Annotated in this window: 31 protein-coding genes and 2 pseudogenes; 16 read left to right on the top strand and 17 right to left on the bottom strand. The window is 57.6% G+C overall.

Annotation, left to right across the window (positions count from 1 at the left end):
• Window positions 1-205: 205 nt before the first annotated feature.
• The 4 genes from RBB80_RS03240 to RBB80_RS03225 all read right to left on the bottom strand — a co-directional run bounded on the left by RBB80_RS03240 (window position 206) and on the right by RBB80_RS03225 (window position 21,391).
• On the bottom strand, window positions 206-3,004 hold the full coding sequence (locus RBB80_RS03240) for a beta strand repeat-containing protein (RefSeq protein WP_433966888.1): 2,799 nt from the start codon (window positions 3,002-3,004) through the stop codon (window positions 206-208).
• Complete coding sequence (locus RBB80_RS03235; RefSeq protein ID WP_433966887.1) at window positions 3,001-8,565, bottom strand: beta strand repeat-containing protein; 5,565 nt, start codon at window positions 8,563-8,565, stop codon at window positions 3,001-3,003. Before RBB80_RS03235 ends, RBB80_RS03240 begins: the two co-directional genes overlap by 4 nt.
• Window positions 8,566-9,692: 1,127 nt before the next feature.
• Window positions 9,693-20,261: an FG-GAP-like repeat-containing protein gene (locus tag RBB80_RS03230; protein WP_433966886.1), complete on the bottom strand. Its 10,569-nt coding sequence runs from the start codon at window positions 20,259-20,261 to the stop codon at window positions 9,693-9,695.
• Between the two features lie 2 nt (window positions 20,262-20,263).
• Window positions 20,264-21,391 (bottom strand): FG-GAP repeat domain-containing protein, encoded by a 1,128-nt coding sequence (locus RBB80_RS03225; protein WP_433966885.1) that lies wholly within the window; start codon window positions 21,389-21,391, stop codon window positions 20,264-20,266.
• Window positions 21,392-22,172: 781 nt separating this feature from the next.
• Between RBB80_RS03225 and RBB80_RS03220 the strand changes: the two genes are divergently transcribed.
• The 4 genes from RBB80_RS03220 to RBB80_RS03205 all read left to right on the top strand — a co-directional run bounded on the left by RBB80_RS03220 (window position 22,173) and on the right by RBB80_RS03205 (window position 28,075).
• On the top strand, window positions 22,173-23,888 hold the full coding sequence (locus tag RBB80_RS03220) for an NAD-dependent malic enzyme (RefSeq protein WP_433966884.1): 1,716 nt from the start codon (window positions 22,173-22,175) through the stop codon (window positions 23,886-23,888).
• Window positions 23,889-23,968: 80 nt separating this feature from the next.
• Entirely contained in the window at window positions 23,969-25,414 is a 1,446-nt protein-coding gene (gene fumC / locus RBB80_RS03215) for a class II fumarate hydratase (protein WP_433966883.1), read from the top strand.
• A 169-nt stretch (window positions 25,415-25,583) separates the two neighbouring features.
• Entirely contained in the window at window positions 25,584-26,702 is a 1,119-nt protein-coding gene (locus RBB80_RS03210; protein WP_433966882.1) for an alkene reductase, read from the top strand.
• 380 nt (window positions 26,703-27,082) lie between these two features.
• On the top strand, window positions 27,083-28,075 hold the full coding sequence (locus tag RBB80_RS03205) for a glycosyltransferase (protein ID WP_433966881.1): 993 nt from the start codon (window positions 27,083-27,085) through the stop codon (window positions 28,073-28,075).
• A 33-nt stretch (window positions 28,076-28,108) separates the two neighbouring features.
• On the opposite strand, the gene RBB80_RS03200 is transcribed toward RBB80_RS03205, so the two are convergent.
• From RBB80_RS03200 to asnB, 3 genes are all read right to left on the bottom strand, one after another.
• Window positions 28,109-29,326, bottom strand: coding sequence for an NAD-dependent epimerase/dehydratase family protein (locus RBB80_RS03200; RefSeq protein WP_433966880.1), 1,218 nt, complete (start codon window positions 29,324-29,326; stop codon window positions 28,109-28,111).
• Window positions 29,327-29,471: 145 nt separating this feature from the next.
• Window positions 29,472-31,328, bottom strand: coding sequence for an ArnT family glycosyltransferase (locus RBB80_RS03195; protein WP_433966879.1), 1,857 nt, complete (start codon window positions 31,326-31,328; stop codon window positions 29,472-29,474).
• A complete protein-coding gene (gene asnB, locus RBB80_RS03190) occupies window positions 31,265-33,178 on the bottom strand; it encodes an asparagine synthase (glutamine-hydrolyzing) (protein ID WP_433966878.1) in 1,914 nt (637 codons plus the stop codon). The genes RBB80_RS03195 and asnB overlap by 64 nt, the downstream gene beginning before the upstream one ends.
• A 314-nt stretch (window positions 33,179-33,492) precedes the next feature.
• On the opposite strand from asnB, the gene RBB80_RS03185 reads away from it, so the two are divergent.
• Both RBB80_RS03185 and RBB80_RS03180 read left to right on the top strand, forming a co-directional pair.
• Window positions 33,493-33,909 carry an EamA family transporter gene (locus RBB80_RS03185; protein WP_433966877.1) on the top strand — a complete coding sequence of 139 codons (417 nt, stop codon included), beginning with the start codon at window positions 33,493-33,495 and terminating at the stop codon, window positions 33,907-33,909.
• A gap of 1 nt (window position 33,910) precedes the next feature.
• Window positions 33,911-34,285 carry an EamA family transporter gene (locus RBB80_RS03180; protein WP_433966876.1) on the top strand — a complete coding sequence of 125 codons (375 nt, stop codon included), beginning with the start codon at window positions 33,911-33,913 and terminating at the stop codon, window positions 34,283-34,285.
• Window positions 34,286-34,309: 24 nt separating this feature from the next.
• On the opposite strand, the gene RBB80_RS03175 is transcribed toward RBB80_RS03180, so the two are convergent.
• Both RBB80_RS03175 and RBB80_RS03170 read right to left on the bottom strand, forming a co-directional pair.
• Window positions 34,310-35,296 carry a SphA family protein gene (locus RBB80_RS03175; protein WP_433966875.1) on the bottom strand — a complete coding sequence of 329 codons (987 nt, stop codon included), beginning with the start codon at window positions 35,294-35,296 and terminating at the stop codon, window positions 34,310-34,312.
• A 225-nt stretch (window positions 35,297-35,521) separates the two neighbouring features.
• Window positions 35,522-36,115 carry a hypothetical protein gene (locus tag RBB80_RS03170; protein WP_433966874.1) on the bottom strand — a complete coding sequence of 198 codons (594 nt, stop codon included), beginning with the start codon at window positions 36,113-36,115 and terminating at the stop codon, window positions 35,522-35,524.
• 693 nt (window positions 36,116-36,808) lie between these two features.
• On the opposite strand from RBB80_RS03170, the gene RBB80_RS03165 reads away from it, so the two are divergent.
• Window positions 36,809-37,918, top strand: a complete 1,110-nt coding sequence (locus RBB80_RS03165; protein ID WP_433966873.1) for a serine/threonine-protein kinase — start codon at window positions 36,809-36,811, stop codon at window positions 37,916-37,918.
• On the opposite strand, the gene RBB80_RS03160 is transcribed toward RBB80_RS03165, so the two are convergent.
• From RBB80_RS03160 to RBB80_RS03135, 6 genes are all read right to left on the bottom strand, one after another.
• Window positions 37,919-38,791 carry a c-type heme family protein gene (locus RBB80_RS03160; RefSeq protein WP_433966872.1) on the bottom strand — a complete coding sequence of 291 codons (873 nt, stop codon included), beginning with the start codon at window positions 38,789-38,791 and terminating at the stop codon, window positions 37,919-37,921. It lies immediately after the preceding gene.
• A gap of 33 nt (window positions 38,792-38,824) precedes the next feature.
• Window positions 38,825-40,432: a SpoIIE family protein phosphatase gene (locus RBB80_RS03155; RefSeq protein ID WP_433966871.1), complete on the bottom strand. Its 1,608-nt coding sequence runs from the start codon at window positions 40,430-40,432 to the stop codon at window positions 38,825-38,827.
• Between the two features lie 540 nt (window positions 40,433-40,972).
• Window positions 40,973-41,539, bottom strand: coding sequence for a carboxymuconolactone decarboxylase family protein (locus tag RBB80_RS03150; RefSeq protein ID WP_433966870.1), 567 nt, complete (start codon window positions 41,537-41,539; stop codon window positions 40,973-40,975).
• A 2-nt stretch (window positions 41,540-41,541) separates the two neighbouring features.
• A complete protein-coding gene (locus RBB80_RS03145; RefSeq protein ID WP_433966869.1) occupies window positions 41,542-42,819 on the bottom strand; it encodes an MFS transporter in 1,278 nt (425 codons plus the stop codon).
• Window positions 42,782-43,495, bottom strand: a complete 714-nt coding sequence (locus tag RBB80_RS03140; protein ID WP_433966868.1) for a carboxymuconolactone decarboxylase family protein — start codon at window positions 43,493-43,495, stop codon at window positions 42,782-42,784. The genes RBB80_RS03145 and RBB80_RS03140 overlap by 38 nt, the downstream gene beginning before the upstream one ends.
• Before the next feature lie 9 nt (window positions 43,496-43,504).
• Window positions 43,505-46,699, bottom strand: coding sequence for a TonB-dependent receptor domain-containing protein (locus RBB80_RS03135; protein ID WP_433966867.1), 3,195 nt, complete (start codon window positions 46,697-46,699; stop codon window positions 43,505-43,507).
• Between the two features lie 207 nt (window positions 46,700-46,906).
• On the opposite strand from RBB80_RS03135, the gene RBB80_RS03130 reads away from it, so the two are divergent.
• The 6 genes and pseudogenes from RBB80_RS03130 (at window position 46,907) to RBB80_RS03105 (ending at window position 50,986) form a co-directional block, all read left to right on the top strand.
• Complete coding sequence (locus RBB80_RS03130; protein WP_433966866.1) at window positions 46,907-47,482, top strand: carboxymuconolactone decarboxylase family protein; 576 nt, start codon at window positions 46,907-46,909, stop codon at window positions 47,480-47,482.
• 37 nt (window positions 47,483-47,519) lie between these two features.
• Window positions 47,520-48,551, top strand: coding sequence for a 4Fe-4S dicluster domain-containing protein (locus RBB80_RS03125; RefSeq protein ID WP_433966865.1), 1,032 nt, complete (start codon window positions 47,520-47,522; stop codon window positions 48,549-48,551).
• 259 nt (window positions 48,552-48,810) lie between these two features.
• Window positions 48,811-49,602, top strand: a pseudogene (locus RBB80_RS03120) (aldo/keto reductase); the annotation flags it as partial.
• Between the two features lie 12 nt (window positions 49,603-49,614).
• Window positions 49,615-49,932 carry a hypothetical protein gene (locus tag RBB80_RS03115; RefSeq protein ID WP_433966864.1) on the top strand — a complete coding sequence of 106 codons (318 nt, stop codon included), beginning with the start codon at window positions 49,615-49,617 and terminating at the stop codon, window positions 49,930-49,932.
• Window positions 49,933-49,934: 2 nt separating this feature from the next.
• Entirely contained in the window at window positions 49,935-50,558 is a 624-nt protein-coding gene (locus RBB80_RS03110; protein WP_433966863.1) for an alpha/beta hydrolase, read from the top strand.
• Between the two features lie 86 nt (window positions 50,559-50,644).
• A complete protein-coding gene (locus RBB80_RS03105; RefSeq protein ID WP_433966862.1) occupies window positions 50,645-50,986 on the top strand; it encodes a hypothetical protein in 342 nt (113 codons plus the stop codon).
• A 144-nt stretch (window positions 50,987-51,130) separates the two neighbouring features.
• Here the strand turns inward: RBB80_RS03105 and RBB80_RS03100 are convergent, their stop codons facing one another.
• Window positions 51,131-54,595: a two-component regulator propeller domain-containing protein gene (locus RBB80_RS03100; RefSeq protein ID WP_433966861.1), complete on the bottom strand. Its 3,465-nt coding sequence runs from the start codon at window positions 54,593-54,595 to the stop codon at window positions 51,131-51,133.
• Window positions 54,596-54,916: 321 nt separating this feature from the next.
• Complete coding sequence (locus RBB80_RS03095; RefSeq protein WP_433966860.1) at window positions 54,917-55,702, bottom strand: hypothetical protein; 786 nt, start codon at window positions 55,700-55,702, stop codon at window positions 54,917-54,919.
• A gap of 556 nt (window positions 55,703-56,258) precedes the next feature.
• Here RBB80_RS03095 and RBB80_RS03090 point away from each other — a divergent pair.
• The 3 genes and pseudogenes from RBB80_RS03090 to RBB80_RS03080 form a co-directional block, all read left to right on the top strand.
• Window positions 56,259-56,531, top strand: a complete 273-nt coding sequence (locus tag RBB80_RS03090; RefSeq protein WP_433970128.1) for a hypothetical protein — start codon at window positions 56,259-56,261, stop codon at window positions 56,529-56,531.
• Window positions 56,491-56,742, top strand: a complete 252-nt coding sequence (locus tag RBB80_RS03085) for a tyrosine-type recombinase/integrase (RefSeq protein ID WP_433969458.1) — start codon at window positions 56,491-56,493, stop codon at window positions 56,740-56,742. Before RBB80_RS03090 ends, RBB80_RS03085 begins: the two co-directional genes overlap by 41 nt.
• Window positions 56,631-56,942 (top strand): annotated as a pseudogene (locus tag RBB80_RS03080) (hypothetical protein); the annotation flags it as partial. The gene RBB80_RS03085 and the pseudogene RBB80_RS03080, both read left to right, overlap by 112 nt.
• Window positions 56,943-57,671: the final 729 nt, after the last annotated feature.

Genomic DNA, 57,671 nt, shown 5'->3' with positions numbered 1-57,671 from the left:
GTGTAGGCGAAGGAGCCGGGGACCGAGGCTGTTGCGTCAAGCTGTGTGGCCGAGAGTGCTGTGCCGTAGGTGATGCTGGCCGGGGCGGTCCAGGTGACGGACGGCGTGGCCTGGTTGACGGTGAGTGAGATGGTTTTGGTGACTGTGGTGTAGTTGGCAGTGTCGGTTGGGGTGAAGGTGACTGAGAGGGTGTCGGTGCCGGCGGTCAGGACAGTGCCAGCGATTGGGCTGTAGACGAAGGTTCCCAGAACGGATGCGGTCGCATCGAGCTGGGTCCCGGAGAGTGCTGTGCCGTAGGTGATTGCTGCGGGAGCGGCCCAGGTGATGACGGGAGTGGCTTGGGTGACGACGATCTGTACGGTCTTGGTTGCGGTGGTGTAGTTGGAGGTGTCGGTTGGGGTGAAGACGACCGAGAGCGTGTCGGTGCCGGCGAGGGGGTGTTGCCGGCGGCAGGCGTGTAGGTGAAGTTACCGGCGACGGGAGTAGAGGCGTCGAGCTGGATGTTGGAGAGAGTTGTGCCGTAGGTGATGCTGGCTGGGTTGGCCCAGGTGATGACGGGTGTGGCTTGGGTGACGACGATTTGAACGGTCTTGGTTGCGGTGGTGTAGTTGGAGGAGTCGGTTGGGGTGAAGGTGACCGAGAGAGTGTCGGTGCCGGCGGCTGGTGTGCTGCCAGCGGCCGGAGTGTAGGCGAAGGAGCCGGGCACGGAGGCAGTCGCGTTGAGTTGGAAGGCAGAGAGTGCGGTGCCGTACGTGATGCTTGCGGGGTTATTCCAGGTGACGACGGGCGTGGCTTGGGTGACTACGATCTGTACGGTTTTGGTGACGGTGGAGTAATTGGCGGTGTCGGTTGGAGTGAAGGTGACCGAGAGAGTGTCAGTGCCGGCGCCTGGTATGTTGCCGATCGCCGGGGTGTAGACGAGATTGCCGGGGACGGATGCGGTTGCGTTGAGTTGGGTGGCGGAGAGTGCTGTTCCGTAGGTAATGCCGGCGGGATTGCCCCAGGTGATGACGGGTGTGGCCTGGGTGACGACGATCTGGACGGTCTTGGTCGCTGCGGAGTAGTTGGTGGTGTCGTTCGGAGTGAAGGTGACAGAGAGGGTATCGGTTCCTGCGGCGGGGACGTTGCCTGCTGCAGGGGTGTAGACGAAAGTTCCGGCGACGGTTGAGGTCGCGTTGAGTTGGGTGGCAGAGAGTGCGGTTCCGTAGGTGATGCTGGCTGGAGTGGACCAGCTTAGGTTCGAAGACGCCTGACTGACGACGATCTGAACGGTCTTGACGACGGTGGTGTAGCTGGCAGTGTCGGTTGGCGTAAATGTAACCGAGAGGGTATCAGTTCCGGAAGTGGGGATGTTGCCGATTGCCGGGGTGTACGCGAAGCTGCCGGGTACCGAGGCGGTCGCGTTGAGCTGGGTCGTGGAGAGTGCTGTGCCGTACGTGATGCCGGCTGGGTTGGCCCAGGTAATCACTGGAGTGGCCTGGGTTACTACGATCTGGACGGTCTTGGTTGCGGAGGAGTAGTTGGCCGTGTCGGTTGGGGTGAATGTAACCGAAAGCGTATCAGTTCCTGCTGCGGGGATGTTGCCGATCGCGGGGGTGTAGACGAGGTTGCCGGGAACGGATGCGGATGCGTTGAGCTGGGTGGCAGAGAGCGGAGTGCCGTAGGTAATGCTGGCGGGGTTGGCCCAGGTAATGGTTGGGGTGCCCTGGGTGACGGTCAGTGAGACGGTCTTGGTGACGGTGGTGTAGTTCGTGGTGTCGGTTGGGGTAAATGTAACCGAAAGAGTATCAGTTCCTGCTGCGGGGATGTTGCCGATGGCCGGGGTGTAGACGAGGTTGCCGGGTACGGAGGAGGTTGCGTTGAGTTGGGTGGCAGAGAGCGCCGTTCCGTAGGTGATGGAAGCGGGGTTATTCCAAGTGATGGTGGGTGTGGCCTGAGTGACCACGATCTGAACGGTCTTGGTGGCGGTGGAGTAGCTGGTGGTATCGGTGGGGGTGAAGGTGACCGAAAGGGTGTCGGTACCAGCGGCTGGGACGTTCCCTGCGGCAGGGGTGTAGACAAAGGTTCCGGGCACTGTAGAAGTTGCGTCGAGCTGTGTGGCGGAGAGGGCGGTGCCGTAGGTGATGCCGGCCGGAGTCGCCCAGCTCAGGTTTGAGGCGGCCTGGGTGACCGCAATTTGAACAGTCTTGGTGGCGGTGGTGTAGTTGGCGGCGTCGGTGGGGGTAAATGTAACCGAAAGAGTATCAGTCCCAGCTGCGGGAACGTTGCCGACGGCGGGAGTGTAAACGAAGGTGCCGGGGACTGATGCGGTTGCGTCGAGTTGCGTTGTAGAGAGTGCGGTGCCGAAGGTAATGCTTGCGGGAGTTCCCCAGGTGATGACGGGGGTGGACTGGGTGACTACGATCTGTACGGTTTTGGTGGCTGAGGAGTAGTCGGTGGTGTCGGTCGGAGTAAATGTAACCGAGAGGGTATCAGTTCCTGCTGCGGGGATGTTGCCCGAGGCTGGAGTGTAGACGAGGGTGCCGGGGACCGAGGCGGTTGCATTGAGCTGGGTTGCGGAGAGTGCGGTTCCGTAGGTGATGCTGGCGGGGTTGGCCCAGGTGATGGTGGAAGCGGCCTGTGTGACAGTCAGCGAAACGGTTTTGGTGACGGTGGAGTAGCTTGTGGTGTCGGTTGGGGTGAAGGTGACCGAGAGGGTGTCAGTGCCTGCGGCAGCGATGTTGCCGATGGCTGGAGTGTAGACCAGGTTGCCGGGGACCGAGGCGGTTGCGTTGAGCTGGGTTGCGGAGAGCGCAGTGCCGAATGTGATGCTGGCTGGGTTGGCCCAGGTAATGACTGGGGTGGCCTGGGTGACGACGATTTGAACGGTCTTGGTGGCGGTGGAGTAACTGGTGGTGTCAGTGGGGGTGAAGGTGACCGAGAGGGTGTCTGTACCTGCTGCGGGGACGTTGCCAACGGCTGGGGTGTAGACGAAGGAACCGGGAACGGTGGAGCTGGCGTTCAACTGAGTTGCGGAGAGCGCTGTGCCGTAGGTGATGCTGGCTGGAGTGGCCCAGCTGAGGTTGGAGGACGCCTGGGTGACGACGATCTGAACAGTCTTCGTGGCGCTGGTGTAGCTGGTGGTGTCGGTGGGGGTGAATGTAACCGAAAGGGTATCAGTTCCTGCGGCGGGGATGTTGCCGATCGCTGGGGTGTAGACGAGGTTGCCAGGGACAGAGGCGGTTGCGTTGAGCTGGGTGGTGGAGAGTGCTGTGCCGTAGCTGATGCTGGCGGGGTTGGCCCAAGTGATGACCGGGGTTGCCTGGGTGACGACGATCTGTACGGTCTTGGTGGCGCCGATATAGCTGGCGGTGTCGGTCGGGGTGAAGGTGACCGAGAGGGTGTCCGTGCCGACTGCGGGAACTGCGCCCGCAGCGGGGGTGTAGGTGAAGGAGCCGGGGACGGAGGCGGTTGCGTTGAGCTGGATGGCAGAGAGTGCTGTGCCATAGGTGATGCTGGCGGGGGTGGCCCAGGTGATGGTGGAGGCGGCCTGGGTGACGACGATCTGGACAGTTTTGGTTGCGGTGGTGTAGCTGGTGGTGTCCGTCGGGGTGAAGGTGACCGAGAGAGTGTCGGTGCCGACGGCGGGGATGTTGCCTGCGGCGGGGGTGTAGGTGAAGGAACCGGCGACGGGCGAGCTGGCGTCGAGCTGGGTGGCGGAGAGTGCTGTGCCATAGGTGATGCTGGCTGGGTTGGGCCAGGTGATGGTCGGCGTGGCCTGGGTGACGACGATCTGAACCGTGGTGGTTGCGGGGGAGTAGCTGGTGGTGTCGGTTGGGGTGAAGGTGACCGAGAGAGTGTCAGTGCCGACTGCGGGAACAGCGCCTGCGGCGGGGTGTAGGTGAAGGTGCCGGGGACGGTCGAGGTGGCGTTGAGCTGGGTGGCAGAGAGGGCGGTGCCGTAGACGATGCTGGCTGGAGTTGCCCAGCTTAGGGTGGAGGAAGCCTGGGTGACGACGATCTGGACGGTTTTGGTTGCGGTGGAGTAGCTGGTGGTGTCAGTCGGAGTGAAGGTGACGGAGAGAGTATCGGTCCCGACTGCAGGTGTGGTGCCCGCGGCAGGAGTGTAGGCGAAGGTGCCGGGGACCGAGGCGGTGGCATTGAGCTGCGTCGCGGAGAGCGTGGTGCCGTAGGTAATGGTGGCGGGGTTAGTCCAGGTGATGGTGGGCGTGGCTTGGGTGACTACGATTTGAACGGACTTGGTCGCGCTGGAGTAGTTGGCTGAATCGGTGGGAGTGAAGGTGACCGAAAGGGTGTCGGTGCCGACGGCGGGTGTGGTGCCCGAGGCCGGGGTGTAGGTGAAGGAGCCGGGGACCGAGGCGGTTGCGTTGAGTTGAGTTGTGGAGAGTGCGGTGCCGTAGGTGATGGTGGCGGGGTTGGCCCAGGTGATGGTGGGAGTCCCCTGGGTGACGACGATCTGAACGGTTTTGGTGACGGTGGAGTAGTTGGTGGTGTCGGTGGGGGTGAAGGTGACAGAGAGGGTGTCAGTACCGGCGGCTGGGACATTGCCGATAGCCGGCGTGTAGACGAGGTTGCCGGGGACCGAAGCGGTTGCGTTGAGCTGGGTCGAGGAGAGTGCGGTTCCGTAGGGGATGTTGGCTGGATTGGTCCAGGTGATGGTGGGTGTGGCTTGGGTGACGACGATCTGGACGGTTTTGGTTGCAGTGGAGTAGCTGGTGGTGTCGGTGGGGGTGAAGGTGACGGAGAGGGTGTCGGTTCCGGCTGCGGGGATGTTGCCAGCTGCAGGCGTGTAGGCGAAGGTTCCGGGGACCGTGGAGGTCGCGTCGAGTTGGGTGGCGGAGAGCGCAGTGCCGTAGGTGATGCTCGCGGGAGTTGCCCAGCTGAGGGTGGATGAGGCTTGGGTGACGACGATCTGGACGGTCTTGGTGACGGTGGAGTAGCTGACGGCGTCGGTTGGGGTGAAGGTGACCGAGAGAGTGTCGGTTCCTGCGGCGGGGATGTTGCCGATTGCGGGGGTGTAAACGAAGGCTCCGGGGACCGAAGCGGTTGCGTCAAGCTGTGTGGCCGAGAGTGCGGTGCCGTAGGTGATGCTGGCTGGGTTGGCCCAGGTGATGGTGGGTGTGGCTTGGGTAACGACGATCTGGACGGTCTTGGTCGCGCTGGAGTAGCTGGTGGCGTCGGTTGGGGTGAAGGTGACTGAGAGAGAGTCGGTGCCGACGGCGGGAGTGGTGCCTGCGGCCGGGGTGTAGGTGAAGCTACCGGGGACAGATGCGGTTGCGTTGAGTTGAGTTGCGGAGAGGATTGTGCCGTAGACGATGCTCGCTGGGTTGGCCCAGGTGATGGTGGGAGTAGCCTGCGTGACGACGATCTGAACGGTCTTGGTTGCGGTGGTGTAGCTGGTGGTGTCGGTGGGGGTGAAGGTGACCGAGAGCGTGTCGGTACCTACTGCGGGGATATTGCCCGCGGTGGGTGTGTAGGTGAAGGATCCTGGGACTGAAGAAGTGGCGTTGAGTTGGGTGGCGGAGAGAGCGGTGCCGTAGGTGATGCTTGCTGGCGTTGCCCAGGTGATGGTTGGAGTGGCCTGGGTGACGACGAGTTGAACGGTCTTGATCGCGGTGGAGTAGCTGGTGGTGTCGGTCGGGGTGAAGGTGACCGAGAGGGTGTCGGTGCCGACGGCCGGGATGCTGCCTGTGGCAGGAGTGTAGACGAAGGAGCCGGGGACGGTAGAGGTTGCGTCGAGTTGAGTTGCGGAGAGCGCGGTGCCGTAGGTGATGCTTGCGGGATCAGACCAGCTGAGAGTGGAGGATGCCTGGGTGACTACGATCTGGACGGTCTTGGTGACGCTGGTGTAGCTGGTGGTGTCGGTGGGGGTAAATGTAACCGAAAGAGTGTCAGTACCTGCGGCCGGGATGTTGCCGATGGCGGGAGTGTAGACGAGGGTGCCGGGTACGGAGGCGGTGGCGTTGAGCTGCGTGGCGGAGAGGGCAGTGCCGAAGGTGATGCTGGCGGGGTTGGCCCAGGTGATGACTGGTGTGGCTTGCGTGACGACGATCTGGACCGTCTTGGTGGCGGTAGAGTAATTGGTGGAGTCGGTGGGGGTGAAGGTGACTGAGAGGGTGTCGGTGCCTACTGCGGGCACAGCGCCTGCGGCGGGTGTGTAGGCAAAGGAGCCGGGGACAGAGGCGGTTGCGTTGAGCTGCGTGGCAGAGAGTGCGGTTCCGTAGACGATGCTGGCGAGGTTAGCCCAGGTGATGGTGGAGGATGCCGGATTGACGACGATCTGAACCGTTTTGGTGGCGGTGGTGTAGCTGGTGGTGTCGGTTGGGGTGAAGGTGACTGAGAGTGTATCTGTGCCTGCGGCGGGGATGTTGCCGATGGCCGGGGTGTAGGTGAAGGTGCCGGGGGCGGAAGCAGTTGCGTTGAGTTGAGTGTTGGAGAGGGCGGTGCCATAGGTGATGGCAGCGGGATTGTTCCAGGTGATGGTTGGGGTGGCCTGGGTGACGACGAGTTGAACGGTCTTGGTCGCGGTGGAGTAGCTGGTGGTGTCGGTTGGGGTGAAGGTGACAGAAAGCGTGTCAGTACCGACGGCGGGGATAGATCCTGCAGCCGGGGTGTAGGTGAAGGTTCCGGGAACGGTGGAGGTTGCGTCGAGTTGCGTGTTGGAGAGGGCGGTTCCGTAGACGATGCTCGCAGGTGTTGCCCAGCTGAGGGTGGAGGAGGCCTGGGTGACGACGATCTGAACGGTCTTGGTGACGCTGGTGTAGCTGGTGGTGTCGGTGGGGGTAAATGTAACCGAAAGGGTATCAGTTCCTGCCGCGGGAACGTTGCCGATGGCCGGCGTGTAAACCAGGTTGCCGGGGACCGAGGCGGATGCATCGAGTTGGGTCGCGGAGAGGGCGGTGCCGTAGGTGATGCTGGCGGGGTTGGCCCAGGTGACGACGGGTGTGGCCTGGGTGACTACGATCTGTACGGTCTTGGTTGCGCCGGAGTAGTTGGTGGTGTCGGTTGGGGTGAAGGTGACCGAGAGGGTGTCGGTACCTACTGCAGGGGTGGTTCCTGCGGCTGGGATGTAGACGAGATTGCCGGGGACCGAGGCGGTTGCATTCAACTGTGTCGCGGAGAGAACGGTACCGTAGACGATGCTGGCCGGGTTGGCCCAGGTGATGGTGGAGGAGGCCTGGTTGACGACGATCTGAACCGTCTTGGTGACGCTGGAGTAGCTGGTGGTGTCGGTCGGAGTAAATGTAACCGAAAGGGTATCAGTTCCCGCGGCGGGGACGTTGCCGATGGCGGGGGTGTAAACCAGGTTGCCGGGGACCGAGGCGGATGCGTTGAGCTGGGTTGCCGAGAGAGCGGTTCCGTAGGTGATGCTGGCTGGAGTGGCCCACGTGATGGTTGGTGTTGCCTGGGTCACGGTGAGGTCTACGGTCCTGGTGACGGTGGTGTAGTCGGTGGTGTCGGTTGGGGTGAAGGTGACTGAGAGGGTATCAGTCCCTGCTGCGGGAGTGGTTCCGGCAGCGGGGGTGTAGGTGAAGGTGCCTCCGACCGAAGCGGTGGCGTTGAGCTGCGTTGCGGAGAGCACGGTTCCGTAGGTGATGCTGGCGGGAGTGTTCCAGGTGATGACGGGTGTTGCCGGATTGACTACGAGCTGGACGGTTTTGGTGGCGCTGGAGTTATTGGTGGTGTCGGTCGGCGTAAAGGTGACTGAAAGGGTGTCGGTGCCGGTTGCCGGAGTGGTGCCTGCGGCGGGAGTGTAGACGAGAGTGCCGGGGGAAGAAGAGGTCGCGTCAAGCTGAATGGCGGAGAGAGTCGTGCCGTAGGTGATGGGTGCCGGAGTGTTCCAGGTGATGCCCGGGATCGCCTGATTGACGGTGAGTTGAACGGTCTTGGTGGCGGTGGTGTAGCTGGCGGTGTCGGTCGGGGTAAAGGTGACTGAGAGGGTGTCGGTGCCGGTCGCCGGGGTGGTGCCTGCGGCCGGCGTGTAGACGAAGTTGCCTGGGACTGAGGCCGTTGCGTCGAGCTGCGTAGCGGAGAGAGTGGTTCCGTAGCTGATTGGCGCTGGGGTCGGCCAGGTGATGGTGGGTGTTGCCTGAGTTACGGTGAGTTGAACGGTCTTGGTGGCGGTGGTGTAGCTGGCGGTGTCAGTGGGGGTGAAGGTGACGGAGAGGGTGTCGGTTCCGGCTGCCGGGGTGGTTCCGGCGGCGGGGGTGTACACGAAGGTGCCTGCGACTGGGGATGACGCGTTCAGTTGTGTGCTGGAGAGCGTTGTTCCGTAGGTGATGCTGGCCGGGGTTGGCCAGGTGATGGTGGGTGTTGCCTGGGTGACGATGATCTGAACGGTCTTGGTTGCGGTGGTGTAGCTGGTGGAGTCGGTTGGGGTGAAGGTGACCGAGAGGGTGTCGGTACCGACAGCTGGGACATTACCGACCGCAGGGGTGTAGACGAAGGTGCCGGGGACGGAAGAGGTGGCATTGAGCTGGGTTGCGGAGAGTGCGGTCCCGTAGGTGATGCTCGCTGGAGTGGCCCAGGTGAGGGTTGGAACGGCCTGGGTTACGGTGAGCTGCACGGTCGCGGTTGCGGTGGAGTAGTTGGCGGTGTCGGTGGGGGTGAAGGTGACGGAGAGGGTGTCGGTTCCGGCGGCGGGGACGTTGCCGACGGCTGGTGTGTAGACGAGGGTGCCGGGGACGGAGGCGGTCGCGTCCAGCTGGGTTGCGGAGAGTGCGGTGCCGTAGGTGATGCTTGCGGGAGCAGCCCAGGTGATGACTGGGGCGGCCTGGGTGACGACGATCTGGACGGTCTTGGTTGCGGTGGAGTAGTTGGCGGTGTCGGTTGGGGTGAAGGTGACCGAGAGGGTGTCGGTGCCTGCCGCGGGGATGTTTCCTGCCGCTGGGGTGTAGACGAGGGTGCCAGGAACGGATGCGGTGGCGTTGAGCTGGGTCGCGGAGAGCGCTGTTCCGTAGGTGATGCCGGCTGGGTTAGCCCAGGTGATGATGGGGGCGCCCTGGGTGACGGTCAGCGAGACTGTTTTAGTGACGCTGGAGTAGTTGGTGGCGTCGGTTGGGGTAAATGTAACCGAAAGAGTATCAGTTCCCGCGGCGGGAATACTGCCAGCTGCTGGCGTGTAAGCGAAGGAGCCGGGGACCGAGGCGGTTGCGTCGAGTTGGGTTGCGGAAAGCGCTGTTCCGTAGATGATGCTGGCCGGGGCTGCCCAGGTAATGGTCGGCGCGGCCTGGGTGACGATGAGTTGAACGGTCTTGGTTGCGGTGGTGTAGCTGGTCGTGTCTGTTGGGGTGAAGGTGACCGAGAGGGTGTCGGTTCCTGCGGCGGGAATGCTGCCAGCTGCTGGGGTGTAGGCGAAACTTCCGGGAACGGTGGAGGTTGCGTCGAGTTGCGTGTTGGAGAGGGCGGTTCCATAGACGATGCTGGCGGGAGTCGCCCAGCTCAGGGTAGAGGACGCCGCGCTGACTACGATCTGGACAGTTTTGGTGGCGGTGGTGTAGCTGGTGGTGTCGGTGGGGGTAAATGTAACCGAAAGAGTATCAGTTCCTGCCGCGGGGATGTTGCCGATGGCTGGAGTGTAGACGAAGGTGCCTGGGACGGAGGCGGTTGCGTTGAGCTGGGTTGCGGAGAGTGCGGTGCCGAAGGTGATGCTGGCCGGATTGGCCCAGGTGATGACTGGTGTGGCCTGGGTGACTACGATCTGAACGGTCTTGGTCGCTGCGGTGTAGTTGGTGGAGTCGGTGGGGGTGAAGGTAACCGAGAGGGTGTCAGTACCAACGGCTGGGATAGATCCTGCGGCCGGGGTGTAGGTAAAGCTGCCTGGGACGGAGGCGGTTGCGTTGAGCTGGGTTGCTGAAAGTGCAGTGCCGTAGACGATGCTGGCTGGGTTTGCCCAGGTGATGGTGGAGGTGGCCGGGTTGACGACGATCTGAACGGTTTTGGTTGCGGTGGTGTAGCTGGTGGTGTCAGTTGGGGTGAAGGTGACTGACAGGGTATCGGTTCCGGCGGGGGGACGTTGCCGACGGCAGGGGAGTAGGTGAAGGTGCCCGGGACTGAGGCGGTGGCGTCGAGTTGCGTGTTGGAGAGTGCAGTGCCGTAGGTGATGGCAGTTGGGTTGGCCCAGGTGATGGTGGGTGTGGCCTGGGTGACGACGATCTGGACTGTCTTGGTTGCGGTGGTGTAGCTGGTGGTGTCGGTGGGGGTGAAGGTGACGGACAGGGTGTCAGTACCGACGGCCGGGATGTTGCCGGCGGCTGGGGTGTAGGTGAAGGTGCCGGGGACGGAGGCGGTTGCGTCGAGTTGCGTTGCGGAGAGTGCGGTGCCGTAGGTGATGCTGGCGGGGTCCGTCCAGGTGATGGTGGATGTGGCTTGCGTGACGACGATCTGGACGGTCTTGGTCGCGGTGGTGTAGCTGGCGGTGTCGGTTGGGGTGAAGGTAACCGAGAGGGTGTCTGTGCCCGCGGCGGGGATGCTGCCGATGGCGGGACTGTAGACGAAGGTGCCGGGGACGGAGGCGGTTGCATCGAGTTGTGTTGCAGAGAGTGCGGTGCCGTAGGTGATGCTGGCGGGGGTGGCCCAGGTGATGGTCGGCGTGGCTTGGGTGACGACGATCTGAACGGTCTTGGTGGCGGTGGAATAGCTGGTGGTGTCGGTTGGGGTGAAGGTGACCGAGAGGGTGTCGGTGCCTACAGCAGGGGTTGTGCCTGAGGTGGGAGTGTAGACGAAGGTGCCGGGTACAGAAGCGGTGGCGTCTAGTTGTGTTGCGGAGAGTGCGGTGCCGTAGACGATGCTGGCTGGGTTGGCCCAGGTGATGCTGGACGAGGCTTGCGTGACGACGATCTGAACGGTCTTGGTGGCGGTGGTGTAGCTGGTGGTGTCAGTGGGAGTGAAGGTGACGGAGAGGGTGTCGGTGCCGACGGCCGGGATGTTGCCGATGGCAGGAGTGTAGGTGAAGGTTCCTGGGACCGATGCGGTTGCGTTGAGCTGGGTTGCGGAGAGTGCGGTTCCGTAGATGATGCTGGCTGGGTTGGCCCAGGTGATGGTTGGTGTGGCTTGGGTGACGATGATCTGAACGGTTTTGGTGGCGGTGGTATAGCTGGTGGTGTCAGTGGGGATGAAGGTGACTGAGAGAGAGTCTGTGCCGACTGCGGGGATAGTTCCCGCGGCAGGGGTGTAGGTGAAGGTTCCGGGGACGGTCGAGGTTGCGTCGAGTTGGGTTGCGGAGAGGGCAGTGCCGTAGACGATGCTCGCCGGTGTTGCCCAACTGAGAGTGGACGTAGCCTGACTGACGACGATCTGAACGGTCTTGGTGGCGGTGGTGTAGTTGGTGGTGTCGGTGGGGGTGAAGGTGACCGAGAGGGTGTCGGTTCCGGCGGCTGGGACGTTGCCGGCAGCCGGGGTGTAGACGAAGGTGCCGGGGACCGAGGCGGTTGCGTCGAGTTGTGTTGCAGAGAGTGCGGTGCCGTAGGTGATGCTGGCGGGGGTGGCCCAGGTGATGGTCGGTGTGGCCTGGGTGACGACGATCTGGACCGATTTGGTGGCGGTGGTGTAGTTGGTGGTGTCGGTGGGGGTGAAGGTGACCGAGAGGGTGTCGGTTCCGGCTGCCGGAGTAGTGCCGGCCGCGGGAGTGTAGACGAGACTTCCGGGGACAGAGGCGGTTGCGTTGAGCTGCGTGCCGGAGAGGGTCGTTCCGTAGGTGATGCTGGCGGGGTTGGACCAGGTGATGGTCGAGCCAACCTGGGTGACCGTAATCTGAACGGTCTTGGTGGCGGTGGTGTAGTTGGTGGTGTCGGTGGGGGTGAAGGTGACTGAGAGTGTGTCGGTGCCTGCGTTGGGAATGGAACCTGCGGCGGGGGTATAGACGAAGGAACCTGCTACGGAGGCGGTGGCGTCGAGCTGGGTGTTGGAGAGCGCCGTTCCGTAGGTGATGTTCGCGGGGTTGGTCCAGGTGATGGTTGGTGTGGCCTGGTTGACGGTGAGCTGAACTGTTTTGGTAACGGAGGAGTAGTTGGCCGTGTCAGTCGGGGTAAAGGTGACGGAGAGGGTGTCGGTGCCTGCCGCTGGAGTGGTGCCTGCGGCGGGAGTGTAGACGAGACTGCCGGGGACTGAAGCAGACGCATCGAGCTGCGTGTTGGAGAGGACTGTGCCGTAGGTAATGGCTGCGGGTGTGGCCCACGTGATGACTGGCGCGGCCTGGGTGACGACGAGCTGAACTGTTTTGGTGACAGAGGAGTAGTTGGCGGTGTCAGTTGGGGTGAAGGTGACGGAGAGGGTATCAGTTCCAGCTGCGGGGATGTTGCCGACGGCGGGAGTGTAGACGAGGCTTCCGGGGACGGAGGCGGTTGCGTTGAGTTGGGTAGCGGACAGAGCTGTGCCGTAGGTGATGCTCGCAGGCGTCGGCCAGGTAATGGTGGGAGCGGCCTGGGTTACGTTGAGCGAGACGGTCTGAGTAGCGGTGGTGTAGTCGGCGGTATCCGTCGGGGTGAAGGTGACGGAGAGGGTATCGGTGCCGGCGGCTGTGATCGCGCCGATGGCGGGGCTATAGATGAACGTACCTGCGACTGAAGCGGTGGCATCGAGCTGAGTGTTGGAGAGAGCTGTGCCGTAGACGATGCTTGCGGGTGTGGGCCACGTGAGGACTGGGGTGGCCTTATTGACGACAAGCTGGACGGTCTTGATCGCGGTGGAATAGTTGGTGGTGTCGGTCGGGGTGAAGGTGACCGAGAGAGTGTCGGTGCCGACCGCAGGGATTGTGCCCGCGGCTGGCGTATAAGTCAGGGTGCCGGGTACGGAGGAGCTCGCATCCAGTTGTGTATTCGAAAGCGCCGTGCCGAAGTTGATCGGGGCTGGAGTGTTCCAGATGATGACTGGAGTCGCTTGGGTGACGACGATCTGGACGGTTTTGGTGATGGTGGTGTAGCTGGTGGTGTCGGTGGGGGTGAAGGTGACCGAGAGGGTGTCAGTTCCGGCTGCGGGGATGTTGCCTGCGGCGGGAGTGTAGGCGAACGAACCGGCGACGGAGGCAGTGGCATTAAGTTGAGTTGCGGAGAGTGCTGTGCCGTAGGTGATGCTGGTTGGGTTGGCCCAGGTGATGACTGGAGTGGCTTGGTTGACGACGATCTGTACGGTTTTGGTGGCGTTGGAATAGTTGGTGGTGTCGGTTGGGGTGAAGGTGACGGAGAGGGTGTCAGTTCCGGCTGCGGGGATGTTGCCTGCGGCGGGGGTGTAGGTGAACGAACCAGCGACAGAAGCGGATGCGTTGAGTTGGGTTCCGGAGAGTGCGGTTCCGTAGGTGATGCTGGCAGGGTTGGCCCAGGTGATGACTGGGGTGGCTTGGGTGACTACGATCTGGACGGTTTTGGTGGCGTTGGAATAGTTGGCGGTGTCGGTTGGTGTGAAGGTGACCGAGAGGGTATCGGTTCCAGCGGCGGGGATGTTACCTGCGGCCGGGGTGTAGGTGAACGAGCCAGCGACCGATGCGGATGCGTTGAGTTGCGTTGCGGAGAGTGCGGTGCCGTAGGTGATGGCTGCAGGTGTCGCCCAGGTGATGACCGGCGTCGCTTGATTGACTACGATTTGCACGGTCTTGGTGGCGTTGGAGTAGTTGGCGGTGTCGGTTGGGGTGAAGGTGACCGAGAGGGTGTCAGTTCCGGCTGCGGGGATGTTGCCTGCGGCGGGGGTATAGGTGAACGAACCGGCGACAGAGGCGGATGCGTTGAGTTGGGTTGCGGAGAGTGCGGTTCCGTAGGTGATGCTGGCAGGGTTGGCCCAGGTGATGACGGGAGCGGCCTGGGTGACTACGATCTGGACGGTCTTGGTGGCGTTGGAATAGTTGGCGGTGTCGGTTGGGGTGAAGGTGACCGAGAGGGTGTCAGTTCCGGCGGCGGGGATGTTGCCTGCGGCGGGGGTGTAGGCGAACGAACCGGCGACGGAGGCAGTGGCATTGAGTTGAGTTGCGGAGAGTGCTGTGCCGTAGGTGATGCTGGCTGGGTTGGCCCAGGTGATGACTGGGGTGGCTTGGGTGACTACGATCTGAACGGTTTTGGTGGCGTTGGAGTAGTTGGTGGCATCAGTTGGTGTGAAGGTGACCGAGAGGGTGTCTGTGCCGGCTGCGGGGATGTTGCCTGCGGCAGGAGTGTAGGTGAACGAACCGGCGACGGAGGCGGTTGCGTTGAGCTGCGTTGCGGAGAGAGCGGTTCCGTAGGTGATGCTGGCTGGGTTGGCCCAGGTGATGACCGGAGTCGCTTGGGTGACTACGATCTGAACGGTTTTGGTGGCGTTGGAGTAGTTGGCGGCGTCAGTTGGGGTGAAGGTGACCGAGAGGGTGTCAGTTCCGGCTGCGGGGACGCTGCCTGCGGCGGGAGTGTAGGCGAACGAACCGGGGACGGAGGCAGTGGCATTGAGTTGGGTTGCGGAGAGTGTGGTGCCGTAGGTGATGCTGGCTGGGTTGGCCCAGGTGATGACGGGGGTCGCTTGGGTGACTACGATCTGGACGGTCTTGGTGGCGTTGGAGTAGTTGGCGGTGTCGGTTGGGGTGAAGGTGACCGAGAGGGTATCGGTTCCAGCGGCGGGGATGTTACCTGCGGCCGGGGTGTAGGTGAACGAACCGGCGACTGAGGCGGTTGCGTTGAGTTGGGTTGCGGAGAGTGCGGTTCCGTAGGTGATGCTGGCTGGGTTGGCCCAAGTGATGACGGGAGTGGCTTGGGTGACTACGATCTGGACGGTCTTGGTGGCGTTGGAGTAGTTCGTGGTATCGGTGGGGGTGAAGGTGACCGAGAGGGTGTCTGTGCCGGCTGCGGGGATGTTGCCTGCGGCGGGGGCGTAGGCGAACGAACCGGCGACTGAGGCGGATGCGTTGAGTTGGGTTGCGGAAAGTGCTGTGCCGTAGGTGATGCTGGCTGGGTTGGCCCAGGTGATGACGGGGGTCGCTTGATTGACGACGATCTGGACTGTCTTGGTGGCGTTGGAGTAGTTGGTGGTGTCGGTGGGGGTGAAGGTGACCGAGAGGGTGTCAGTTCCGGCTGCGGGGATGTTGCCTGCGGCGGGGGTGTAGGTGAACGAACCGGCGACAGAGGCGGTCGCGTTGAGCTGGGTTGCAGAGAGCGCAGTTCCGTAAGTGATGGCGGCTGGATTGGCCCAGGTGATGACGGGCGTTGCCTGGGTGACTACGATCTGGACGGTCTTGGTTGCGGTGGTGTAGCCGGTGGAGTCGGTGGGTGTGAAGGTGACCGAAAGCGTGTCCGTTCCAACGCTTGGGATGTTGCCTGCCGCCGGTGTGTAGACGAAGGTGCCGGGGACGGAGGCGGTTGCGTTGAGCTGGGTTGCGGAGAGCGCAGTTCCGTAGGTGATGGCTGCGGGGTTAGCCCAGGTGATGACGGGCGTTGCCTTGTTGACGACCAGCTGTACGGTTGCTGTTGCTGTGGTGTAGTCGGTGGCGTCGGTGGGGGTGAAGGTGACGGAAAGGGTATCTGTTCCAGCGGCAGGGATGCTGCCTGCGGCCGGTGAATAGACGAACGAACCGGCGACGGAGGCGGTGGCGTTAAGCTGAGTGTTGGAGAGGGCGGTTCCGTAAGTGATGGCAGCGGGGGTCGCCCAGGTGATGACGGGGGTGGCCTGGTTGACGACGATCTGAACGGTCTTGGTTGCGTTGGAGTAGTTGGTGGTGTCGGTTGGGGTGAAGGTGACCGAGAGGGTGTCGGTTCCTGCTGCTGGGATGTTGCCCACGGCAGGGGTGTAGGTGAAGGTACCTGCGACGGATGCAGTTGCGTTAAGTTGGGTCGCGGAGAGTGCGGTGCCGTAGGTGATGGCTGCGGGATTGGCCCAGGTGATGACCGGGGTTGCCTGGTTGACGACGATCTGAACCTTCTTTGTTGCTGTGGTGTAGTCGGTGGCGTCGGTTGGGGTGAAGGTGACTGAGAGGGTGTCGGTTCCCGCTGCTGGGATGTTGCCCACGGCGGGTGTGTAGGTGAAGGTACCTGCGACGGAGGCGGTGGCGTTGAGTTGGGTTGCGGAGAGTGCGGTGCCGTAGGTGATGGCTGCGGGATTAGCCCAGGTAATGACGGGTGTGGCTTGATTGACAACGATCTGAACGGTCTTGGTTGCGGTGGTGTAGTCGGTGGAGTCGGTGGGGGTGAAGGTGACCGAGAGGGTGTCGGTTCCTGCTGCGGGGATGTTGCCGACGGCGGGTGTGTAGGTGAAGGTACCTGCGACGGAGGCGGTGGCGTTGAGTTGGGTTGCGGAGAGTGCGGTTCCGTAGGTGATGGCCGCGGGATTGGCCCAGGTGATGACGGGCGTTGCCTTGTTGACGACGATCTGTACGGTTGCTGTTGCGGTGGTGTAGTCGGTGGCGTCGGTTGGTTTGAAGGTGACCGACAAGGTGTCGGTGCCAGCGCCCGGAATAGAGCCGGAGGCCGGAGTGTAGATGAAGGTTCCAGCTACGGAAGCGGTGGCGTTGAGTTGGGTTGCAGAGAGTGCGGTTCCGTAGGTGATGGCTGCAGGCGTTGCCCAGGTGATGACCGGCGTCGCTTGATTGACCACGATTTGCACGGTTTTGATGGCGGTGGAGTAGTCGGTGGTGTCGGTTGGGGTGAAGGTGACCGATAGGGTGTCGGTTCCGGCTGCAGGGATATTGCCTGCGGCGGGAGTATAGGCGAACGAACCAGCTACGGAGGCGGTGGCGTTGAGTTGGGTTGCGGAGAGCGCCGTTCCGTAGGTGATGGCCGCGGGATTGGCCCACGTAATGACTGGGGCTGCCTGGTTCACGATCAGTTGAACGGTTTTGGTTGCGTTGGTGTAGTCGGCTGTGTCGGTCGGAGTGAAGGTTGCTGTCAGGCTCACTGTGCCGACGCCAGGAACGTTTCCGATGGCGGGGGAGTAGGTGAAGGAGCCCGGGACGGAGGCGGTTGCATTGAGCTGGGTTGCGGAGAGAGCCGTTCCGTAGGTGATGGCTGCGGGATTGGCCCAGGTGATAACGGGTGTGGCCTGGTTTACGGTTATTTGTACGGTCTTGGTGACGGAAGAGTAGTCGGTGGAGTCCGTGGGTTTGAAGGTGACCGAGAGGGTGTCAGTGCCGGCTGCGGGGATGTTGCCTGCGGCGGGGGTGTAGGTGAACGAACCGGGGACGGAGGCAGTGGCATTGAGTTGGGTTGCGGAGAGTGCTGTTCCGTAGGTGATGTTGGCTGGGTTGGCCCAGGTTACGGTTGGAGTCGCCTGGGTGATGGTGAGCGTTCCGGGGGCGAAGGTCAGACTGTAGTTGGCTGACGCGAGAGTGCCGGTGGAGGCTGTGATTTGATAGGACCCGGCGGCGGTGGGGGTCGCTGGGGTCGTCTTCAGAGAAGGATTCCCGGTGTATGCCGTGGAGGAGGTGTCGCCGTTGACATAGCCGCTAACCGAGTAGGTGTAGGGAGGAACTGGCGAACCGTAAACTGCAGTCTCATTGTTGGCGGTGAAGAGGAGCGCTTGTTGGTTGACGACAAGGTTGACGGTCTTTGTTGCTACTCCATAGTTCGTGTTGGTAGGGGTGAACACAACGCTGAGCGGTATGGTTCCAGCAGCAGGAACGAATCCGGCAGCCGGGGTGTAAGCGTAAGTACCTGGCACTACAGTTGGCGTAGAGGACGTGTTGAGCGCCATCGCCGCAATTACGACGTTGCGATTGTTCGGAAGCGTAATACTTTGTACGATCTTCGTGCTATCGAGGGTTATTTGATATCCGTACAGGTCGGCTTGTTGAGTTGTTATTCGACCTCCGCCGCCAGTGTTGTAATACGCGTTGACCGTAACGATGGTTTCGCCGGGGTAACCTAGATTAATTGTCCAACTGCTAAGGCTGATATTCGTGGTTGCGGTGGTGCCATCGGTATAGGTAATCGTGAAGGGCTGTGCGATCTGTCCGGTTGTGGTCGCCGCACCGAGCAGTGACAAGCTGGCAAAGTTCCCTTGAGGCAGAGCAATCGTTGTGCTCGTGACGGCGTCCGGAACATTCGCGGGTCCTAAGGAATATGTCTGCCCATTCCAGAGAACGGAAGAACCAAGCAGGGTGGCTGAATAGGCATTTCCAACGTTATCGAAGCCTCCAGTCGAGAAGGTCGATCCATCGGTCTCAAAGGCGTTGACGCGATAGTAGGACGAGAGCGAAACGGATGTCGTTCCTGGCGTCGTCTCTGCGATTGCGTCAAGTTGTGTCGCACTGAGTGCTGTTCCGTAGGTGATCGGTGGAGGAGTAGGCCAGACGAGTGTTGTGGGATTGGAGGGATTAACCAGTTCCTGCACACTCGCGGAAGCGCCTGTGTAATCTGTCTGGTCCGTCGGGGTAAATGTTGCTGAAAGAGTATTTTCTCCAGTTGGAAGTACCGTGCCCGAGGTTGGGTTGTAGACCAGCGTGCCTGGCACAGGCGGAGAGACCAGATCCATGGCGAGTATCGAGACATCTCCTGGTCCCTGCCATGCGGGAAGCGTGACACTCTGAGCAATCTTCGAGCTATTGAGCGGAATCGAATAGCCATAGACGCACGTCAAGTGGGCGTCCTGACCACCACCGGAGGTATTGCGGTAGGGGACGCAAGTGATTTCCGACTCCCCCGCATAGTTCATTGGGAAAACCCAGTCACTCAGGCTTTGCGTATAGGTGCTGGTTGTTCCGTCGGTATAAGTGATGATGAATGGGTTCGCCGCGGTGGAGTTGTTGACCATCGCGCCAAGCATGTTAAGGCTGGCGTAGTATCCAGCCGGAAGAGCGATGGTCACCGCCGTTCCTGTGCTGCTTAGACCGGCGACGGCATCGAGTGCGTTGGTGGGCCCCAACTGATAGGTTATGTTGTTCCAGGTGACCGAGGTTCCCAGCAAATTCGACGAGTAGGCATTCCCGCTTTGATCAAAGCCACCGCTAAATTTTGTGCCGTTGGTGTAGATACCGTTGAGGTTGTAGTAGGAGGTCAACGGGACCGGAGTGTAGACGGCCACCGTCGCGTCAAGTTGTATGTTGCTCAACGGGGTGGGATAGGTGATGGGTGCTGGCGAAGCCCAGCTGATCTGCGGATTCGCAGGCTTCACCACGAGTGTGACGCTGCTCGTCGCCGTGCTGTAGCTCGCGCTATTCGCTGCATTCGGGGTGAAGGTGGCAGTTAGTGTGTAAGAGCCGACCGGCAGCAACGCGTAAGCAGCCACGCTGTAGGAAAATGTTCCGGCGACGGTTGTTGTGGCGTTGAGTTGGGTCGAGGACACCAGGGTGCCATAGTTGATGGGAGCCGGCGTGACCCAGGTGATGACCGGAGTCGCCTTTGCGACCGGGTAATTTATAGGTGAGGATGTGCTGGCTAGAAAGTTCGCATCGGTGGGGCTACCGAGGTTGAAGCTCGCGGTAAGGCTATCAGTGCCAACGGGCAGTGACGTCACGTTAAGAGTCGCGATGCCGCTTGAAAGCCTGCTTGTACCCAGAACAGTGGCGCCGTTGAGGAAGGTGATCAGTTCGTTGTTAGTGGTGTATCCGCCCAAGGAGTAGGGGCTAAGCGTTGCGGAGAGGACGACCTGCTGGCTGTAATTGCTGGATGAAGGATTTGCACTCAGCAACGTAGCTGTGGTGATCGGCGTTCCGGTGAGAGACAAAAGGTTAGAGGTGCTTTTGCTGAAGTAGGTCTCTCCGGGGTAGACGGCGTCGACCTTATGCGCGATCGCAGCGCCAGCGGGGACGTTGGGAGTGTTTAGAGTGGCGATGGCGGTCTGGGTGATCTGGTCCAGCAGGACCACCACGTTATTGTTGCTCTGCACTGGGGTTGCAATATCCGGAAATCCGTCGCCGTTGAAGTCTCCTACGAGCGTTGAAGAACCGGTGAAACCTACGGTGTAATTTACCGCGGCGTTAAAGGTTCCGTCACCGTTTCCAAGCAGGACGCTTTGTGTCGTGTTGTTTTGATTCACGACCGTCAGGTCGGCTTTGCCATCTCCGTTGAAGTCGCCCATTGCAATTGCAATCGGTACTGCGCCGACGGGGTTTGCACCGACGACCCGTGACTGAAACGTTCCATTGCCGTTACCGATGAGTATGCCGACGGTGTCGTCGTTGGAACTGGGGACGGCGATATCGATGATGCCGTCTCCGTTGAAGTCTCCTGCTACGAGTCCCGTTGGATATCGGCCTACATCGATCGGGGAGCCGCTGGCCTGACTGAAGTTTCCTGTGCCGTCGCCCAGAAGAATAGAGACTGAGACAGTCGCGAAGTCGGTGACGGCAATATCGGCCTTACCATCTCCGTTGAAGTCACTCACGATCAGATTGAGAGGGCCGGCCCCGACGGTAAAGGGCGAGAAGGAGCGGCGGTGAATGTGCCGTTGCCGTTATTCAAAAGAACGGTGACGGTGTTGCTGGCCTGGTTTGTGATCGCGAGGTCGGCGTTGCCGTCGTTATTGAAGTCGCCAACTGCGACGGCGGACGGCGTGGTTCCCGTAGGGTAGATCACCTGATTCTGAAACGTGCCGTTTCCTTTGCCGAAAAAGATACTTACGGTGTTGCCTACGGAATTGGTGACTGCAAGATCCAGAATCCCGTCGTTGTTGAAGTCGCCGACGGCAACTCCGGTTGGTGTCTGGCCGGCGGTGAGTGTGGTTCCTGCGGTGAGGGTTCCGGTTCCTGTGCCCAGCAGGATATTGACTTTGTTCGCAGCGGAGGCTACTGCGATATCTAACTTTCCGTCGCCGTTAAAGTCCCCTAGAGCGGAGCCCCTGGGCGGATTACCTGTACCGCTTGCGGAGGTGGCAGCATTAAACGTCTGTGCGGCGACGGCGGTTCCTAACGGAGAGGTGCCGAAGACGTAGTTGCCGTTGGATGTGTCTACAAACGAGAGCGGGGCTGTAGGGGACTGAGTGAACCCACCGTTTCCGACGACTGTGGCTGCGAGCGTGTAGCTGCCGGCGGTGCCTGTGCTTGTGAGGGTTGTTCCTGTCGCGTAAGTTCCGGTGACACTGAGAGTTTGTGAAGTGGAGGAGCTGGCAGAATATGAGTTTGTTCCGCTGAAGACGGCTATGTACTTGTGAGTTCCGATACCGGGAATGAGGCGAAGTACGGCGGTTCCAGTCGATGTTAGTTGGGCTGTGCCCAGAAGCGCTGAGTTCACGCAGTGAACTGCGGTTGCGTCACAAAAAGTTATCAGCCCTGGGGAGACAGGTGTGCTTACGCCGGTCGTCACTGCGGCGGTGAGCGTCACCATTGATCCACTGGTAATGGTGCCTGAGGAAAGAGTCAGGCTTGTCGCCGTTGCAGCGCCCAAAGCAAAGCTCTCAGGCGTGGACACGGTTGCCAGGAGTAGAGCCAGGACTGCCAGCAAGATGCCTGAGAAAGAACGCGTGCCAGACTTTAGATTTCCTGAGCAGCTTTTGCAGTTGGTGCGGTGTGACGACATGCTTATCTCCGTGGCGAGTAGGAACGTGACAAGAAGCTTCCGGGCAGACGGGTGCGCCTTACGCAAAAGCTCCGGTGGATGGTGGCCACGTTCGACTCCTGCGCTGCTTTTCTGCTAGGGACTTCCTGAGGCGAGAACTATGTTGGTATTGCTAAAGCCCGAAGAGGCCCAAGAACTTTCGTGCCGCTCTTATCAGGCCTGCATGTTCGCCGATAGAGGATGGAATCGCATAAGAGAGTTATTGGCCTCCTTTGCTCCTCACTAGAATCACTTAGCCGCGGCTTCTCATCCATAGTCCAAAGGTGGCAGCATAAATTTCGCGAAATACGGGGGATTTTGACCCAACAGGCAGAAATATTTTTATCGACTGACACAGAAGTGTCAGAGGCGCAGGGGCAAGGTCAGTGCGGAAGGGACTGGCGAATGCAGTAAGACCTGGGCGATCAGAACTCTTTGTATTACATATGCATCTGGCGTCCGGAAGACTGGACGGAGACCCTTCAAAAGCAACGGATGATAAGTGGGACTGCGCGGTCGCTTCTCCGTTATGAAACTGGAAAGCTGACCTGTCGGATGACGAGACGGGAGGAAGATAATAAAGTCACCTCTCATCTCGGGGCAGGTTGCCGGAGATTTACGTGTGCATGACAACCAGGGAACCGGTGCACTCTGGTTGTGAATGTGCCTGACAAATTCTGCAGCCTGATGTCGTGATTCCCGCATCGAAGAGAGGTCGCACGGTGCCCTCGTCATCTCCGTTACGACAGAGAAAGAGGATCAAATGAACTCACCTTCCGTAGTAGGAAACTCTACTAAAGCGGCGGTCGTGGAGACCAAGCTCTCTGGCTACGACCTGCTACTCCATCCAGGACTAAACAAGGGGACGGCGTTTACAGAGGAGGAGCGAGATACCTTCGCGCTCCATGGATTGCTGCCACCGCATGTGGGGACGTTGGAGGATCAGCTGGAACGTCGAATGAAGGCATTCGACAATCAGACGAGCAGCTTTGAAAGATACAACTTCATGCGTGACCTGCAGGACTCGGATGAGACCCTGTTTTATGCGCTGATCACCCGGAACGTCGAGAAGTTTCTGCCGATTGTGTATACGCCGACGGTGGGCGAAGGCTGTCAACGCTTCAGTGAGACCTGGCGTAAGCCGCGCGGCCTCTTCATCAGTTATCCCAACAAGGCCCGTATCAACCAGATGCTGGCCGACTCTCGTTATGACAAGGTGCGATGCATCGTAGTGAGTGACGGCGAACGGATTCTCGGTCTCGGTGATCAGGGAGCCGGAGGGATGGGAATACCGATCGGAAAGATGGCTTTATATACGGCTCTGGCCGGAGTGCATCCGGAACACTGCCTGCCTGTGCTTCTCGACGTGGGAACGGACAACGAGGAGCGTCTCAAGGATCCGATCTACATCGGTTGGCGCAGCAAGCGGGTGCGGGGCCAGGAATATGACGACTTCGTGGAAGCCTTTGTCTCGGCGGTGAAGAGGCGCTGGCCGCATATCCTTCTGCAATGGGAAGACTTTGCGGGGTCGAACGCGAGCCGCCTTCTGGAACGGTATCGGGACCAGCTTTGCACGTTTAATGACGATATTCAGGGAACGGCGGCTGTAGCCACTGCCACCGTGTTGGGAGCGGTCACGGCGACGGGCATACCGATGAAAGAACAGCGGATCGGCTTCCTCGGCTTTGGCTCCGCTGGAATTGGCATTGCCAATCTGCTGCTCGCCGCCATGAAAGAGAGTGGGTTGAGCGACGAGGAAGCTCATAAACAGTTTTATGCGGTCGACCGCTACGGTCTGATTCTTGAAGGGCAGACAGGCCTTCGGCCAGACCAGGCGCGCTACGCGAAGAAGAAGTCCGATCTGAAGGAATGGCCGCTTTCGAACGCCGAGCAGGTTTCGCTCGAGGATGTGGTTCGGAACGCGAAGCTGACTGTTCTCATCGGAGTTTCCAGCCAGGCGGGCGCATTTACGGAGGGGATTGTGCGCGAGATGGCGAAGCACACAGATCGCCCAGCTATCTTTCCTCTATCGAACCCAACCTCCAAAAGCGAAGCTGCTCCCGCAGATCTTATGAAATGGACGAATGGCCGCGCGCTGATCGGCACGGGTAGTCCATTTCCTCCGGGCGAGATCAACGGCAAGGCTGTGGAGTTTGCACAGACGAACAACTCCTATATCTTTCCGGGTCTTGCCCTTGGGATTCTCACCTCACGGGCAAAGCGGGTTTCGGATTCGATGATCATGGCTGCCGCAAAGGCTCTCGCAGCACTTTCTCCGACACAGAAGAATAAAGAAGCGTCTCTATTACCGCCTATCGCGGATTCTCGTGCGGTCGGTCTGAAGCTGGCGGAGGCGGTTGGGAAGCAGGCGATCGCAGAAGGCCTCGGAGGAGTTTCCGATGAGAAGTCTTTTGAGAAGGAGCTTCGTGAATATGTCTGGGAGCCGGTCTACGTACCGTATGTTCGGCTGGGTGATTAATGCCGTCCACCCAGCAAGTGTAGTGCCCGGAGTGACAGGTGATCTGAACTTCCACTTGCTGGAAAGAAGTGAGGTGATGTATGGCTACGCAAGAGTCGTATCAGCTGAAGCAGATTCCCATAGGCGTCGGTGCGACAGGTAAACGAAAAGAAACGGACTCGATGGGCGAAGTCGAGGTCCCGGCAGACCACTACTGGGGCGCCCAAACCGAGCGCTCGTTGATTCACTTTGCCATCGGGGACGATCACATGCCGAAGCAGGTGTATCACGCTTACGGTTATGTGAAAAAGGCGGCCGCTTTGGTGAATGCCGCTGCAGGACGCCTCGACCGGTGGCAGGCTGATGCGATATCGACCGTTGCGGACGAGGTGATCGCCGGAAAACTGGATAGCGAGTTCCCGCTTTATGTCTGGCAGACCGGGTCCGGGACACAGTCGAACATGAACGTTAACGAAGTGATCTCCAACCGGGCGATTCAGTTGCTCGGCGGAGTGTTGGGGAGCAAGGCGCCGATACACCCGAATGATCATGTCAATATGGCGCAGTCATCGAATGATACTTTCCCGACGGCGATGCATATTGCGAGTGCTCTTGAAGTGAAGAGATATCTGTTGCCTAGAGTGGAAGCCCTGACTTCGGCGATCGAGGACAAGGCCAAGCAGTGGCGCGATGTCGTCAAGATCGGCCGTACGCATCTGGAAGACGCCGTGCCTCTGACGGTTGGCCAGGAATGGTCGGGCTATGCCGTTCAACTTCGTGACGCAATGGTGTTGATCGACAGGTCTCTCGCGGGGATCTATCAGTTGGCGGCTGGTGGTACGGCAGTGGGTACGGGGTTGAATGCTCCTCCAAACTTTGGGGAGGACATCGCTGCGAAGATCGCGGAGTTGACGGGTATGCCGTTTGTTACAGCGCCAAACAAGTTTGCTGCGCAAGGTTCGCTCGACGCGATGGTGAATGCGCATGCGGCCCTGCGCTCCCTTGCGGTTGCTCTGATGAAGATTGCAAACGATATGCGGTGGCTGGCTTCCGGTCCGCGGTGCGGCCTCGGCGAACTGGTGCTGCCGGCGAATGAGCCTGGCTCTTCGATCATGCCCGGCAAGGTAAATCCGACGCAATGCGAGGCGATGGTGATGATTTGCATTCAGGTTATCGGAGATGATTCGGCCGTAGCCTTTGCGGGCTCGCAGGGCAACTTTGAATTGAATGCGATGCGGCCGATCATCATCAACAACTTTCTTCATTCGGCGCGGATTCTGGCCGATGGATGCGAGAAGTTTCGGATATTTTCAGTTGAGGGGACCACGCTGAATGAAAAGCGCATCGCCCAGTTTGTCCAAAATTCTCTGATGCTGGTGACTGCACTCAGTCCCGTGATCGGCTACGACAAGGCGTCGAAGATTGCTCACAAAGCGCTCGATGAAGAGACGACGTTGAAGCAAGCGGCGCTGGCGACCGGATGGATCGATGAGAAAACCTTTGATCAGGTAGTTGATCCGAAGAAGATGGTCTTTCCCAATAATTGATGAAACGTAATTTGTTTTGAATCGATGCCTGTTCAGAGGCAAGGTTCGACAAATCCTCAGATATTTGTTTGTTCGCCTGAATCCTTATAGACGCTGGCTCCATCCATTAATACGGTCGTACATGTTGAATTGCACAGAAACGACATCGATGAGGCAAAAGGGGAGATTTATGGCGACGCAAACTTATTCGAAGCTTTTTGAGCCGGTACAGCTTGGCTCGATCAAGCTGGGTCACAGGGTGGTGATGGCCCCGTTGACCAGACTTCGCTCTGAAATACCAGGTGATATTCCTGGTGACCTGATGCTTGAGTACTATACGCAGCGCGCGTCAAACGGCGGGTTGATTATCTCGGAGGCCGCGACGGTCTCGGTTACGGCTCGCGGATATCTTGGGGCTCCTGGAATTTATTCGGAGGCACAAGTGGCAGGGTGGCGCCGCATTACTGACGCGGTCCATGCCAGGGGCGGAAAGATCATTCTTCAACTGTGGCATGTTGGACGAACCAGCCACGTGGACATGACGGGAGGGTCTATCCCGGTTGGACCGTCCGAGGGTGTTCCGTACGAAGGAAGATCCTTCACTAAGAACGGCTGGGTCGCTGTTACGCCCAACCGCGCCTTGAAGGTCGAGGAGATCCCGGCGTTGTTGGAGGATTACCGTAAAGGCGCTCTCAACGCGAAGGCTGCCGGGTTCGATGGAGTTGAACTCCACGGTGGCAACGGTTATCTGTTGGATCAGTTCCTGCAAAACGGCAGCAACCGGAGGACGGATGAGTATGGCGGCTCTCCAGAAAATCGGGCACGCCTGCTCTTTCAGGTGCTGGAGGCGGTTCTCACGGTATGGGATGGGAGCCAGGTCGGAATCAGGCTGTCGCCCAGCACACAGTTCAACGGCATGTCAGACTCTAACCCAGCCTTGATCTTCGACTACGTGGCGGAACAAGCAAACAAGTACTCCATCGCCTATCTTCACGTCATCGAGCCGCGCATCGACGGGAGTGCTGAGATCGGTGAGGGACTTCCGCCAGTGGCTGCGGGGCAGCTTCGGAAGCTCTTCAAAGGACAGATTCTGGCCGCCGGCGGCTTCGATGGCGACAGCGCGGAGGCGATCCTTGAAGAAGGCGATGCGGACCTGGTTGTGTTTGGCCGATTCTTCATCGCCAATCCAGATCTTCCCGAACGACTGAAGCAGGGCGTGTCGCTGAATCCTTATGACCGGGAGACATTCTACGGTGGTGATGCTCGGGGGTACACCGACTATCCGTTCTATGAAACGGCGGTGGTCTGAGCGGCTTGTAGTGTCTAAGACAGCAACTTGTTGATAGGGGATCAGGAGGAATCTGAGCGAGTCTGTGCGGCAGACAAACCAGGCTCTGCGACAGCCGAGTTCTGGTCTCCAAAAGCCATCTGAGCTAGTGCTCATCTTCTGGAACCGTTGCGAGGGACGGCCGCGTGGATAGGCCCACAGGCATGCTGCGTTACACTAAACGAGCGTGTCTCGTACCTAATGACAATCTTCCTAATGCGAAATGTGTTTCTCGGAATTGCCGCGATACCCTTCATCTACTACGCTCTCGCGATCTTCAGTTCGCTCCGGTTTTTGGGGCGAGACGAGCTAAAGCAGATGGGACGGGCGCGTTTGTACCGCCAATCAGCAACCTGAAGCCGGTGAGGGGCCTGGATCCAGAGGCTTATGAAAATTTCGCCAGCTTCTGCCGACAGGACTATCCGAACTATGAGGTTTTGTTCTGCATCGGCGACACCACCGACCCTGCCTTCCCGGTGCTGCAGCGAATCGTCCGCGATTTCCCGGACTGCCAAATCCGCATTGTGATTGGGTCGGGCCGCAATGCAACTAACGACAAGGTGGCCAAGCTGGCACGACTCGTCGAGGAAGCCTCACATGAGTACCTTGTGATCAGCGACAGCGACGTGCGCGTTGCGCCGGACTACTTGCGCAAGGTTGTTGCGCCGTTGGAAGATCCTAAGACAGGAGCGGTCACCTGCTTTTATGTCCCTATCAAAGAATCGACCTGGGTGCAGCGTCTGCAGGATATTGGCATGCTTTCGGACTTCTATCCCGGAATCCTTGTGGCAAAGCAATTGGATGGAGTGAAGTTTGCACTCGGTCCGACGATTGCGACAACCCGGACGCGGCTTGAGGCCTTTGGCGGATATGCCTCAATCGAGAACCGTCCGGCGGATGACCTGCTTGTCGGGCGATTGATCGCTGAGCAAGGCCACGAAGTAGAGCTTCTTCCTTACACCATCTCCACAGTCGCGGACTATCAGTCACTCAATGAACTGTTTCACAAGCGCCTGCGGTGGATCACGGTCATGCGTCATATGCGCCCGTGGGGACATCTTGGCCTGATCTTCACGCTGGGGCTGCCCTGGGCGATCCTGGCAGTGGCACTTCTTCCGACGGTTATGGTCGCCGCAATTTATCTGGGCGGATATCTCGTCGTCCGCGCCGTGTTGACCGTGCTGGTGGGGTCCTGGGGGCTCGATCAGCCGGGTATCTGGAAAAAGCTGGCCCTGATTCCGTTGTGGGACGGAATGGCCAGTTTGATCTGGTTGACGAGCTTCACGCGGAAGACGATCCGGTGGCGAGGACGGGATTACCTGATGCGTGATGGAGAGCTTGTCCTGCCGCTGTAGGCATAAAACGCAGAGTGCCGAGCGGCAGGGTGCCTAGATGGCGTTCTTTACCAGCAGAGGCTGTTTGCTCATCTCTGTTCCAATGCGTCGAAGGTTTTGCGTGCTCCGCCAATTCACTTGGGGCGGGAAGGATGCTGGGTCAATCCGATCACGATAACGCAGCGCTATATTAATCAGCGAATCGACAAGCGAATCTGAAAGCGTGTGCGGCTGCAGCCCGAGATCGGCCAGCTTGGAATGCTTCGCGTTGTAATAGTGCGATTCGGCTTCGACACGAGGGTCGGGAAGGTGATCAATCTCTACCTTGAGACCCATCTGTCCGGCTACTGCCTGGACCGTTTCGGCGAGGTCGAGGACCGAGAACTGCTCGGTGAATTGATTGAAGACGCGGAATTCACCTGAGTTAGCGGGGTTCAGGCAAGCTAGCTCTACGCAGCGGACGGTATCGCGAAGGTCGAGAAATCCGCGTGTCTGGCCGCCTTTTCCGTATACCGTGAGTGGATAACCGATAGCCGCCTGGGCGCAGAAACGGTTAAGCACCGTCCCAAATACCTCGTCGTAATCGAAACGGTTGATTAAAGCCTCGTCCATCGATACTTCGTCGGTAACCGTACCGTACACAACGCCTTGATTGAGGTCGGTCGCGCGCAGGCCCCAAGCCTTGCAGGTGAACATAATGTTGTGACTGTCATGCACTTTCGAGAGGTGATAGAAAGAGCCCGGCTGTTTGGGGAAAGGGAGGGTATCTTTCCTGCCGTTGTGCTCGATGGTGAGGAAACCTTCTTCAATATCGATATTCGGCGTTCCGTATTCCCCCATGGTGCCCAGCTTGACGATATGACAGTCTGGCTGCAGCTCACGTATAGCGAAGAGCAGGTTCAGAGTCCCGACGACATTATTTGTCTGGGTGTAAACCGCATGCTTACGATCGATCATTGAGTAAGGCGCCGACCTTTGCTCCGCGAAGTGGACGACCGTGTCAGGCTGAAAGGTCTTGATTGTGGAGGAGAGGAAATCATAGTCTGCGACATCGCCAACGAAAAGCTCGATTGGGATGCCCGTCAGTTGATACCAGACCGCCAATCTCTCAGACAAAGGACGGATCGGCGTTAGCGTCTGAGCTCCGAGTTCGAAGTCCCATTGGCGACGGATAAAGTTGTCGATGATCGCAACCGAGTGCCCCTTGTTTGCAAGATATAGGGCAGTTGCCCAACCACAATAACCATCACCACCGAGAACAGCAATCCGCATATTTTCTCCTATTTAACAGGCTTCTATCAGTATACCGACGCACTATTGAATCCCTTTGTTTCAGCAACTTTGTATATTTCCCCACTACTTTGTATATTTCCCCACTACAGCGACCATTGAGCGCTTAGGGCAAGCCGAAGTGTGCCTATGGGGCGTTAGGAAGCACCGAAGACGAAACGGGGTGATTGGTGAGCAGAACCTTACCACCGCTCTCCTCGAGCAAATTCAGTTGATTTTTGCCTACCAGGGACTCCAGATGATCGACGCCCGTGTCCTTGGCGAAGATGTAGTACCTTTCGGGGCTTTGCCAAAGTCTCCGGAATTGGCTGTCATCCAGAAAAACATTCGGGGTATTCGGAGCGTAGGAACCGTAGACGAGGTTGTTATATCTACCATTCAGGAGCAAGGCAGTTCTATCAGTATAAAAGAACACGGATGAGAACCAGTAGTAGTGATGGTCGACGATTAAACTTCCCTTGGGGGACTGCAGTAGCTTATTGACCAAGGGGCGGGACGAGAGATAGGGGTCGAAATCGATCATCGCCAGACGGGCGGCGTGAAAGAAGACCACCATCATTATGGCCACCGTCACGTACACGTTCTTGCTTGTTGTTCGTACGGTACCGATGGCTCCGATAAGAAAGGAAGCGGCGGCTAGCGCAAGAGGTATCCGTAGGTAGGCGAATGACTTCAGGGTCAGGTCCTCCATATGGCCCAGCGACAGGGTGTACGCCTCCGGGTTGGAGCTGAGAGCCTGTGAGATATCGCCAGGAGTAGGAACGTGGCGCACGGCAACGAGTATGGCGATGGCAGCCAGCGCCGCGATCGAGCAAGCCACGGTCAGGAAGCGCGTTCCATGCCGGACGATTCTCCCGTTCCATGCGATGCCCGAGCCGATGAGGAGCGCTAATGCCGGATAGCACGGCATGGAGTAGTACTCCTGCGTCGTGGAGAAAGTGAAAAACACGAGGACGAAGCCGGTCCAGCAGAGTGCGAGGAGCCTGGTTCTTCCTGCGCGATCAACGGGGCGGTATGAGAGCTTTAGCGCTGCGGGCAGGTATACGCTCCACGGGAAGAGCCAGACCAGGTTGAGCAGCCAGAAATAAAGTCGCGGCACCGTGTTGTAGTCGCGCGGAGAACGAAGGTTGAGAAATCGAAGGAGTTGCTCATTGATAAAGAAAAACCAGAAAAAGCCGTGATATTCACCCGGAATGCTCTTCATCGTAAAGCTGAAGTAGGGCGGATTCCGGAGCGTGGCAAGAATATGCCAAGGAGCGGCAATCAACAGGATGATGGCCAGGCCACTGAGCGGCCGGAGTCGTTTCCACATCCGAGCGGAAAAGATCTGACGGGTACACAATAAATAGATGATGGCCGCAGCGGCCGGGAAGACAATTGCAATAAGGCTTTTCAGAAGCAAACCGACGCCCAGGCTTGCGGCCAGGATTGCTGCCCATGCTCGCGGATGCGGTTCTTCTTCGTCGAGAACTCGAAGGAATGCCCACATCGCCAAGACGATGGTTAGAGTGAGCACCACGTCCGGCACGAGGATGCGTGTAAAGAGAAAGAGCCCGATACACGTGGACATGCAGAGGCCAGCATAGAACCCTGCGCGGCGTCCGAAGGCCCAGACTCCGAATGCCGCAGTTGTGAAGCAAAGCGCGATCGCCGAGAGTGCAATCGGAATGCGTGCGGCCCAGTCATGGACGCCGAATACTTTATAAGCGACCGCGATCATCCAGTAGATGAGCGGCGGTTTTTCGAGATAGGCCACTCCATCCAGGCGCGCCGTGACCCAGTCGCCGGAGCTGATCATATTGTGAGCAATCTGCGCCTGCACTGCATCGACGTCGTCCATCAGTGATGGAGGAGAGAGAATGCAACCAAGATAAACGGCCGCTGCGAAAAGTACGACGAGCCAGAAAAGCTGGCTCCGATTTACAGCCCTGCTGCGATCACCTGTCTCTTGGAGGCCAGAGACGGTTTTGACTGGATATTCCATCGTTTCATCCACATAAATAACATGATCAGCCCCCACAAGTGATAGCCGATGTTTATCCTTCTGTTCAAGTGTAGTTGGGTGTAAGTACGAATCGCTTCAAAGTCGAAGAGCTCAGAGTGTTCCTTTTCTGCAGATGCCAGCGTCTCCATCAAGATCGCGCGGAGCGGTCCTCGAAACCATTCGTGCGCCGGAATGTCGAAGCCGATCTTCGGACGCTGAAGGATGGGTGTGGGCAGCTTCGATCTCATCACTTCTTTGAGGAGATACTTCTGGTTTGTACCACGGATCTTAAGGTCAACAGGCAAAGTAGCGGCAAACTCGACGATGCGGTGGTCGAGGAATGGAGGCCGAACCTCAACAGCGTGCGCCATGCTCACGCGATCCGATTTCACCAGGATGTCGTCCGGGAGAAAGTACTGCTGGTCGAACTCAAGAAACGGAGACATCCCGTCCCCGGGAAGGCTGGCTCTCAGACGAGCGAGGACATCTCCAAGGGCACCGGGTAGAGGAACGCGCAGGAGGGCAGCCTTTTCCGCATCGGAAAAGGTTCCATTCCAGTACACATGGGCTCGTTCTGACGGCATGAGACTGCCTTGAAGGAGACGTTTCAGCTTGTATTCGATGCTGATTTTTTCCTTCGAGGCGGGCCAAAAACGCAAGGCGCGAAGAGCTAAATCAATTGCTGGAGGAGGGATATGTTTCAGGTGGCGGGCGATGCGGTTCGCGCGATAGGTGAGGTAACCACTGAAGATCTCGTCGGCTCCTTCTCCACTGAAGGCCACTGTACATTGCGTTTTACATAGCTTGGAAAGAAACCAGACCGGCAATGCTCCGGAATCCGCGCTTGGTTCATCGGAGTAATAAGTAATGTCTTCGATGGCCCCCTCTAAGTCCTCCTCCGGGCACAGATCGAGCTGTTGGTGATTGGTCCCGTAGTGTTCGACTACCTGGCGGATATATTGCGACTCGTCGAAACTTTGGCCGTTGAAGGTAATTGAAAAGGTCCGAAGCTGTGAGCTGGAGGCCTGGGCGGCATAGTGAAGGACCGTTGAGGAATCCACTCCTCCACTAAGCCAGACCCCGAGGGGAACATCGGACATGAGGTGTTCACGAACCGACTGGTTCAAGAGGAAATCAAGCTCTGTTTTTGCGTCTTCGAACCGGATCGGCTTTGGCGCGATGTCTGGGATACGCCAGTATGCGTGCTTGTTGGTGCGGCCGTCGCGCCACTCGAGCCAATGGCCGGGCGGCAGCTTTTCAATCCCATCGACCAGAGTCCATGGACACGGGACGTAGTTCATGGACAGATAACAGTCCAGTCCCCGAAGGCTCAGCTGGCGTTCGATTTCGGGGTGGACGAGAATTCCCTTGAGCTCCGAAGCAAAGAAGATATCCTCGCCTCGCTCGGCGATATAAAGCGGCTTGATGCCGAGGCGGTCACGCGCGAGCACTAGACGCTGACCGGAGTTGCTCCAGATGGCAACCGCGAACATGCCACGCAAACGCTCGAAACAGTTGGTGTCCCACTCGAGAAACGCCTGAAGAACGGTTTCGGTATCACAATGGGTTTGGAAACGCCGGCCGAGAGTTTCGAGCTCGCGGCGGACTTCGAGGTGATTATAAATTTCACCATTAAAAACGATTACTGAGTCGCGATCTTCGGAGAAGATAGGCTGATCGCCGGAAGCCAGGTCAACAATCTTGAGGCGGGTTGCACCGAGGGAGCAGGTTCTAGATCGAAACACTCCCTGCTGATCCGGACCGCGATGGAAGAGGGTACTCGTGGCGCTCTGTATGCGCTCTTGATCCGGGCGCCAGTCTTTCGTCGTGAATCCAACAATGCCGCACAAGTGTCTATGCCTCTTCCACGCGCGCTGGTGTTGAAGTCCAGACATGCTGAACGGATTGATGTTTGGACCAGTAGCCGTATAGCTTTTGCCGAGAACCCATCACCACCATCATGCTACCATCACATTCCGCCAAGCCCATTCAACTAAAAGCACACGCGTCCCACTTTGTAAATTAGCGAACTGCACCGACGCAGATGTGACTTAGATCAAAAAGAAGAGAAGCAAGGAGCTTTCTGCGGCGGAGCAGCGACCTGACCACATATAACCTATAAAATAAAAGATGTCTGCCGAAGCGGTGGCAGCGAACCACACCAATGACGCCACAAAAGTCTCTGCATCTTAAGACCTACTTGCTAATCGCAGTAATGGTGATCGCCGGTCCACTGGGCAACGTTCTGCTAGGCAAGGGAATGAAGCATATTGGTGAACCGGTCATCTGGCCTCCCTGGCAACTGCTCCACACCGGCCTGAATATCTTTACATCTGGGTCGATCTGGTTGGGAATTGCCTCGCTGGTTACATTCTTCGTAGCCTACATGCTGGTTCTGTCGTGGGCTGATTATAGCTTCGTGCAGCCTGCATCCTCGCTTGCTTACGGCGTTGTTGCGTTACTCGGGTATCTGATGTTGGGGGAAAGAGTCTCTCCGTTGAGATGGGCCGGAATCGCGATTATTTGCCTGGGCGTTTTTGTGGTCGGACGCACCAATCCTCGAACGACGAGGCAGGTTTAGGTTGCCGCATTTCATTCTGTTCACGCTGATCGTTGTCGCCGGAACGGGCGGCGAGTTATGTGTCTCCCGCGCGATGAAGGTTGTTGGAGAAGCCCCGAGTTTGCGTCCAGCGGAGGTCGCAAAGGTAATTCTGAGAGCACTGCGCGTTCCTTGGATGTGGCTTGGGGGCGGAATGATGGCGGTAGCGTTCTTTGCCCTCCTGGGAGCCTTGTCCATTTACGACGTGAGTTTCGTCGTCCCTGTAACGGCGTTGAGCTACGTGGCGGGTGCCTTTGGAGGGGTCGTCTTTCTGCGCGAACATGTAGACTTTCAACGCTGGGTCGGAGTCTTGCTGGTCGCGATCGGCGTCACACTGGTATTTTTGGGCAAGAACTAACCGCCTCGAGGTTGTCGCTTAGGGTTACGGCTTAGGCGCGGGCGGCTTAGGAATCCGCAAGGTCCACGAACCTCCGAACACAATTGTTCTGCCCTCGGGGCGTGAGATCGCTTTGTACTCATTTAGGTATTTGAAGAAGAAGTTGAGATTTTTGGTGGGAAGTATGTAGTTGCTCTGGAGGCCTACTGCGTGGACAGAGTAGAACGGCACACTACTCGCAGGCAAATTGCCGATCGTCCCGCTGTTAGCAGAAATCTGCCACTGGTCATATCCGATTAAACCGAGTTGAAGCAGTCTGCTGAAGTCTTTTTTGAGTGGAAGGAGTTGGCCCGCTCCCCACTCGATAGTGAAGGTTTTTCCCGGCGTCAGGGCAGTTCCTGTCTTCTGTCCGTGTGTCTCCCAATCGGTGAATAAGTTTAAGCTGGTTCCCTTGTTCTTTGTAACGTAAACCGTTGTGCCAAAGGTTAGGTCGTTGCCCCAATATCCCGAGCCTACGTTGTTTCTCGCTCCAGCAGAGAAGCGTCCGGTAGGGGCGAAGAACGCGTAGCCGGCGACGATGTCTGCCCGCTTGAGGTGCCAGCCGAGATTGACGGGCTGGACAAACAGGTCTGCAAATCCTGATCCTCCCCCTGTGGCACCGAGATTGGTTCCCGAGATGTCGGCAACCAGACTGCCGTTCGCGACATTGAGAGAGATGTAGGGAGCGAAGGATGCGCCCAAAATCTTCTTCTTCGGGACAAAGTAGAAGATGTTTTCGTCGGCCCAGAACCCGTAAGTGCCCACCACATTGGGGCGATGGTTACCATTCGCGTCATTCAGTGAACTTGCGGAGTAGTTGAGCGCTACATTGGCGTAGGTCAGTCCCGAGTCAGGAACTACGCCAGCATTCAGCCCAAATTGTCCGGGCACATATTGGCCCTTCTGTTGAGCCTGCAATGCCGCTACGCTCATTAACACTAAAATCGTGAGAGCCCAAGGTGAAGATGCACGACGGTTCCATCTCTTGTCCATGTCTTCTCCTTTACTGTTGGAGGGATCGAGGCCCCACTACTATCCACTTCTATAAGGCTCTTCGTATTCGAAACCAAGTTTGCTCAACAAAATTTCTCTAGCTTTGAGGTGGATTCTGTACATGGAAAGCTTTGGTCGGTCCGCTGCACCTAAGCAGGGACCGTGGCTAAAGACAGATATTGAATGCGTGAGTTAGTCCGCTAACAGGCTCCCTTTCACCGTTTTCTATTTCCGGAGATACACATTTGCAAGCCGAAAAGGCTTTTGCCCGAAGTTTTCTATTTCTAGTTCGTTCTTCTTATTGAATTTGATCTTGCATACGGGTGCCAGTTGGCCAGTACCTTTTCCATTCTTGTCGACATTCAAGGCGACGATTCCAAACTGATAGTCCGTCGAACGGCCTCCCCGGTACATTTCGCCAAAGGACATAGGACGATTTGTCACCATCACAACGTGTAGGCCTCCGTCTGCCGTTGGCCTGTACCGGGCAAAGCGAAAGCCACTGCCGACAAAGCCGGTGGGAGAGAGCCGGCCTACGTCGCTCGTTTTCTCCATCGCACTCACCAATCCATCCGGGCCTTTTTCTTTCAGGACGCTGATGTAGTCCTGCACCTGTTGATTGGTTGTCCAACCGGTGATGTAGATATCGAGTCCGAAGCTCCTACCGGCCGCCGCTCCTGCCTGGCCAAATGCGGTGGCTGTAAATTGTCGAGGAAGAACGGAGAGCGGCTTATCGTCTCCGTTTTGGGCGGACGCAATGGAGAGACACCCCGATAGAATCAACACAGTACTCATTATTTGCAGATTCTTTAATCGCATAATTTTTCTCCTCGTCCCAGACGGTGTCACGACCGGCCGCGAGCGGTGTGCTTCTTGGCGAGACCAGTCTGCATCATTTACTGCTCACTTATGGTCACTAACCCCGAATAGCCTAATAAGATAGGCCGGCAACTGCGAGTGTATTTCCGCGCCAGGGAATGCTGTGCCGACGCCCCAGAACACAAGCGGAATGTCAGGAGCAGAATGAGCTTGTCCCTGACGACAGCGAACACCCAGTCCTCTCTCTAAGCAGAAAGATGATCTTTCGTGCTCTAAGCGATTGGTCAAACTTCGCCACCGATTCCTCCGATTCACAAGAGCTAACACGGAGGCTACCTTCAGCGCCGCTTCGCAGCTACTAGCAAAATTCCTAGCCACTGACTGGCGTTTATTCACATCGAAGTCCGAAATAGCGGATGCTTAGATATCACTCGGTCCGGGCCGGAAGGAGTAGCGTTTCTCCACAGGCGTGGTCTGCGTCCGCTGTGAAATGCCGAGGGCCTATTTCCTACATGTTGTAAGTTATTGATCCTAAGTGGTGGTCAGAGACGGGATCGGGCTATGCTTTTGAAAGTATCTGATACCTAAAGGGAGATCGTCGAAAGCGACGTCCTGCGCTGTTTGATGAAGCTTGCGTTGTGAGACGGATGAGCGTCAACGCTGACGCGTGCGGAAGCATGTAGACTCGAGTCGATGGCGTGGCTTCCAGGAACTCGTGTTGGTTCATACGAGATAGTTGATCTGCTCGGCGACGGCGGAATGGGTAAGGTGTTTCGCGTGCGGCACCTGATCTCAGACCGCACGGAGGCGATGAAAGTACTGCTCGCGGCGTCTTCCGCGAGCCAGGAGATGCTGGATCGGTTTACGCGAGAGATTCGGGTGCTGGCCACACTAAATCATCCAAACATTGCCGTGCTGCATACTGCATTTCATTACGAAGAGCAGCTTGTGATGATTATGGAGTACGTGGAAGGGATGGATCTGCGGCACGCGCTGGCAGCGGGTATTACGCTGGACCAGGCGGTGGCCTATATACGGCAGCTGCTCACGGCGTTGGAGTATGCGCACTCGCGCGGAGTGATTCATCGGGATATCAAACCGTCGAATATCATGGTCACGCCCGGGGGACAGGTTAAGGTGCTTGATTTCGGGCTGGCGCTAGCAGCCCCCGAAGCGCGGTTGACGATGACCGGGGCGCTGGTGGGATCGATGCACTACATAGCGCCGGAGCAACTATCGGGGGAAGGGCACGATGCGCGGTCGGATCTGTATGCGGTGGGTGTGACGCTATACGAGATGATTACGGGCAAACTACCGATAGAGGGTACGAACTACGCGCAGGTGATCGGTGGGCTTCTGCAGTACAGTCCGATATCGCCGAGCCGGATAAACCCGTTGATACCGGCGGAGTTTTCGGCAGTAGTGATGAGGGCGCTGGCTAAAGAGAAGCGGGAGAGGTGGCAAACCGCAAGGGAGTTTCTTGTGGCGCTGGATGCCTCGCAGCTGGGCCAGGCTTCACAAATCAGGGTTTTTGCTAGTCCGACGTCCACGTTGACTGGTGCGGCAGAGGGAGCGATTGGGGAGAGTTCGAAGTACGAGCCGGATCAGTTGAGCGAGATTACGCTGAAGCTGGCCCACTACGTCGGGCCGATCGCGAGCGTGCTGGTAAAGCGTGCTTCCAGCAGTACAAATGATCTGCAGGCGCTGGTGGAGCAGGTAGCGCAGGAGATTGAGGAGACGGATGCGAGGCGGAGATTTCTCTCCTCAGTGGGCGGACGGTTTCGCAAGAGCGGCGTATTGTAGCTAGCCGAGCATTTGCAAGGCCTTTACTACGGTGACTACCAGGCGGTTGAAGGATGCGGTGAGCTGGGCCATCTCGTCCTTGCCGCGAACGGGTAGTTCGGCCTGGTCGAGCTGGCCGAGACTGACACGGTCGGCGACGGCGGAGAGCTTGCGCAGCGGCAGGATGATGAGGTAGTAAAGCACGAGATCGATAGCGAGCAGAATGGCGGCAAATGTCGTGACCAGAGACCAGAGGAGAGTTTTGAACGCCCTTGATGCAATCTGGATAGGGACTGCCATCGGCACGGAGACGATCTGGGCACCGACAATTTCGTTGAGTTTCCACCCGAAACCATTCGTCGATCCGTATTTTTCGACCATGGTTTTTGGAGCGGCAGAGGGCAGTGTGTGGCACTCCAGGCAGCCTGACTCCGTCTTGATGGGGTGGGCGAGATAGAGCGAGGGGCCAGTTGCGGTTTCGCGCTCCCCGACGAACTCCTTCAAATCCGGCTTGTTGCGAAAGGCATCGATGACGTCGGTCTCCCAATCGACGGCACGATCCTGGAGGTTGGTCGGGTTCAGCGTGGCTTCCTTGTACATGTACTCGGGAAATTTCTGGCGGAGGCGAGCGAAGGTGACCGTCGCCCCGTAAAACGGAATGGCCTGCGGAAGAAAAGTATGCTTCATGGCTGGAGCGGTCACGATGATTGGCGTGAGTTCTTCTGTGGTGTAGTCGCGTGTGGAGCTGGCGCTCTGGATCATAAGTTCGGCTTGCTGCAGGACCTGGGCTCTCGCATTGTCGATGAGGAAGGAGTGAGCGACCCAGGAGACTATGGCGAGACCGATGGCGACGACGGCGACGACAATCAGGTTGAATTTGAGTAGAAGTTTCATGGTTTCTCCAACAAACGCGTTGTTCTTCCAGCGTCAGGCGGTTCTGTCGATGACCAGGAGGGTGCAGTCGTCGTCGGCAGGGGCACCCTCGCAGAAACGGAACATGGAAGTGAAGATGGCCTGAATGGGATCTGGTGCCGAAAACTCACGCTGGCGCTCGATGGAGCCGAACTGCACACCCGTTGGGTTCTCGGCTTCGGTGACACCATCGCTGAGAAGCACCAGGCGTGCGTTGAGAGGCACAGTAAAGGAGACGGAATGGAAAGTGGCGTTGTGGAGAAGGCCGACGGGGACGTCGCCGCCGAGAATGGGAGTAACAGTGCCGTCTTCAAGAATGAGGAAAGGAGAGACGTGGCCGCCGTTGACTAATTCGACCTCGCCATTTCGTTTGTAGTGGAGGGCCACGAGGGTTACGTACTTCTGTCCGTAGACCCGGGAGCACAGAAAGGATTGGACGGTGGTGACGGTGGCGACAAGGGAGACGCGGCTCCGTGCCTGCGCGTACATCATGCCCTGGATGATCGAAGCGAGCAAAGCAGCGGACACACCTTTTCCGGAAACGTCGGCGACGATGGCAATAAAGCCGTCATCCACCGGAATGACGTCGTAGAAATCGCCGCCGACCTCTGCACAGGGGATGGTTTTCGCCATGACCTTAGCGTAGGGGAAGGTCGGGAGATCGCGGCCGATGATGCTCTGCTGAATAGTGGCGGCGATCTCCATCTCGTTGCGGAGAAGGTCGGCAGCGCGCTCGGCCTGGACTAAGCGGGCATGTTCGACAAGGGTGGCTGCCTCGGCCGCGATGGCATGGAGGATGTCGCGGCCGACGCTGTTGAGAGTGCTGGTCCGTAGGCGACTGTCGAGGTAGAGGAGGCCGAGGAGGCTGCCGGAGCTGCGGCCACGCAGGGGGATGGCGATGACGCTGCGGAGTTCGTGGGCGACGGCGCTCTCGCGGCCGACGGGCTGGCCTTCGCCACTGACGTCGCCGAGGATATACTCCTGTCCGGACTCGGCTGCATCGCGAACGATTGAGTGCGAGATCTTCGTGTCGTCGAGAATTTGCTGGCCTTCGCGATCGAGAGCACACGCGAGGCCGAGGGTAGTGGAGCTCTCGCCGAGGAAGACAAAGCCGCGCTCCGCGTGAGTGAGACGCAGAGTGAATTCGATCATGGTGCTGAGGATGTCTTCGAGCACGCTTGTGTTGTTGAAGCTCTGTGCGGCCTGTAGGAAGAGGGAGAGCTTCTGAAGTTCGGTGCTGGAGGTTCCGGTTGACATCTGGTTGAAAAGGGCCATGGTGGAGGTGTGGTCGGAAGAGGTAACGAAGAGGAGGGTGACGCCCGATGGGCCGAGCTTGATGCGGTCTCCGGAACGGAGGCGAGCGATGTCCTTGCGGACGTCATTGACGAAGGTTCCGTGGCGGCTGCCGAGGTCTTGAATAAAGAAACCTTCCGCATCCTCGTGAATGATGGCGTGCTCGCGTGAGACCTGCGAGTTGGTGAGGTAGAGACTCCGATCCGCCCTACGGCCGATCGTGAAGGGCAGGGAGTTGATGGTTATGGTTTGCGTCTGGTCTGTTTCTCGAACTACCAAGCGAGCTGTGTGTTTGATGGTCTCCATGACGAGGACAGGCCGATCGGGCATTTTGCTTCCCTTTGACGATACCAGCGCTCAAATGAAAGCGGGTGAAGGGAGACTCGCTAATCCCAATCAGGATGCTGTGCATCCCACATTTTTCACTCTCGCCTTGTTCAAACTTTACTCTGGTTTTGGGTTCCGTGGGTTTTTGTTCCAATGCTGTCTGTCTCTCAGGAATCCACGGTGAATAATACTTCTCCGTGATCTTGATCGAACTGTGTGAAAGCATCTGCGAAAGATCTTCCATGCTGGTTCCGTTCGAATTCCAAAAGGTCGGTTCGATGAATGCCTAGGCCCGTGGCTGTCGAAACTCTGCGGGGGAGGTCCCGAAGCGCGTCGCATCTCGATGTTCTACAAATGATTTCCTCGGGTCGCCTGGGCATTTTCTATCCTCAAAATAACGCCGTTTTTGTGGATTCGACTTTGTCAACGCCCTCGCCTGTTAGCGACAACTGAGATTCAACTTCCGGATTGCCCGTCACAGAAGAACGGCCATAACTGCCCATAAGCCGGCTTTCCGTCGCTATTCAACTGGCGAAGGTTACCTCACATCCCAAAAGACACTGGTTCCGAAGGAGGACAATAGCCTTCTTCCGCCATGCGCTTCCCCATTTCGACATACATCACACAATTGCGTGGCTGCCAGGTCTGCAGGCCATCGACGTAGCGGTTGTACATAGAGAACGCAGCGGCGATGAGTACGGTGTCGTGAATGTCGAGATCGGTGGCGCCATGCTGACGCGCTTCCTCTACGAGTTGCGTCGTCACTTTCTTTCCGTCGATCTGCACCTGCTCCGCGATCGCAAGGAGTGCCTTCAACTTCTCCGATATGTCTGAGGTTTTGTAGTCCCGGCAGACTGACTCTACAAGATCCGGGTCTCCACTGTTCAGATGGCTTGCGGCGGCGCCGTGGCTTGTCTGGCAAAAGTAGCAGGTGTTTCTCGAAGACACGAAAGCGGCGATCAACTCGCGATCCCGTGAGCTGAAGCCGTCGTTCCCGGAAGTATGCAGGAGGATATGCGCGAGTTCACGCAGGGGCCGGGCGGTCTCCGGACGAAAGGCGAAGCCAGCGGTGATTCCTGGCATGTCTTCAGGCAATGCAATATGAGGCATGGTTATTCCTCCAACGAGATGCTGGCCGAGGCCAGGTTGATATCGCTTGCGTGATATGGATTGCGATCGCTTCGCAGGAAAAGGCTGAGTCCGGCGGCGAGTAACGTGGTGCATGCGAGGCCGACGATGCAGCGCGGCTGATAGGAACCGGCGCGGTCGTAGAAATGTCCCACCACCATTGGACCTGTGGCGCCTCCAATCGCGTAAGCGGTCCATGTCAGGCCATAGAGTACAGAGAAGTGCTTCCGCCCGAAGTAGCGAGCCAGCAGGTAGGGTGCGACGTCCGCTTCGCTGCCGAGTCCGATGCCAAGCAGCGCCGCCCCAAGGAGAGCCATAGCCGAGGTGCCAGAGAAGGCAAGAATGAGAGTGCCAGCGGCGGAGAGCAGAAGGATACCGGTCTGGATTCTCTGCGCGGGGAGCCTGTCGATCAGAAAGCCGGTGAACAGCCGGCCGACAATGCCGGCACCGCCTCTTACCGACAAGGCAAGGGCGGCGGCTTGGACGGTGACGCCGTGCTCGGTGAGCATGGCTGCAAGATTGGTAACCAGACCGTTTTCCCCGAAAGCCGAAAGCATGATGATGAAGGCGAGTATCCAAAAGGGCGCAGTGCGGAGTGCGGATGCGACGGTCTCTCCGGACATCAGGCTCTCGTCGACTCGCTGTGGCATGGGTTGATTGCGTAGGAGAAGGGCAGTGAGTGGCAGACCAAGCAACGCAACGCCGCCGAGCATAAGATAGGCGTCGCGCCAGCCATGGTGATCAATCACCCACTGTGTCAGAGGAGGGATCAGAATGGAACCCACTCCGCTGCCAGTAAGCAGGAAAGCGAGCGCAAGCCCACGCCGCCTGTTGAACCAGGTGAGAATGGTGCGCGTGTAGGCGAATTGGGCGGTGCCGTTGGCAACTAATCCCAAGACAAAGTAGGTGAGATAGAAGCGCTGGATGCTCGGACCGAGCCTACTGAGCGACGCCAGCGCGAGTGCGAAGATGACGACTGAGGGCAGAATGATCCGGCGCGGCGGGAAGCGGTCGAGCAGAACGCCGATTCCGGGCGAGACAACGGCTACGGTGATAGCGGCCAGGGCGAAGGTGCCGGAGATGGCTTCGCGCTGCCAGCCAAATGCCGCATGCAGCGGGTTTAGAAAGAGGCTGAACGTGTAAGGCACAATGGGAGCGAAGCTCACCATTACACCAACGAAAGCAGCCGCCGCGACGCTCCAGCCCTGGTAATGAATCGAACTCTCATTGTCTTGGAGCTTGGGAATAACCTGCTCGCTCAATCGCCGCTCCCGTGACGCTTTTCTTTCGGCTGTTCGGACGGTAAGGGTTTTTCCTGGGGGAAGTGCCATTTGCATACCCGGCAAGCAAATCCTGCGAGGGCAGCCCAAACGCATTCACAACCCGATTGAAACACGCAAAGAGCGCAGTGACATGAATAGCTTCTGCAATCTGCAGATCGGTCCAATCGGATACGTGTAGTAATTCGATGTCGGCCCTAGTAACGCTTTGCGCATCGTCTGTGATCTTTTGCACGAAGCGAAGAAGGGCGCCCTGTTGGGAACTAAACTCCCTGGAATCGACCTCACATGCCATTACTGCCGTGAGCAGTTCCGGTGAGCCGCCGTTCGTACGGAGAAAGAACCCGTGACTGTCCGCGCAATAAGCGCAGTTATTCCGAGAGGAGACAAACGTCGCGATCATCTCTTTATGCTGTCGGTCGAGTGCGCCGTCTATGAAGAGCATGGATTGGGCGAGCCCCATCATGTGCTCGAGCAAAGGTGGATGGGTTGCAAAGCACCGCAGGATACCCGGTACGTGTGGCCTGCCGAAGTCGGTACGGAACCTCGTAAAGAGGCGTTCGACCTCGGGTGGGGCGTCGTCCTCATTCACAATCGGCAGGTTTGCCGATTGGATGGGAGACAACTCGCCCAGAGCTTGATTTTGATATTCCCGCATAATCATGGACTAAAACGCCAATCTGGCCGCAAGCTGAAACGCTCTGGGGCCGCCAGAACCAAAGAATCCACCTGCCGTTGTAACGGCGGAGTAGAAGTTTGACTGCACTGTATGTGCAGGTTGACCGTTTTGGGCTGACTGAAAGGGTCCGATGGAGATGCTACGGCCTGGGTAGTTGTTGTTGCTGGTTCCGCGGATATTCGTCTCATTGAAGATATTGAAAGCTTCTCCAATAAGAGAAAGGGCTATCCCTTCCTTGAATTTGAACTGCTTCTGCAACCGAAAGTCGAGAGAGCTGAATGGACTGGAAAAATTGATGTTGGACGGCACATGCTGAAGGAGCCCTCCGGCGAGACACGGGAACGACGCCGGACACGCAGGAAGAGCATTCCATTTATCGATCACCGCATTCAGGTGATTGCTATTTTTGATCTCGCGGCCGAGGGAGTTGCGCGAGATAAGGGGAAGGCGGGATCCGCTCGCTCCGTTGATGGCTGTGCCGGGCAGGAAGGTGTCGGCAGGCACGCCCGATCCGAAAGTGTAGATCGGCGCGAAGGAGATTTGCCACGGAAATTGCACTTCTCCGTAGAAAGTGACGCGGTTCAGCTCATCGGTGACGGCGTATCCCTTCTCAAGTTGAGGTTGGTTAATTCCTTCGACTAGGTTTACCTGTTCGTTGGCGTTGCTGTTGGTGAGTTGGTCGTCGTCGGAGTAGTCGAGCGTCTTCGAAAGCGTGTAGCTGATGTTGTATTGATAGGCCACGTGTCCCAGCTTTGACTGCCGTTGCTGCAGACTGAAGATCAGGCCGTCATACCAAGATTTCGCTCTGGACTCGATGAGCGTGATGTTGTCGGAGATCCCGCTGGTTGGGTCTGTTAAGCTGCAGGGTACATTATTGCCCGGGCAGGCGACGTACGGAGAGGTTGAGCTGGTGCTGCGAAGTAGATGGCCATTCAACTGGCGATTTGCGAAGACGTGAAGTCCGTCTGCTGACATGACCCAGCTGCTGCCAAATTGCTGCTGAAAGCCAAGGGAAAATTGCTGAACGAGAGGATGATGAGAGTCTGGGCCCATCCCGATCATGCCAACTCCGCCAGTCTGGTGAGGGCCACTGAATGGCGCCGCGAGACTTGGGCTGCCTGTGCCGAAGCTTGCGTGAGGAGCAAAGCAGGCGTTTAGGCTCGGCGGCCCCGGCACAAAAGGAGAGACGCAGTAAGATCCGGCGAACTGGGTGACGGTCAAGGCGCGATCGTTCTGCACAAGCTCTTCGGCACCGCTTTCAAGAATAATGCGGTCGTAATAGATGCCATAGCCGCCGCGAACGACCGTCCTCCCGATACCGAAAGGATCGTAGGCGAAGCCGATGCGAGGACTGAAATCCTTCACGTCAGGAGATTTTTTGAGGTTGATAACGTTTGCCATCCAGGTGCACGGGACAGTGGGCACCGTGGTCAGGTTGGGGCACGGGTCGTGAGCACTCGAGGTCCCGGTGAGATTCGAGTCGTACTCCCACCGCAGTCCAAGGTTGAGAGTTAGCTTAGGCAGCACTCGCCAATCATCCTGGGCGTAGAACGCAAGATAGCTGTTGAAGACTGTAGGAATTGGAACTGGAGTGACAGGTGCACTGCTCTTGATCCCAACAGCCTCCGGAATATCAAGATCATTGATCTTGCCGTCTCCATTCAAATCAGCGAAGGCGAAGTTGGTCGTAAGGATAACCGTGCCGGTGCCGAAGACGTTGATCTCTCCGTGTGCGGTGTAGTGCTGAAACTCTCCACCGAACCTGAGGGCGTGCTTACCCAAAGCCCAGGAATATGCGTCGCCAAACTGGTATCGATCGAGATGGGTAGCCTGTGGGAGATTGAAGTTTGCCCCGTCTGCAATATCGGGAAAGATGAGTTCGTTAGTCAGGTTCAATTGCGGATTCGTCGTGGGTGCATTCGGCAGGTAGGGAGGAATATTGTTATAAAAATTGTCGTAATGGAAGCCAAAGTTGTTGACGCGAGTGGGCGACAGAACCGTTGTGAGGCCAGCCACGACCGAATTGAATCGATTGAGCGAGTTCTGCCGCTCCGCTGCAGTGAAGGATGGTGTGGTTTGGGAGGGCGTAGCTTCACCTGTATCCGTAGAACGATTGAAGGAATATCGCGCCATAACCGTGTTCTTCGGACCTAACTGCTGGTCGTATCGAGTAGACCAGAGTGCTTCGCGAAGGGGAGAAGGAGCGGAGGTGTTTTGAATCTGAGAGGTCGTGAAGTTGCGCGTGCCGGTCTGGAGCGCTGCATTCTGGTCGCGGTATTCGAAGCCTGTGAAGAACCGACCCTTGTCCTTTCGGATCGGACCACCCAGGGTTGCGCCGTACTGTTCTCTGTCAAATGCTGGCGTGGGAAGGGAACGGTCGAATGTCGCAGGCAGAGCCTGCAGATTGCGATTGCGCTCGAAGAAGAAGAGTGAACCGTGATATTGGTTCGTTCCGGTCTTTGTGACGATGTTGATAATGCTGTTGCCCGACCGACCGACTTCGGCTGTGAATCTTGCGGTCGCAATCTGAAACTCCTGAATCGAATCCTCAGGAAAGTTAGCGAGCGTGCCCCCAACCACCTCGTCGTTATTGTCACCGCCGTCGACAGTAATGTTGCCGCCTCTACCGAATCCGCCCGCGGAGCTTACTTCGAGGGTATTCGTCTTAGTCGGGTCGAAGGTAGGCGCGGGCCGGTTTCCTGGTACCAGGTAGGCAAGTTCTAGAAAATTCCTGCCATTGAGGGGGATACTTGAAATCGTCTGCGATGTGATCTGTCCCTGAATCATGGACTGCGTAAGATCGACACCCTGTCTGTTATCGCTGTTGACATCGATCGTGCTGGCCTGCGAAGCAACGTTCAATGTCGTATCGAGCGTGACCGACTTTCCAGCTTCGAGCTGAACGTTACTGTAACGAACGTCGGAGAGTCCTGTGAAGGTCAGTACAACCGTATAGCTTCCAGGTTCCAGATTCGACAACATGAAAGAGCCGTCTGCACCGGTTGCACCTTCTCGGATGGTACCCAGTCGCTCATTGGTCGCGGATATATGCGCACCTTGGATAAGCCGGCCGCTCGGGTCTTTGGCGATACCGCCAATCGAGCCGCTGGGCAGTTGAGCATGCAACGCTGAAACGAGAGCGAGGATGCAAGCAGTAGTTGCAATCCGGGAATACAGGCGCATCGGATACAACCTCCAAAATGTAGAGAACAGTTTGTAAGTGACGGCCCAAAAGACGGGATGCCCTACACAGATAGGGTGGTTGCGGTTTCACGCGAATGCTATAGACCACGCGGTAATCTGTCATCAACCATAAGGTGGAGAGAGGGTTCCACCTATCCGGCCCGCAGCTTATGGCGTATGCTTCGCATACAATCCTGGAGAATTACTATGCCTCACATCAAATTGCCGGACGGGCTGCAAGGAATACGCAGCGCTATGGCATTTCGCCCAGAGACAGCTAAGCCTCTTAACGAACTCGCGGAAGCGTTGTTGCACGCCCCGAACTCTCTTCCACAAGCAGACCGCGAATTGATAGCGACCTACGTCTCGCACCTCAACGACTGCTATTTTTGTCAGACCGTACATGGCTCTATTGCGGCTGCTTGTCTCAACGACGACTATGAATTAGTCGCTCGAGTGAAAGCGGATTTTCAGGTTGCGGATATTTCAGAGAAACTGAAGTCGTTGTTAGTCATCGCGGCGAAGGTACAGAAAGGTGGCAAGAGCGTCACGGCCGCTGACGTGGAAGCTGCCCGTGCTCAAGGCGCCACCGACATCGAAATTCACGATACAGTTCTCATCGCTGCTGCTTTCTGCATGTACAACCGTTACGTCGACGGTTTGGATACCTGGCAGCCTCAAGAGGAAGAGTTGTATCGCGAACGAGGCAAGAAGACTGCGCGGGAAGGTTATGTTGTCATGAGCCGGGAATATCTCCCGGATCAAACTGCGCAAGCAAAGTAAACAGCAAATTGTTGTTTCCGCCGTTCCAAGGTGAGCGATGCCAGCACAAATCAACCCGCGAAATCGAAGACGCAAACCTTACAGTTCCAATCTTGAAACGCTCGCATTACTCAGGGTTTCCGGGAATCCAATCAACGGTCTAGGCGAGACTTCCATCCGTAAGGCGTCACCGTTTTTCTGGCATCCGCCCGACCAACACCCATACGGCGATTTGCAGCTCGTTGCTCGGCAAAGTTCTCGGAGATGTCCAGGTGCTACGGAGGCCTTTGCCGCAGCCTACAACCATCCTGGGCTCTGTTCGATAGCGCATCAAAAGACCCAGGCCTCTGACGAGCAATTTGCTAACGAATTAAAAACGTTTGCGCTCGCTCATGAAGCCGACGCGGTGGGAATCACGCCAATGGACCCACTCTATGTTTTCGAAGGTTACACGGTGGAAGAGCCGTGGATCGTGGTGCTCGCCCTTGCCCACAATTATGAACTGCTCAAAGAAGTTCCCTCCGACGAAACAAACGGAATTGGCGTCACAGATATTGGCGATCAATATGCTCGTGGCACACGGGCCTCCTACGCTCTTGCAAATTGGATTCGCTCTCAGGGATACAACGCTCATGCGTACCCCGGCCCTATGGCAGATGCACTCCTTCTTATCCCGCCCGCTATCGCTTCGGGCTTGGGTGAGCTTGGTAAGCACGGTTCATTGATTAGTAGGCAGTTTGGATCCGGTGTACGTCTCGCGGGCGTCACAACGGACATGCCGCTAATCGCGACTGCGCCAGATCGATTTGGTGCCGACGAATTCTGTGCAACCTGTCAGGTTTGCACTCGCGCTTGTCCGCCTGGCGCAATTCTCGAAAACAAGCAAATGGTGCGCGGCGTGGAGCGCTGGTATGTCGACTTCGACAAATGCATCCCTTACTTTGCCGAAGCAGCATCGTGCGGAATTTGTATAGCCGAGTGTCCGTGGACCCGGCCACACGTGCGACCTAAACTGCTTGCCACGATGGAACGCCGCGGACGGCGTTCGAAATCCTCCGACGGGGTGATTTTCAAGACTAGCCCAAGTTGACTACCTTTCACGCGTGGATAATTCGTTCGGAAGTCAGTGTAGATCGTGTGCTACGTGATGCGCCTCAGTGAAAGTCGTGAAATCGTACATGAACCCGACTGAGCTTCTGAGCGCGAACAGCCGCCGCCTTTTCTGAGATAACGCCATACTGATTTTGAGGAGATCGGCAGGATCGTGGTAACGGCCCAAGCCCGATTCTGCCTAGACTGCAAGTGGAGAGAAAAAATGCAAAAGAGAAGGTCCGTTTACAAACGAAGAACTCGTTGGTGAAGCGCTGGCGCCGGTGCGCGACAAGGTCATCATCGCAACGAAGTTCGGCTTCGAAAACGGAATACCTAGTCAGGGCACGAACAGCAAGCCGGAACAAATCAGGGTTGTGGCTGAAGCCGCTCTGAAGCGCCTCAATACGGATGTTATCGACCTCTTCTATCAACACCGCGTCGATTCAACAGTCGCCATCGAAGAAGTGGCGGGCACTGTCAAGGACCTGATCCAGGAGGGGAAGGTCAAACATTTCGGTATGTCAGAGGCTGGGGCAGCGACCATTCGCCGCGCACATGCGGTGCAGCCGGTCGCGGCGCTGCAGAGCGAGTATTCGCTATGGTGGCGAGAGCCGGAGAAAGAGATTCTTCCAACACTGGAGAAACTCGGTATCGGGTTCGTCCCATTTAGCCCGCTGGGCAAGGGCTTTCTTACGGGCGCAATCTCCGACAAGACGGAGTTTGACAAAACGGACTTCCGCAACATCGTCCCGCGCTTCTCCGCCGATGCCCGAAAAGCGAACCAGGCACTGGTGGACGCTCTCGGGCAGATTGCGGATCAGAAACAGGCGACCAAGGCGCAGATCGCGCTGGCCTGGCTGCTTGCGCAGAAGCCGTGGATTGTGCCGATTCCCGGAACGACGAAACTGCACCGGCTCGAAGAGAATCTGGGCGGCGTGGGCGTAGAGCTGACGCCGGACGATCTGAATGCGATCCACGATGCTGTCTCGGAGATCGATGTGCAGGGGGAGAGATATCCTGCTCAACTTCAGAGCCTGGTGAATCGCTAGGAATGGGACTCCATGAGCAGAAAGCATCGTGTGTCTTTCATCGCGGTCTCGTTGATGGCGGTTTCTCTTTTGCCCGCAGCGAGAGCGCAGGAAAATAACAACAGCAAGCCTGAAGAGGCGGCGACGCCGGCCATAGCGAAAAAGATCATCAATCTATGGCCCGGTGTCGCGCCGGGGTCGGAGCAATGGAAGCAGCCGGAGACCAATCTTGGCTCTGGCGACATGGAGACAACGGTCAACGTGAGCACGCCGACGCTGACCGCATACCTGCCCGACCCTTCCACGGCGACAGGCGCCGCCGTCATCATCGCCCCTGGGGCGGCTTCATAGGTTTGTCAATCAACTCTCAAGGTTACGATGTTGCGAAGTGGTTCGTCGCCCGCGGATTTGCGGCGATCGTCCTGAAATACCGTACCAAGCAGGTTCAAGGTAAGGACGCCGCACAGCTAGGCGAATCCACGCGTGCGGCCTTCATGGCTCAGTTGAACGACCACGCCATGATCGCCGAGGATGGCAAGTACGGCATCGCCGACGGCATCCAAGCGGTGAAGGTGGTCCGCGCTCACGCCGCCGAATGGCACATTTCCCCGGATCGCATTGTCTTCACAGGATTCTCGGCGGGCGGGATGATCACGGAGATGACGGCAGTTCAGCCGGATGCACGTCCGAACTATGCCGCTCCCATTTACGGTGCTACCTTCCCGGGTCCGCCGCCCATACCGCAAGGGCTGCCACCCTTCTTCATGGCGATGGCGCAGGACGACAACCTCGCCGGCCCCAACATTGTCGCCTTCTACGATGCTCTCAAGGCCGCTGGATACAAACCCGAATTCCACATCTATAGCTCCGGTGGTCATGGTTGGGGTATGCGCAAACAAGGCAAAACCAGCGATCACTGGATCGACGAACTCTATTACTGGCTGGATGCGCAAGGGCTGACGCAGGCGCACAGGTAACAGTATTCAAACTGACTGAAATGGTAATCAGTGATATTGAGTTGGCAGCACGCATCGAATAAAGCTCAAAAGGAGAAGATAAAAACATGAGAACAAAACTTCAAATCATCGCCTTCGCGGTGAGCCTTGTATTCGTGTTCCGGTCCCAAGCACAAACAGGGGACGCGATTTTCCCAAAGGGTGACCTATCCACGGTCAAGAATCACACCGGAAATATTTGGCTTAATGAGTTAAATGTAGGAGACAGTACGTTCGATCCCAGTATCGCCGTAGCAACCTATGGTGTCGCTGCAAAGCTGGATTGGCATGTTCATCCAGGTGGTCAGGTTCTAGTCTTATTGATCCCCGAAAGACTTCGGCAGTTCTACGCAGAAGTGATGATGAGAATAACCGAACGTGATAGTACGTGTGCGGCGGAAGCAACCTAGCTTACACAGCGTAAACAAACCAGATTAGTCCTTATAAACGGCGATCTCGTAACCGACGGCACAGTAACGGTGTCTTTCTTATCGCAAATCAACGTTGACCAGCAGGCCCCGATGCGGCTGTCGCACGCGCGTAAGAACTTGGAATCATGTTGCCGCAGATTCTTCCACGACTGCGGTCGGCAGAGTGAAATGAAACGTCGCGCCTCGTCCGTTGTGGGGTGTGGCCCACAAACGGCCACCATGCGATTCCACGATGGAGCGGCTGATCGCCAGCCCCATGCCGCTGCCTTGAGGTTTGGTGGTGAAGAAGGCATTGAAGATATCATCCGCTGCTCCGGCGGGTAATCCTATGCCGGTGTCGCTGACTAAGATCAGCACTTGCCCTCCCTCGCCTCGTCCCGTTTTGACCGTGAGCACTCCGCCGGTCTCCTTCATCGCCTCGATACCATTAAGCATGAGGTTCATCAGTACCTGCTGCAGTTGCACTCGGTCCGCCGTGATTTGGGGAAGATTGATGCCAAGGTCTGTACGAATCGAAACGGCATACTCGTTGGCTTCGCCCCGCAGCAGCAGGACCATTTCGCCGATGACCTCATTTATCGCGACCAACTCCCGTTTGGGCGGGGCCTTCCTGTACAACGACCGCAGGCGGTTGATGATTTCCGAGGCAAGGGCTCCGGCTTCGATGATTTTTTCCGTTCCTTTGCGAGCTTCAGTCACTTCGGGCGGGTCGCGCTGAAGCCAACGCAAAGATGCCTTGGCATGAGCGGTTGTGACCGTGATCGGCTGCGCGAGCTCGTGCGAGATCGAGGCAACCAATTCTCCCATCGTGCTGACCCGATTGGTGTGTGCAAGGTCTGCCTGTAGCTGTTCCGCACGCTTGCGATCTTGAATGTCGGTCGCCGCACCGTACCATTTCACGACCTTTCCTCGCTTGTCCCGCAGCGGCACAGCGCGGCTCAAAAACCACCGATACTCCCCATCGGTGCGGCGGATACGCATCTCCTCCTCGAACGGCTCACCACTGGCAAAGCTTGCGCCCAGTCGTCGTACAATTCGATCCCGATCTTCAGGATGAACAGCAATTGTCTCGGCCCCCTCCGCTTTTCCCAACTGCGACAGGCCGGTATATTCAACCCAGCGTCGATTCCGAAATTGAACGGCCCCGTTGGGTCCAACAATCCACGCCATCGCCGGAATGGTCTCAATGGCTTGGCGAAGTTTTCTTTCCTCTCCCCGTAATTGTTGCACTCGGAGTTGATACAGCCCCCAAAGGAATGCCAGAAAGGCAGCTACGCACAACAATCGGAACCAGTAGGTTTGATCGTAGGCCGGGGCGACGTTCAATGCGATTGCAGTTTCTGGCCCGTTCCACAGCCCCTCGCTGTTGCTGGCGACTAGCCGGAATCGATAGCGGCCGGGCCCAAGGTTCGTGTAAACGGCTTCTCGCGCTGCGACCGGCTGGCTCCAGTTACTGTCGAAACCTTCGAGAAAATATCGAAAGCGAATCCGCGCGGGTACCGCGAGGCTCAGCCCCGTATACACAAATGTGATTCGCCGGGGAGATGGAGGAATTTGAACGTAGGCGGCGAGGTTCGGAGCGTTGTTATCGGCGGTGATCGCCTCGATGTGAGGCAGCGCCGGAACTGAATTGTCATTGATCTGGGACGCATTAACAACCGACAAGCCGCCGCTAAGTGAAAACCAGATCCTGCCTGCTGAATCCGAGACCACCGATCGGCTCCGCTTCACTCCTTCAGTGCTCTCGAGACCATCGGCCTGGTCGTACTCGCGAACATCGGCTGCTTTCACAACACCGCTTAGCAGTTTGTCGCGCGAAACGCGCAAAACATGATCTGAGGTCGCGATCCAAAACCAGCCGTTTTTGTCTTCTTCAATGCCAAATATTGGTGCTTGCAGGGATCCAGGTACTCCGCGGGGTATATGCACATGCCCATCACTGAGGTAAGCGAGACCTTCGGCCGTCCCTATCCACAGGATTCTCGTTGAATCCTGCAGGAGGCAGTTGACATCCTCGGAAGGTAATCCGTCGTTGCCAGTATAGGTTCGCCACCCTTTCTGCGACATGGCACTGACGCCCTTCGGAGTCCCGAACCATATCGTTCCGTCAGGACCCTCGGCAATCGACGATATTGTGTTCGCCGCTAACCCGTCTGCGGTCGTGTAATTTGTGAAACGACCGTTCTTTAGCTCGCTTACACCACTATTGAGGGTCCCTGACCAGACGCTTCCATCACGACTCTGATAGACCGCGTACACGCTGTTTTGTGCGAGGCCATCTGCCTGCGTGTAGGTCTTGGCTGTAGACGAATTGCCGGAGTAGCGCAGATGGGTAAGTCCACCCTGTTGTCGTCCCACCCAGACATCATCCTTGGCAGCTCCGGTAATGGAGTAGACGATATCGTTGGCGACCCCATCGGCAGTGACAACCCCACTTTTTCCTTCCTTCAGCCATCGCAAACCACCCTCAATGGGCGCAATCCAGGTGCGGCCGCCGGAGTCAACGTGCAATGGTCCCATACTCTGCGATTTCAAATTGGGAAGAGAGTACGTAACGAAGGCGCTGTCTCGCAGTCGCTCGAGACCCCGCGCGCCACCGATCCAAATGTTTCCCTCTCGATCTTCGAAAAGCGCAGTTACCGGTGCAATGGTTTCGTGAGTACTCAGGGAAAATACCCCGTTCGCGTTGTACCGAAACAGTCCGCGACTCGTGCCAAACCAGATGTTCGAGTCCCGGTCGCGGAGAATGGAAAGTACGTCGAGATTGAGAAGAGATGACGGTACACCTGCCAAAGTAAGTTCTGTTCCATTCCAGCGCAGCACACCCTTCGCCGTTCCGACCCACATTTCTGAGTGTTGAAGCGGAAGAAGGCAGTTAATCTTCGTATCAACCCGCCCATTCCAGGCACTCAAAACGCGCCCGTCCTGGAGATAGAAGAGCCCTCGACGCTCCGTGCCAAGCCAAATCTTTCCGTCGTCAGTCTGCGCCATGGCCATCACCAGCGAGGTGAGCGCGGGCTGACGATCCGGCATCATGCCATAGGTCCAACTGAAAGGAGGTGATCGCTGGTCGGGAGCCTCGCCGTTCGCGATCCTTGCAGCGTCGGCGGGAAGAGTTGCCGAGGACAGAGTTCGAAATCGGTTGTCACTGTATGTGAGAGTTCCCACAGGTAATGATGAGAGCAAAACCGCACCCGACGTCCCCCGTGCCACTGCCGTTGTGCCGTTCTCAACCTCGCCGCGGATAAGCTCGAAGTTGCCATTGTGATAACGAATGAGTTGGGTGTTTTGTAGCAAGATCCAGAGGTTATCGCTTGCGTCAACCAGGAGTGTTCGTACAGGACCAATCAGGATCGGATCAGGACGGGCCCGCTCGAACTGGTGAAAATTCAGACCGTCAAAACGAACTAAGCCTTTATCGGTCCCGATCCAGAGATAGCCATCGGAAGTCTGTGCCATGGCCGTTATAGATCCGCCCGGCCATCCTCTTTCCGTTCCCCACGAGTCGTGGAGATATTGCGACACGGTCCGACTGGGATCGACGGCAGACGCCGAAACAGCGAAGCAGACAGCCGCGAGTCCGGCCATGGCACACCTGAGTATCCAGCGCCTTCCAAAACCGTACTCACGGAAGGTATTCAAACTTCTCAACCACAACCTCGCTTGGCTTCTCCATAGGATTTTTATCGCTCGCAACGATGTAAAAGATCAGACGGGGTTTTGCCTTACCCGGTAACGGGATGCCAGACGTGAACTCGTGTTCAGAAATGAGTTGCGCTCCGGCGTCAGCAGATCTTCCGCGAAAGGTCTTGAAAGTTGCATGTCCAGGTTCCCAGCGCAAGACATAGGTCAAGACGCCTGAGGGCGCCGCAAAAGCGAACACGTTCCCAGGGGTGTAGAACGGTTGAATTACATATTGTGCATTGTTCTTATTCGCAGCGTCCCCCAGCGACTGACCTCTACGTCCATCTCGCGATAGTGCTGCTCGCCAGCCGAGTCCTCGAAGATATACAGAGTGAAGACCGCAGCAGGTTCTAAGTGAGAAGTATCCCGCACGGTTACCGAATACGTGCCGTACCCGAGACTGCGATTTAGGAATATTTCTGCACACGACCACCTGTCCGATTTCTTCTTGATCTGCAGGTGGAGCGCGCCGCTCGCATCGGTCCATGCATTTTCGGCATCGAAGAGGTTGTTCGTGCCTCCCTTGTCATTCGCAATCATGCGAACACCCCAATCGTAGCCGCTAAATTTAAGCGATCCGGTCGGGGCATATTGCGGCGCTCCAGCGCCCTTCACGATTGTCACGAGAGCAACGGAACCGCCTTGGGTCGGAGCTACATCCATCTCGGGCTGCGGATAATAATCCGGCTCCACCAATAACGCAGCATACTCAAATCCCAGATGAGTTTCCGTGCTCCACGTCGAGTCGGCTTTGATGGGAATGAAGGGATGATCAGGCCAGGGCTGCACCCACCACGGCCCGCTGTGCGCATAAATAACAATCTGCTGCTTTGGTCGAGCGTTTCTTACCCGTCCAGAGATCGTGTCGACTCTTTCTCGTCCACCTTGCGCCGCCGGCGGGATATGGGTGAACTCGATCCAGGGTCCGGAATCGGCTTTATGGGACTGGCAACCGTTCAGCGCAATGCAGAAAATCAGTAGCAGCGATCGCCGCAAGAATACTGGGACCAACAGTCGCAGCTGCATATAAACACACAAGGGGTCGCAATCTCCGACAGGGACAAAGGACCGCGCTCGTTGGAGTGTTTTCCTCACAGTACCCACATTTTACTTGTAACCACTGCAGTGAATACGAGCTGACACGGGGAAAAAGCCTTCACGCCGACTTTAGAGTTAGTGAGAACCGGGCAATGGACCTATTGAGGTCGCATATTTGGCCGGTATCCATGAACGCTTCAGTATTCAGCTACGACGCCTGCATGTTGGCAAACAGGAAGTAATTCGGTCCTAATGGTTTAGTCCCGGTTTGCTCGTAATACATCCACGATGGGCTAAAACCTTCCCGGATTCGTCTGAATACCATCCTGGATCAACATTAACAGTACAACTCCACGGACTTCAGTTCTGGGGATGACCTTTGGAAAGCTTGTCATGCACTACATCGCAGAGAGCTCTATGTGGACCAGCAGCAGGCTCGAGCTCCAAAGGCGCATTCCACAGTCGAGGGAAATCGCCGCTATCTCAAGCGGTGGATTCTGCCGCGTTGGGGAGGACTCCGATCACTGAAATGGAGCCTATCGTCATCGGAGACTGGCTCTGTGAACTGGGACGCGGCGAACACAAATTACAGAACGGGACACGGTTGAAGATGCGCAACATTATGAGTGTCGTCTTTCGCCATGGCCGTCACGGATTCCTGGCCAGAGATGCGCAGGCCAAGCCGATCAAGTACGTGAGACAGCGTGGCCGCTCCTCCCAAGAGCACACCATTCACATTCCTTACAGAGCCGGTCCGTACCATGGTCTGGCTGGACGCTACCACGGGTCTCCGGGTGAGTGAACTGCTGGCGCTGCGCTGGAATGACATCGACTTCGACGCCGGTGTCATGCACCTACAGCGGGGTATTACAGCGTTGTCGGGAACACCAAAAGCGACGCTTCCAAGAGTCGCATCCCGCTCGCTGCCTCCGTGCTCGAGTCACTGGCACGGTGGCGGCGGGAGACGCCCTACGCCGCTCCGGAAGATTGGGTGTTTGCCAGTCCGAGGATGAAAGGTGAGAAGCCTTACTGGAAATACCCATCTCAGGGTGCGGCGGAGCAAGCTGGAATCACTGGCACAATTGGCTGGCACACTTTTCGCCGGTCCATCTCCACTTGGCTGATTGACAACGATGAGAACGTGAAGGTGACGCAGGACTCATGCGCCACTCTCACAGCAAGACAACGTTGGACATCTACGCGAAGGCGGTAACGCCATCGAAGCGTCGGGCACACGAGAGGATTGTGGATGGCCTATTGGCTGGCCACTGCATACCGAAACGTGGGCGGCATTGACGAACTTGGGATGAGTTTGGGCTACGCGCTTCGGGAAAATTCCGTAAGTCACTTAGAATGTGGTGGCCAGAGACGGGATCGGTCTCCCGCGCTGCTAATGGAATCTGTAACTTACAGATTCTAAAAGGTGCAGGAAGCGCCAAAAGTGCCAGAATGCCCAAACGTTCTTGCAAATCTCTTGCAAATTTATCTTTTGATTCTCGGAATGGGAACTGAGAGGTAGCGAAGCAGAGATATGGATAGAGCCGGGCTCGCGATGTGTTTCGACTGAGGCCACATCGTTGGTGGCACCCGCCGCACGACCATCGATATGATCTGCGAAAACTCATTTAGAAGAATGGTCGGCCCTGGTAGACGATTTTAGAACCATTTAGGTTCCGTCTGCTCCCCTGAACGTCTTCTATCGGCAGGTTTGACGCTGTCGAAGTTTAAAGCATCATCGTGATAATTGCTCAGAGCGGACGACGCCATCATTCAACGTGTGACCGTCAACGGGATATTCAGGGTATCGGTAATTTGCGTTTCGGATCCCCTCGCGGTGATTCGCAAGATATATGTGCCGGGTGCCGTTTACAGAGGATACTTGCCGCTGCAGCCGCTAGCTGCTGTAAGTAGGAACGCGACAACCGCGACCCCAACCAGAGCG

This window comes from Tunturiibacter gelidiferens (assembly GCF_051013345.1).
GTDB classification, from domain to species: domain Bacteria; phylum Acidobacteriota; class Terriglobia; order Terriglobales; family Acidobacteriaceae; genus Edaphobacter; species Edaphobacter gelidiferens_A.
The sequence above is the reverse complement of the archived record's forward strand: the minus strand, read 5'-3'. Positions and strand labels throughout refer to the sequence as shown.

What these genes read in the sequence shown, in the direction of transcription:
- RBB80_RS03090 (WP_433970128.1), top strand. Translation starts at nt 56,259, where the DNA reads ATGGAGCCTATCGTCATCGGAGACTGGCTCTGTGAACTGGGACGCGGC.
- RBB80_RS03085 (WP_433969458.1), top strand. Translation starts at nt 56,491, where the DNA reads ATGGTCTGGCTGGACGCTACCACGGGTCTCCGGGTGAGTGAACTGCTG.
- RBB80_RS03175 (WP_433966875.1), bottom strand. Translation starts at nt 35,296, where the DNA reads ATGGACAAGAGATGGAACCGTCGTGCATCTTCACCTTGGGCTCTCACG.
- RBB80_RS03135 (WP_433966867.1), bottom strand. Translation starts at nt 46,699, where the DNA reads ATGCGCCTGTATTCCCGGATTGCAACTACTGCTTGCATCCTCGCTCTC.
- RBB80_RS03185 (WP_433966877.1), top strand. Translation starts at nt 33,493, where the DNA reads ATGACGCCACAAAAGTCTCTGCATCTTAAGACCTACTTGCTAATCGCA.
- RBB80_RS03155 (WP_433966871.1), bottom strand. Translation starts at nt 40,432, where the DNA reads ATGCCCGATCGGCCTGTCCTCGTCATGGAGACCATCAAACACACAGCT.
- RBB80_RS03165 (WP_433966873.1), top strand. Translation starts at nt 36,809, where the DNA reads ATGGCGTGGCTTCCAGGAACTCGTGTTGGTTCATACGAGATAGTTGAT.
- RBB80_RS03140 (WP_433966868.1), bottom strand. Translation starts at nt 43,495, where the DNA reads ATGCGGGAATATCAAAATCAAGCTCTGGGCGAGTTGTCTCCCATCCAA.
- RBB80_RS03200 (WP_433966880.1), bottom strand. Translation starts at nt 29,326, where the DNA reads ATGCGGATTGCTGTTCTCGGTGGTGATGGTTATTGTGGTTGGGCAACT.
- RBB80_RS03220 (WP_433966884.1), top strand. Translation starts at nt 22,173, where the DNA reads ATGAACTCACCTTCCGTAGTAGGAAACTCTACTAAAGCGGCGGTCGTG.
- RBB80_RS03210 (WP_433966882.1), top strand. Translation starts at nt 25,584, where the DNA reads ATGGCGACGCAAACTTATTCGAAGCTTTTTGAGCCGGTACAGCTTGGC.
- fumC (WP_433966883.1), top strand. Translation starts at nt 23,969, where the DNA reads ATGGCTACGCAAGAGTCGTATCAGCTGAAGCAGATTCCCATAGGCGTC.
- RBB80_RS03150 (WP_433966870.1), bottom strand. Translation starts at nt 41,539, where the DNA reads ATGCCTCATATTGCATTGCCTGAAGACATGCCAGGAATCACCGCTGGC.
- RBB80_RS03130 (WP_433966866.1), top strand. Translation starts at nt 46,907, where the DNA reads ATGCCTCACATCAAATTGCCGGACGGGCTGCAAGGAATACGCAGCGCT.
- RBB80_RS03105 (WP_433966862.1), top strand. Translation starts at nt 50,645, where the DNA reads ATGAGAACAAAACTTCAAATCATCGCCTTCGCGGTGAGCCTTGTATTC.
- RBB80_RS03100 (WP_433966861.1), bottom strand. Translation starts at nt 54,595, where the DNA reads ATGGCCGGACTCGCGGCTGTCTGCTTCGCTGTTTCGGCGTCTGCCGTC.
- RBB80_RS03125 (WP_433966865.1), top strand. Translation starts at nt 47,520, where the DNA reads ATGCCAGCACAAATCAACCCGCGAAATCGAAGACGCAAACCTTACAGT.
- RBB80_RS03195 (WP_433966879.1), bottom strand. Translation starts at nt 31,328, where the DNA reads ATGGAATATCCAGTCAAAACCGTCTCTGGCCTCCAAGAGACAGGTGAT.
- RBB80_RS03160 (WP_433966872.1), bottom strand. Translation starts at nt 38,791, where the DNA reads ATGAAACTTCTACTCAAATTCAACCTGATTGTCGTCGCCGTCGTCGCC.
- RBB80_RS03225 (WP_433966885.1), bottom strand. Translation starts at nt 21,391, where the DNA reads ATGTCGTCACACCGCACCAACTGCAAAAGCTGCTCAGGAAATCTAAAG.
- RBB80_RS03115 (WP_433966864.1), top strand. Translation starts at nt 49,615, where the DNA reads ATGAGCAGAAAGCATCGTGTGTCTTTCATCGCGGTCTCGTTGATGGCG.
- RBB80_RS03170 (WP_433966874.1), bottom strand. Translation starts at nt 36,115, where the DNA reads ATGCGATTAAAGAATCTGCAAATAATGAGTACTGTGTTGATTCTATCG.